Here is a 57,671-nt window from a genome sequence, read left to right as displayed (position 1 = left end):
TGAATTTAAAATTGTAGAGAAATCTCCCGTTAATGCAACTCTGTTTGATAATCTAATCTGACCTGTAACACCAGCAATAAAGTTTCCAACGATATCTCTTTCAGTAAAATTATCTGATTTTAATTGACCTATACCAAAACCTGCGTGTCCTAATAAACCAAATGTATTAGTCCATGTTTCAAAATTCATGATACGTCCTAAGTTTGCAACTGCTTGTAAATCTATTCTATAGTATTTTGAATCAAAATCTATAGAATTACTTTTCGCAGTAAAACTATTGTATCCAAAATCAGCTTTCAAACCAAATTTGTTGTTAAACATATAACGAACTCCTAAATCACCAACCCAAGGGCTTGGCGTATCTGTAGAGTAACCCGCTGAGAATGGTCTCTGAGGTTTTGTCAAACCACCGTTTAACTCTATAGACCACTTATTAAATCTAGTAGCGTTGTTTTCAGTTTGAGCATGTAATCCTGTTAATCCAAGAGCAAATGCCAGGGTCATTACAACTTTTTTCATTGTTATTGATATTTTAAATTTGGGGTCAAAACAACAATAAATTGTAAGTAAATACTTCCTCTAAAAGTCAAAAAGGTGTTAGAATAGGGTATATAATGGCGCTTTTAATCAATTTAAAAAGCTTTTATAAAGGTGAGAAAAAAAGCCTTTTTGTAGTAAGTAATTGAGATTGATTTATTTAGTCAAATCCATCTGTGAATTTTCTTAAAACGTATTCTTTTGAAGTAATGTCATAATAACCCAAAATGCTGTAATTGTTTAATTTCAGAATGTTTGGGAGAGAGACTTCTTTATGAGTGTCCATAAAATAATAAATTTTATCTGAGGCGAGAGGTTCATGTTTTTCTGTTGTTAGTTCCAGTTTTTTAGTCCAGACACTTTCAAAAAAAACAGAATAATTACTTTCTATATAATAGTTACGAGGAGGAAAGTCTCCAAAAAAATCATCGAACATATTAAAACCATTCATAGATATGGCCTTTGAATCACTGCCAGTTCCGCCTAATGTGATAAAAAGATTTTTTTTGTTTTTAAATACAGAAAGACCCGCATCAACAGAAGCTAATTCTTTTAAAAATTTACTCGTTTTCTTAATCTCTTTAGGCTGTCTATTTTCTATCTGCATTAATAATGGGGAATTATTAAAGCGGATAGTGTCATTTTTTAAAACAGTAAATGCTTTCACAGATTCGCCAGAATCGTAATCTTTGATATCAAATAAAAGCTCATCAGAATTGACATTAAACTGATAAAGCTTGTTTTCGTGGTAAAAAGAATTTGAAGTTCTTGCATTTTTATGACCAAGCGGCTGCATAAATGTCTTCTCTTTAATTTCCAGATTGTCCAAGTTGATATCAAACAACTGCGTTTTTCTAAGACTTTGGTCTAAAGTCAGAATTAAACGATTTGGAAGCGTATATAACTTACTTTTTGCAACCACTTTAAACAGCGGATTGTATTCCCCAGAATCCATTTTCTCAATCGGATTTTCATTCAAAATTTGATTGAATGTCTTTTGCTGCGTTTTTCGATCGCGAAAAATGAAAGGAGAGAAGTCGAGAAACCTTTCTTCGGCCATTCCATTTTTAAAGATATAAGCAGTTAATGCCTGCTTATCTTTATATTTCATCAATAAATAAAAATTATTGTCTTTTTGATATTGAGTAACAATAGATTGATTGTCAACAGGCAAAGCAAATTTTAAAGCTCTGGTTGTTTTATTTTCAAAGTAGTATTTGATAACTATAATATCTTTTTGTTCAGGCGATAACCAATACACTGTTGGGTTGCCATCTTCGCTAAAACTGTATCCCAGTAAAGATCTGTTTTCGACATATTGACGGCTAGTTACAAACTGATCTTTTAAAAAGAAAGCACTATTGTATTTTAGAATCGTAAAATTATTGGGAGATGCTATAAAAGCAAATACATCATGTGTAGTAGTGTTTTCTGCGTTTAAGAGCTCATATTGATCTTGTACATTTTTTAAATCTATAGGATAAGAAGTTAACACTGTTTGACTTATCGAAACAGTGCTAAAAATTATAGACAGAAAAAGAAAGATTTGTTTCATGTGTTTCTAGCGACAAAAATCATTCCATTAATTTATTGATTCATAAGCTCTTGAAAAAGATCTACAAATTGACCTACATGCATTCCGTCCATCAAACCATGATGTACATAAACCGCCATTGAAATGGTTCTTTTACCCGTTTCAGATACCATCATTTTTCCAAATGAAATTTTCGGACAGCTGTCAGGATAAGTGAAACTTCGCGCATGCGTAAGCGATGTAAAATTCAACCACGGAATTGCAGAAAAATGTATGAGATTATCATCATCAAATGATCTGGTAAAAAGTCCTGTTGTATTTTGAATGCGTTCGATTTCTTTTAAAGCGATTTGCTCGAAAGTTTTAAAATCGGGATGATATTCGATTAATGAAAATCCGAAAGTTCCGTCTTCGCGCCCAATTGTTGCCGATGCATCTACGCGATCATTAATATAAATCTGCTCTCCTGAAATTCGATATTTAAAATTTTCAACTGCATTAACAGCGGCTAAAGTTTTGTGTAAATAGAAAATGAAAAAAGAAGCGTTCATACTTTTTGCGGTCTCATACGCTTTTGTACAATCGATTTCGACAGTTGCACCAAAAAACGGTTCTTCCATCTGTTTAAAATGAGCAAAATGCTCCTTTCTATTCCAGTTTTCTAAGTCTAAAAGTGTTTTCATTATAGTAAATTAGGAACAACCTCTGCAATAGTATCAAAGGAACTAAAATGCTGGTGTTCTACTTTGTGATTTATTTTTTCGTGTTCCCAAGTGGTGTGAAACGGAATGTGAACGGCATAACCGCCAATTCCCAAAACTGGAAGAACATCTGATTTTAATGAATTTCCGATCATCAAAAATTCATGTGCCTGAATGTCTAAACGGCCCAATAGTTTTTCATAATCAACTTCTTGTTTGTCTGACATTACTTCAATATGGTGAAAATAATGCCCTAAACCAGAACGATGCAATTTGCTGTGCTGATCTTTTAAGTCGCCTTTTGTAGCAACAACTAATTTGTATTTTCCGTGTAAAGCCTGTAATGTTTCTTCGATTCCGTCCAAAAGTTCAATTGGTTTTTCAAGTAATTCTTTTCCGTATTGAATGATTTTTTCGATTACTTCAACTGGAATTGTATTATTTGAAATATTCATTGCAGCTTCAATCATCGAAAGAATGTATCCTTTAATTCCGTATCCGTATAACGGTAAATTGGCAATTTCGATTTTGAATAATTCCTGAGAAATGCCTTGATGCGAAAGATAATCTTCCATCAAAGCACAGAATTTATGTTCGGTTTCCTGAAAGTAAGGTTCGTTTACAAATAAAGTATCATCGGCATCAAATGCGATTACTTTTAAATTTGGTATTTTGCTTTTATGTAACATAGTTTTTTTGTTTCAAGTTTGAGGTTTCTTTTCAAGTTTTTGCCACGAATTCCACTAATTTTCTCGAATTTTTGCCACAGATTATTAAAATGATTCTTTTTAAATCTGCTCAAATCTGCTGAATCTGCGTGAAAACTTTAAATCTAATTCTTAGAAAACAGTCTTTTTAAAGAAATAGTTTTATCGTAAAAAGTAATTCGGATTCCGAAAAGTAAAACGATTCCGCCGAAAACCATTTGTAAAGTTATTTTTTCTTCTAAAAACAACCAAGCTAAAATGGAGGTAATTACAGCCTGACTCAATAAACTTAAAGAAACGCGGGTTGCGCGCATATGTTGTGTTGCGTAACTTATCGAAAGCCATGCGCACAATTGACAAATTACCGCCTGAAGTATTAATACAAACCAGCCTGCATTGGTAAAACCTGTAAAAGGCTCGTTTAGCGAATAACACAAAATTCCCAAATAAATACTCGAAGCCATCAAACTAATCGTCATAAATGATAAAACATCAACTGTCGAAAGCACATTTTTGCTGACCAAAAGATAAATCGAATATAGAATTCCAGATAAAACGGCAAAAAGGAATGCTTTATCAAAGTTTAAATCGATAAAAAACTCAAAACCAACTAAAGTGATCATTCCGAATAAAGCGACTAATGTTCCGATCCAGAAATTCGTGGCAGGTTTTGCTTTCAGAAAAAAGAAAGAGCCAACGCCAACCCAAACTGGAGATAAATTGGTCAACAAAGAAGCCTGAGTCGCGCTTGATTCCTGAATGGCGATATTCCAAACCGCAACATCCGAAGAAAACAAAATCCCGCAAAGTGCCGCTAAAAGTGTAAATTTAAGAGTCGGAAGTTTGAAGTTTTTACTTAAAAGTACGTAAGGCAATAACAGAATCACAGCAAAAAACATTCGGTAAAAAGCCGAAATTAATCCTGGTGTTAAACGTAATTTTACCAATATCGGGAAAATAGATATGCAGAGTATACCGCAGATTAAAGCTAATCTTGGTTTGGTGAGTTTCATTTAATGAATTTTAGTCGTGTATTATTTTTCAAAGATAACTGAGAAAACAACTATTTTGAAAGCAAAAAGCGTGAATCGATTAAAAATAATAATTGATTAACGCTTTTTTGTTGTTTTAAGCAGCTATAAATTTACTGCACGCTTTCTGAATTTGTTTATCCGAAAAAGGTTCGAGTGTTTTGGCAAGCATTTCGCTGATTTTGATGCACTCCATCATTTTTGATCTTAGCTCTTTGTCATCTCCCAAGTCTGTTTCAAGAATTCGCTTGAAAATTTCAGACAGATAATTGGGCTGTTCTCTAAAATCTCCTTCAAACCAAAGGTCTGACAGGAATTTTGCCATTGATGGCATTACATCGTGGTGTGTCGGTTTTTGATTTTCTTTAGTCATTTCGAAAATATTAAACGCGCGAAACCCTCGCTTTAGGTGTGACTAAATATCCGAAGATAGATTTAGGGCAGTTTCCTGCTCCTTCACCATAACAAGGGTTTCGCTTATTGTAACTTTAATAAGTTTTATTGAAAGTCTTCAAATATTTAGTCAGCACAAACGTACAAATATAAATTTGAAAGAAACAACAAAACGTAAGAATTTTATTATTTTTAATTCTGCCAATGTTGTCATTTCGAGGAACGAGAAATCTTCGTGAGAAGCTCGACAAAGATTGGATTCTCATTGCGGAGTTACTTGCGAAGATTTCTCGTTCCTCGAAATGACAAATGAATGTGTTTTAGATGTGCAAAATCAGTTTAATTTACCGTAGCACCATTTGGCGCATCAGCATCTGGGTTTACAAAAACTAATTTTCCTTCAGCATTTGTTGTCATTAAGATCATTCCTTGACTTTCAACTCCGCGTAAAGCTCTTGGCGCTAAGTTTGCTAATACAGAAACACGTTTCCCGATGATTTCTTCTGGAGAAAAACTTTCAGCAATTCCCGAAACAATCGTACGGACATCGATTCCTGTATCTACTTTAAGAACTAAAAGTTTGTTGGCTTTTGGCATTTTTTCAGCTTCCAAAATTGTTCCAATACGAATATCCATTTTCGCAAAATCCTCAAACTGAATTAAATCTTTTTGTGGTTCTGCTTGTTTGTTTTCAGCAATATTTGCGGTTTTTGTCGCTTCCAATTTATCTACTTGTTTTTGTATTTCTTCGTCTTCAATTTTAGCGAAAAGCAATTCTGCCTCACCAATTTTATGTCCAGCCGGAATTAAATCTGAGTTTTCAGAAATGTCATTCCAACCTAAAGTTTTATCAATAACAATGTCTTTTGCATCGCGATCTTTCTCTTTCAAAAACTTACTGAATCCAGCAAAATGTTCTTTAAGATCACCTAAATTCAAGATTTTAGACAATTTAGAAGCTGTAAAAGGTAAAAACGGCTCTGCCAAAACGCTCAAAGCAGCAGCAATTTGCAATGCCACATACATTTGAGTTTTTACACGATCTGGATTGTCTTTCATTACTTTCCAAGGCTCTTCGTCTGCAAGGTATTTATTTCCTAAACGAGCAACATTCATCAATTCGCCTAAAGCTTCACGGAATCTGTAACGCTCCACTGAACTTGAAATCACAGCTGGATACGCTTTTAATTCGGCTAAAGTTTGTTCGTCAACTTCTGTAAATTCATTTGGCGTTGGAATAACTCCATCGTAATATTTGTTGGTTAAAACCACAACACGATTAATGAAATTTCCGAAAATAGCCACTAATTCGTTGTTATTTCTTGCTTGGAAATCTTTCCACGTAAAATCGTTATCTTTTGTTTCAGGAGCGTTTGATGTTAATGCATAACGCAAAACATCCTGCTTATCTGGAAATTCTTCTAAATATTCGTGTAACCAAACTGCCCAGTTTTTAGAAGTCGAAAGTTTGTTTCCTTCCAAATTCAAAAACTCATTTGCTGGAACATTGTCTGGTAAAATATAACTTCCTTCCGCTTTTAGCATTGCTGGGAAAATGATACAGTGAAAAACAATATTGTCTTTCCCGATAAAGTGAACCAATTTGGTATTTTCATCTTTCCAATACGGTTCCCAGTCTTTTCCTTCACGCGCTGCCCATTCTTTCGTAGACGAAATATATCCGATTGGCGCATCAAACCAAACATATAATTTTTTGCCTTCGGCACCTTCAACCGGAACATCAATTCCCCAGTCTAAGTCACGCGTTACGGCACGAGGTTCCAATCCGCCGTCGATCCACGATTTTACTTGTCCGTAAACGTTCGGTTTCCAGTCGTTTTTATGACCTTCTAAAATCCATTTGGTTAAGAAATCAGAATAACGATCTAAAGGTAAAAACCAGTGTTTTGTTTCTTTAAGAATTGGAGTTTCTCCAGTAATTGTCGATTTCGGATTGATTAAATCAGTCGCATTTAAGGTAGATCCGCAATTTTCACACTGATCACCGTAAGCTCCTTCATTGCCGCATCTAGGGCAAGTTCCAACCACAAAACGGTCAGCTAAAAACTGATCTGCTTTTGCATCGTACAATTGCTCTGTTACTTCTTCAATAAAATCACCATTATCATACAGTTTTCTAAAAAATTCCTGAGCCGTATCATGATGAATTTTCGCCGAAGTTCTAGAATAATTGTTGAATGAAATTCCGAAATCTGCAAACGATTTACGGATAATTCCATCATATTTATCAATAACTTCTTGTGGTGTAATTCCTTCTTTTTTGGCTTTCATCGAAATTGCAACGCCGTGTTCATCGCTTCCGCAAATAAATGCTACATCTTTTCCCTGCAATCTTAAGTATCTCGAATATATATCTGCAGGCACGTAAACACCCGCCAAATGCCCAATATGAATAGGTCCATTAGTATAAGGTAATGCCGCTGTGATAGTATATCTCTTTGGATTCTGTGTCATAACTCAATTTTATTGAGTGCAAAAATAAGCAATAGATTTGAGATTTTAATATTACATGGAGATTCGCACGTAATTTCGCAGAGTCACGCGAAGAAAAACACAGAGATTCGCTAAGTTTTTTTTAATTAAATCGAATTAATCTCGCAAAGGCGTAAAGTCACAGTGTTTTTATGCCACAGATTAAAAGAATTATAAAAGATTTTAATTTTAAATATTAATTGCCTCCAGCTTTAGCCGGAGGAGCTTATTTTGGGCTAAAGCCAATTTAGTGGTTCTTAATTATGATTACATCCAGCTAAAGCTGGACGCAATTCAAAAAAACTTTGCAGCATTTCTCCCGAGGTTCTCGGGATCGCTCAGTGTGACAAAAGAATAAAACCTTTGTGTCGCTGCCTCATTGCGAGATTATTTCGCCCTAACAATAAAAAACTTTGTGAATCTCTGTGAAAACCTCTGTGCATCTCTGTGGTAAATCCAATTAAAATAGAACCAGTTTAAACTACGTTTACCGCTTATAAATAAAGATATATTTCGCAATCTTTGCACTCGAAAAAAACAAGTTTATGAGCAAGACAAAATTAATCATCAATAAAAACGGATCTATTAAAATCGAAGGGGATTTTGAAATCATGGATCCAGAAGGAGTTCTTTACGGTTTACAAGGAAGATCTGCACTTGGACTTTGCCGCTGCGGACTTTCTGCAAACAAACCATTTTGCGATGGAGGGCACAGAAATAATTTCGAACACGATTCTGTTGCGTTTGATTTACCGCCAATGAAAACCAACTAAATTCATTTAGGTTAAAATATCTTAAAACCGCATTCTATTAGAGTGCGGTTTTTTTGTGCATTATTTTTTACAAAAGTAAGTTATTACTTAAAGAAACAAATATTACATTTACTGCAACTTTAATTTTCCAAAAATGAAAAAACTAATAATACCACTATTGTTTTTGTTTTTCAGCGCCAGTTACGCTCAAACACAAAAAACGATATCCAGCGATTGGACATCTTTCAATCAGACCATTGATATTCAGACTACTGTTACGAAAAAATTTAAGGTAATTGCTTCAGTCAAAGCAGAAACTACAGAACCAACGGCTTGGGCTGGAGTCTGGGCGAGAGTTGATACTAAAAATGATGAAGAAGGTTTTTTTGATAATATGCAGGACAGACCTGTAAAATCTAAAGAATGGAATTCTTATACTGTTGAAGGAACTTTAGATAAAAACAGCAAATCATTGAGTTTTGGAGGACTTTGTATCAATAACGGAAAATTCTATTTTGACAAATTCGAATTATGGATTGAAAATGATAAAGGCGTTTTTGAACCTTTAACGGTTTTAAATTCAAGTTTTGAAACTGCTGTAAAGAATGGAGATATTCCGAAATGGAGTTTAGGAACTTCAAAAGACGCTATTGTTAAAGTAAAGGAATATAAAATTACCTCTGATAAATCGAGCGTCGACGGAAAAAGCAGTTTATTATTAGAAGGAAGTGGCATTAAACCAAGACCCGAAGCCAGAATAGGAAATGTTGAAGGAGCTTCACCAAAGATTGCCGACATGATTTCGATGCTGGAAGATCTTAAATCTCGTGTCGAAAGAACGGTTAAAAACATGAGTCAATATGAAATTGATTATCTTCATGATGAAGAGGCCAATCGAATTGGAGCTTTGGTTATGCATTTGGCTGCAGCCGAAAAATACTATCAAGTTTTTACTTTTGAAAACAGGGATTTTAATGAAGAAGAAAAGAAAATTTGGAACAACGCTTTAAATTTAGATCAAGGCGGACGTGACGAATTTAAAGGTCATGATATTCAATATTATTTGGATATTTATAATCAAGTCCGTGCCAAAACTATTGAAGAATTAAAGAAAAGAGACGATGCTTGGTTTGCCCAAGTTCAGTTAAAATATGATATGACCAATCAATATTGCTGGTTTCACGTAATGGAACATCAATCGAGTCATTTAGGTCAGATTTTGTTTTTGAAGAAACGTATTCCGCCAGAGAAACCGCAACAAAAAACTCTTCCACAGGAAATTAAGAAGTAAATAGATGAAAGCTGCATTTTTTTAAATGCGGCTTTTTTATATATACCTTATTAGCTCACATTCTGAATCAAATTTTTCCGGATTAATAGTTTTTAGAACAAGTTTATCATTGCTCTCAAATTCTATAATTATTTGGCTATTATTTTTGTCTTGTTCACACCAAATTTTATGAATTACTTTTTCAAAAAGACCAAAAGATGATGTCTTGTCAACGTAATTATAATTATCAAAATCATAATCAATCTCATTCCAGTTTTGCCAAAAGCCTAAACCTGCGTCAAGAAAATATTGATGCCAATTATTATTTTCAACTTTTAAATAAATAGTTATAGGTTCATTTGTTTCTGGTTCCTCGCAAACAACAAGTTGCTCTAGTTTAATGCCATCAAATTCTTTGAATACAAAATTGGTGTCTTGGAAAATTGGACCTCTTGGTTCTTTTGGTTTCATGCCTAGAATAAATATTAAAATTCTAAAACAAGTAAGGAGATATTTTATTGTATTAATGTCTTTAAATCATCAATGTAAAAATATTTAAGATAACATTTTATTTGCAAACAACTGTTTTTGAATTAATTAATTTAATTTTGAATACTTGTAAATAATATTGTTATTTATGGAAGAACTAACTCATGTCAAATCAATTATCGGAATTATTCTGGGTTTGAGTTTAACACATCTCATAAAAGGATCCGTAATTTTTATTCAGCATCCGGGACGGAAGAAATTTTACTTTGTGCATGCATTATGGGTTTTTTATGTGTTCTTAATGCTGATTCATTTTTGGTGGTGGGAGTTTAATCTGAAATTAATTCACGAATGGTATTTTGCAGATTATTTCTTCATCATCTGCTATATTTTGATTTACTATCTTCTTTGTGCAATTCTTTATCCTGATGATTTGGTTGATTACACAGGTTACGAAGATTATTTTTATTCAAGGAAGAAGTGGTTTTTTTCGATTCTGGCGATAAGTTTTGGAGCCGATATAATCGATACCGCAATTAAAGGAGGAGATTATTTTTTATACAATCAAACCGAATATTTTGTTCGAGTTGTAAGTCATATTATTTTATGTTTCGCGGCAATAAAAGTCGATAATAAAAGGTTTCATACTATTCTAGTAGTACTTTTTATTGCTTACGAACTCTCTTATATTTTGAGATTGTTTAATGTTGAATAACGAACGTTGATGAGCTTCAATAATTAAAGAAATTACGATTTTGATTATTGCTCAAAAACAACTTTTTTGGTTGTTTTGGCCATTTTTACAATGTCATAAGGTCTAGATAATCTCGAACTAAGATCACCGTTTTTTAGTTTTTCGACCTTTACAATTATAGTGTTACGATTCTCAGACATTTCGACAACATCTATAGAATGTCCACCGCCTTTTTGGGTTTTGTCAATAATTGCAATAATTTGATATTTATTGAAATCAATATTAATTTCTTTCAAATCTTGGGTTAAGTTATTAGCAGCATCCATTTCATTGATTAGACTATTCCAAGTTTTAGCATCTTTAATAACTAAATGTCTTTGAGCGACGCTTTTGTCATTCGGAAAAGAATCTCCTTTACCCACCAATGAATATTGCACATCAGACTGCGGTAAATCGTCATTTTCGCAGCTTGTGAGAGCAAATAGAATCATTAAAATAAGTAAAATCTGTTTCATGGTTTTGGCTTTGGCAATAGAGTTTTGCTGTAAAGCTCTATTTATTAAACAGATGATTTTTTCTAAAATGGTTGCGTTAAAGATGGTTTCTTTTTAAACCTATCACCTTATTTAATATAAATAACGTGAATTTTTGTGAAAGATTGTATGTTTATCTAAGAATATTAAAATTAGTACAGCATCTCAATCAGAGTTTAAAATTTGAGTATGATCTACAAGATCTCTTTGCCATTTTCATCCATAAGCATTTGTTCTCTAATATAAGCTTGAAAAGGCTTATTAGTATAATAAAGTTCTCCACTTTCATGCCAAAATTCAACAACATTTCCGTCATTTTTATCAAAGTCAAAACCAGAGAAATCACCAGAATAATTATCTCCAAAGAACCAAACATTAGATTTCAATTCGTAATAATTATTAAGCCCTAAATCTTCTAAATCAAACAAAGATGATGCGATATTAAATTGACATTCTCTAAAACTACCCGAACCAATTTCTTGTAAATAGATCAGGTAATCTTGTGGTAGTTTTGGATATTTTAAAAGAAGATTTTTAATTTGATCTTTGTTTAAGATTTCTCTCTCATTTTGCTTATCGTTATTGTTTTCAACTTTTTTTAAGAATTCTTTTTCTAAAGTATAATTTGCCATCATATCAATTTTAAATAAATCAGTTTTAAGATTAATGCATATCTAAGGCTAATATTTAAATTAATTCTTTTAAAAATTCAAAGTTAGTGTTGTTTTTCTTACTTATAATTACTCGGTAGTTTTTCTTAGAATGAAAGTATTTATGTAATTCGGCTGTAAATTATTGCTGTTTCTATTGTTTTTTCTCCGAAATTTGCAAGCAATCTTTTAAATACAAACTCAAATGGAATTCGGTAAAATCATCATTTCAGAAACTGCGGCAAACAGTGAAAATCCTCAAGACGTTGTTAATTCGAATATCTCGGTAATCAATTTAATGCGTGAAGAAAAAATAGACGATGATTTGATTCACGAAGATGCATTGATGAGCTATTATTTAGACTTTTATGCTTCAAAATACGCCGAAGGAAATTTTTCTAAATTCGTGCACGATTCAGGCTGGAATAAAGAATTGAACGAATTGATAGAAGAAGGTTTGGCATTAATTGGCGCCGAAAAACATTTGGAATTATTTAAAGAACAATGCCGAAAACTGCGTTTACAAAGTAATATCAAACTGGGTAAATTCTTGCAGGCAAAATTCGATGTCGCAAGTCCGTTTCGTGATTTATTAAACAATAATGCTTATTTTGAGTTGGATGAAAATCTAGTCGAATTAAATGCTGCATTTTTAAAATCGCATCCTGATACAGAAGTACTTTCGGTGGAAGAAATGTTTAAAGTTTTAGAAGAATTTGTAGGGCATGAAATCAAAAGGGATTAGATATTAAAATCCTGTTTAGTTTTTAATATTTTACGGTTTTAGCATTTTGGTTTTGAAATTTTAATTTTCTTATCATCAATTGTAAGAAAATTATATATTTGAAGTGCCCGAAATTTTCTAAATAATTAACCTATGAAAAAAACTATTCTTCCGATTGTAGTTTTGATGTTTTTGCTTTCCTGCGGAAAAAGCGAAAAAAGTTCTAAAGAAGCAGAAATTCAGAATCAGGAGTTGCTTTCTCAAAATGAAACGAACAATGATTTAAACCAAAAGCAGTTTAAAAAACTCGTTTTTAAGAATCTGGATGATATCAAAGATTCAGAAGAATTAAATCTTAATCTGCTTTCTAAAGTCGCTTCTAACTTAAAAATCAAATATTCTAATATTAAAATAGACAAAACAAGTTCTATTAACTACGACGATAAAACTGCATTTTTTGTTCTTACGACTGTTGAACATAAAAAGAATAAGAAATCTGATGAGTTTGAAGATTTAGGAAATTATTTGCAGCGTAAATATTTATTCGTAAATAGAGAAGACGGAAGTATAATCGCAGAAGAATTTGATGATAATTTAGGTTATTATGATAATGAAGCAATTCGGTTTTCGAAATCACATATCTTAAAAGATTTGGTTTATTTAAATGAAAGTACGCCGGCAATTGCCTTTTATACAGAAGCCAGTGCAAGCAGCAGAATCGTACTATATTCTGAACAGAAATTTACATTGGTGACTTTAGCCGACAAAGAAATTAAAAAAGTGTTGTACGAATATCCAATTCGAATGACAAATGGAGATTCTAACGGAGGAGGAACTTATCAAATCGAAACTTTAGAAACAGGAATGAGTTTTGGAGATCATAAAACAAATGGCTTTTATGATTTAATTGTGACCAAGAATTTTTCATATGAAGAAGCTGTAGAAGCTGATTCAGAAAAAGCTTTGGCAGAAGAAATAAATCTGAAAACCAAAAAAGAATCTGAAAAATTAAAGTTTAACGGCAGGGAATATGCTTTTCATAGAGACGAAAGACATCGCTTTCTGGAGTAAAATTTAGAGATTTGAAATAATAACAAGAGCACTTTTATAGTGCTTTTGGTGTTTATAGGCGATTTCAGTTTTCCTTATAAACTTTGTCCTATTGTTAACAAACATTTCCTTAAATTTGCTTCCGTTATAAAAAATACAATAGTTATAAAAATCAAGCTATGTTACAAATTGCATTTATTAGAGAAAATCAAGAGAAAGTAATCAAAGCTTTAGCAAAACGAAATATCGATGCTAAAAGCGTTGTTGAAGAGGTGGTTCAATTAGACGAAAATCGTCGTGCTGCGCAGGTGGAATTAGACAATACTTTATCAGAATCTAATAAATTGTCCAAAGATATTGGTGAATTGATGAAAGCTGGTGAGAAAGCTAAAGCAGCAATCTTAAAAGAAAAAACAGTTTCACTAAAAGAAAAAAGTAAAGAACTAAGCGAAAAAGCAGAAGCTTTGGCTGTTGAGTTAACCAATAAATTATACACATTACCAAATCTTCCAGCAGATATCGTTCCTGAAGGAAAAACGCCAGACGACAATTTGAATGTTTTTCAAGAAGGAGATATTCCTGTTTTGCACGAAGGCGCACAGCCGCACTGGGAATTGGTAAAGAAATACGATATTATCGATTTTGAATTGGGTGTAAAAATTACTGGAGCAGGATTTCCTGTTTATAAAGGTAAAGGAGCTCGTTTACAGCGTGCTTTAATCAACTACTTTTTAGATAAAAATACAGCTGCAGGATACAATGAAGTTCAGGTGCCACATTTGGTAAACGAAGCTTCTGGTTACGGAACTGGACAATTACCAGATAAAGAAGGGCAGATGTATCATTCTACTATTGATGATTTATATTTGATTCCAACCGCTGAGGTTCCGGTTACGAATTTATTTCGAGATGTTCTTTTGACAGAAACAGAATTACCGGTTTTATATACAGCTTACACACCATGTTTTCGTCGTGAAGCGGGTTCATACGGAGCTCACGTTCGCGGATTAAACCGTTTACACCAATTTGATAAAGTAGAAATCGTTCGTGTTGAACACCCTGAAAAGTCTTATGAAGCCCTTGACGGAATGGTAGAACATGTAAAAGATATTTTAAAAGAATTAAAATTGCCTTACAGAGTTTTACGTCTTTGCGGAGGCGATATGGGCTTTACATCTGCTTTAACGTATGATTTTGAAGTGTTTTCTACAGCACAAGACCGCTGGTTAGAAATTAGTTCTGTCTCTAACTTTGAAACTTTCCAGGCAAACCGCTTGAAATTGCGTTTTAAAGACAAAGACGGCAAAAATCAATTGGCGCATACGCTTAACGGAAGTTCATTAGCACTTCCTAGAGTTTTGGCCGGAATTATTGAAAATTACCAAACTCCAGAAGGAATCGTAATTCCAGAAGTTTTACGCCCATACTGCGGATTTGATATTATAAACTAGTTTTTTAGTTTTCAGTCGCAGTTTTCAGTCACAGTTAGATATTGTCACTGAAAACTGCGACTGTAACTGAAAACTAAAAACTACTACTTATGAAGAACGGAATATTAAACTGGAACGTTGATCCCGTTATTTTCTGGATTACAGATAGTTTCCCATTAAAATATTACGGAGCTCTCTTTGCCACCGGACTTCTTTTAGGTTTCTACATTGTTAGAAATATTTATAAGAAAGAAAATCTTTCGCTAGATAACCTAGATACTTTATTGATTTACGTAATTGTCGGAACCGTTTTAGGAGCAAGATTAGGACATTGCTTTTTTTATGAAGCCGATTATTTCCTAAAACATCCTATCGAAATTCTTTTACCCATTCAAAAAATCAAAGGATCTTATGAATTTGTTGGTTATCAAGGATTAGCAAGTCATGGAGGCTCAATTGGAGTTATTACGGCGATGATTTTATATTGCCGCAGATACAAAGTACAATTCTTAGGACTTTTAGATAAAATGGCAGTTGCAGTTCCTGTAACGGGTACATTTATCAGATTAGGGAATTTTATGAATTCTGAAATCTACGGAAAACCTACCAATGGAAATTGGGGAGTTGTCTTTCAAAGAGATGATTTAATTCCGAGACATCCAACGCAATTGTACGAAGCATTTGCTTATTTATTGATCTTCGGGATTCTGTTTTACATGTACAAATCAGAAAAAATTAGAAATGCACAGGGATTAATCTTTGGAACTTTCTTAACTTTATTATTCTCAGCTAGATTTATAATTGAGTTTTTCAAAGAAAATCAAGAAGCTTTTGAGAATAGTATGCTTATTAATATGGGACAGATTTTAAGTATTCCATTTATATTAATTGGTTTAGCTCTGATTTTTTGGAAAACTCGAAAAGTCACAGTTGACAATGACAGTTTACAATTTAATGAGACTGAAAACTAAAAAAGTCACAGTTTACAGTCGCAGTTTACAGTTTACTAGACTGAAAACTTAAAAAAGTCACAGTTGATAGTTACAGTTTACAGTGTCCTAGACTGAAAACTGCGACTGAAAACTGAAAACTAATACAGGCTGAAAATTAAAAAAACATGAAAAACATCTTTATTTATATCGTTTTATTATGGTCTACTTTTTCATTCGCACAAAATGAACAATTAGCCCAATATTATTACGACAAAGGTGATTTCGATAAAGCCAAGATCAGTTACGAAGAGCTTTTAAAAAGTTCGCCTTCCAATACTCAGTATTTTTTAAGAGTGGTCGATTGCTACCAACAGTTACAGCAGTTTGCAAATGCCGAGAAAGCAATTCAAGACCGTTACAATCGCTACAAACAAGGTGTTTTTTTAGTTGAATTAGGATACAATTTTCAATTGCAGAAAAATGATTCGAAAGCCAAAAATTATTACGAACAGGCAATTGAAAAAATAAAAGTAAATCCAAATGATGTTTACGGAGTTGCCAATTCATTCGAGAAAAAAGTATTGTTAGAATATGCTTTAAAAGCCTATCAAACAGCAATGCAGATTCAGCCAAATTTCAATTTCAATTTTCAAATTGGAATGTTGTACGGACAGTTAGGAAAAACCGATCAAATGATCGATCTTTTGCTGACAGAATCTTTTACAAATCCGCAGAATACCAATTTGATTCAGACGCAGCTGTCCCGATTTATGAATGGTGAAACGGATAATACGGCTTTCAAAGATGCCATGCGAAAAGCTTTAATCTTGAAAACCCAAAAAGATCAAGACGTTTTCTGGAACCATTACTTAAGCTGGTTTTATGTACAGCAGAAAGAATTCGGAAAAGCATTTATTCAAGAAAAAGCAATTTACAAACGTGAGCCAGAATCATTGATGAGTATTGTCAATTTGAGTCAGTTTGCGATGAATGAAGACGATGATGAAACGGCTGTAGAAATTCTGAATTTCATTCTTCAAAACACCAAAGATTTAGATTTATTGATTCAATCGAATGCTTATTTGATGCAGATTAAGATTGATAACGCTCAGGAAAAAGATTATCCAGCCATCAATCAGGAATTGCAGCAATTGTTGGCAACTTACGAAATCAATCCTTTTAGTTTATCTTTGCAGCTTATTCAGGCACATTTTCTAGCTTTTAATTTAAAAAAACCTGAAGAAGGAAAGGCAGTTGTCAAAAAGGCTTTAGAATTAAATTTAAACGAATATCAAAAAGCCGATGCCAAAATGGAGCTGGCTGATATTCTGCTTTTGGAAGAAAAGTACAATCAGGCACTTATTTATTATTCGCAGATTCAATTGGATTTAAAGAATGATGTAATGGCGCACGAAGCCAGTTTAAAAGCGGCCAAAACAAGTTATTATAAAGGCGATTTTGAATGGGCGAATAAACAATTCAAAGAATTAAAAGCAGCCAATACGCAGTTAATTGCCAATGACGCTTTAGAATATTTTCTTTTAATTAATGATAATACCGCTGCAGATTCGACTCAAGTAGCATTGAAGCAATTTGCAAAAGCAGATTTTTTAATTTATCAGAATAAAAAACAAGAAGCAATAGCGCAGTTTCAGAATGTCTTGAAAACTTATAAAGGACAAGAAATAGAAGCCGTAACATTATTGCGTTTAGGAAAAGTTTACGAAAGTCAGAAAGATTTTGCTTCGGCTTTAAGCCAATATCAGCAGATTATTGACAATCACAGCGACGGAATTTACGTTGATGAAGCGCTGTTTTTCTCAGCTGAAATTTATAATGACGAACTAAAAGATATAGAAAAGGCCAAGCCTTTATATGAAAAGGTAATTTTTAACCATCAAGACAGTATTTACTTTGTTGATGCCAGAAAAAAATACCGCGAGTTAAGAGGGGATAAGAATTTGTAAATTTCAATATTTTAAATTCCAAATTCCAAAGAATAAAAATTAGTAAAATGATGATTTGAAAAGATTTAAGGTTCAAGAGGAAAAAACTCAGAACCTTAGAATCTTAGCATCTCAGAACCTTAGAAAAAATGATTATTTACAACGTTACCACAAACATACACGAAAGCGTTCACGACCAATGGTTAAAATGGATGCAGGAAAAACACATACCAGAAATTCTGGCTACTAATAAATTTTCATCGGCCAGAATTGTAAAAGTTTTGGTTGAAGAAGAAATGGGCGGAATTACATATTCGGTTCAATATGTAACAGACAGCAAAGAAACTTTAGATAAGTTTTATATCGAAGATGAACCAGAATTTCACAGAGAAGCTCTAGGATTATTTGCAGATAAAATGCTTTCTTTCAGAACAGAATTAGAAGTTATTTCGGAACACTAGATTTTAGTTTACAGTCACAGTCTCTGTCGCAGTTTTGTCTAGGAAATTATGGAAATTAGATTTCAAACAAAAGAAGAAAGTAATAGAAAACAGCAGGAAGACTTTTTGAAATTGTCAAAAGTTGAACGGTTTTATGCTTTTTTGCGTTTAAGTGAAAGAGTGAGCAAATTTCCAGTTAAGAATAAAGAAAATAAAAATAAAGACAATTTTCTTATTGTAATTGAGAGAAAAGAATAAAACTTAGGGTCTTTGAGGCTTCGTGGCAAAAAAAGCAAAAAAATAAAGCTTTGTTTCTTAGTGCCTTTACAGCAAAAAGAATACTTTTGCGCCCTCGCGGCAAACAAGATATAAAATGGAAAAAGTAAAAGCCAAAAAACATTTAGGACAGCACTTTCTTAAAGACGAAAGCGTAGCAAAAGCTATTGCAGACACTTTAAGTCTGAAAGGGTACGATGAGGTTTTAGAAATAGGACCAGGAATGGGTGTGCTTACTAAGTATTTGCTTGAAAAGCCAATTACTACACATGTTATAGAAATCGATACAGAATCTGTAGCGTATTTGGACGCACATTATCCAAAATTAAAAGACAAAATTATCTCTCAGGATTTCCTGAAGTATAACATAAATGAAGTTTACCAAGACAAACAGTTTGCTATAATTGGAAACTTTCCGTACAACATTTCTTCACAGATTGTTTTTAGGACTTTAGATCTTAAACATCAGATTCCAGAGTTTTCTGGAATGTTTCAGAAAGAAGTTGCCGAGCGTATCTGCGAAAAGAAAGGCTCAAAAACGTACGGAATATTATCAGTTTTAGCTCAGGCCTTCTATATTACAGAGTATCTGTTTACGGTTGATGAAAACGTTTTTATTCCTCCGCCCAAGGTCAAGTCGGGTGTGATGAGAATGACCCGAAAGGAAGATTACAGTCTTCCTTGCAGCGAAAGATTATTTTTTACAGTTGTAAAAACCGCCTTTCAGCAGAGACGAAAAACATTACGTAACAGTTTGAAAACATTAAATTTATCAGACAAATTGCGAGAAGACACTATCTTTGATAAACGTCCGGAGCAGCTAAGCGTCGATGAATTTATTGAACTAACTCTAAAAATAGAAACCGATGGAGTTCAAAGTTAGTAGAGAATTTATACATCAGTTAGAAGAACTAATCAATAAGAAAAACGACAACGAACTTGAAGTTTTACTTAATGATATGCACCACGCTGATATTGCCGAAATCTTAGACGAATTAGATTTCGACGAAGCCACTTATATCTTTAAGGTTTTAGATAGTGATAAAACAGCCGAAATTCTTCTAGAATTAGAAGAAGATCTGCGTGAGAATATCTTAAGCCGACTTTCACCAAAAGAAATTGCAGAAGAGCTTGATGAGCTTGAAACCAACGATGCTGCCGACATTATCGCTGAACTTTCGCAAGAAATAAAAGCAGAGGTAATCTCGGAGCTGAATGACGTTGAACACGCGAAAGACATTGTTGATCTTTTGCGTTACGACGAAAACACGGCTGGTGGTTTAATGGGAAAAGAGCTTGTAAAAGTAAATGAAAACTGGAACGTCTTGACCTGCGTTAAAGAAATGAGAATTCAGGCAGAGAATGTTTCGAGAGTTCATTCTATTTATGTAGTGGATGATGAAAACCGACTGAAAGGAAGACTTTCTCTTAAAGATCTGCTGACTTCTTCTACCAAAACTCAGATTGGGGAAGTTTACATCCGAAAATTAAATTTTGTTAATGTTGATACAGAAGACGTTGAGGTCGCTCGTATCATGCAGAAATATGACTTAGAGGCGATTCCGGTTGTGGACGAATTAGGTCGTTTGGTAGGAAGAATTACTATTGACGATATCGTAGACGTAATCAAGGAAGAAGCTGATAAAGATTACCAATTAGCGGCGGGTATTACGCAGGACGTTGAATCGAATGACAGCGTTTATGAATTAACAAAAGCACGTTTACCTTGGCTTTTAATCGGAATGGTGATCGAAATTGTAGCTTCTTTTGTTTTAAAAGGAAACGAAGCAACGTTTCAAAAATATTCTACTTTAATCATTTTTGTGCCTTTGCTTTCAGCAACCGCAGGAAATATCGGGGTTCAAGCGTCGGCAATTGTTGTGCAAGGTTTGGCAAATGGAACTTTAAAAGATTTCAGCCGTGCTTACTTTACAAAAGAAATTACCGTTTCTATGATTTCGGGAAGTATAATCTCATTATTGCTGTTAGGCTATCATTCTGTTATGTATCAGCAGTATTTAGTGGGATTTGCAATTTCGATTTCAATGATTGTAGTGATTTTGTTTGCGGCCACTTTAGGAACTTTAGTACCGCTTTTCTTGAATAAAAATAAAATTGACCCCGCAATTGCGACTGGTCCATTTATCACAACCACAAACGACGTATTCGGAATTATGCTTTACTTCGGCGTGGCCAATTTGATTCTTGGATTTTAGATTTTTGCCACAAATTAGCCGTTTACAGTGATTTAAGATCTCTAAAAACTGCGTAATTTACAGGCGGAAAATATACTGTTAATCAGTTCATCATAAATTCAAACCAAGAAGAATGAAAGTACACATTATTGGAGGAGGAAACCTTGGGGTTTCTATTGCCTTGGGAATCGCTAAATTTTCAAAAAACAACCAAGTTACCGTTACAAGAAGAAACACAGCAAGTATTCAATATTTAACGGAATACGGAATTGCAGTTTCTAACGATAACAAACATAATATTCAAGAAGCTGATGTAGTGATTTTAACCATAAAACCGTATCAAGTAGATACCGTTTTGGCTGAAATTCTGCCAGTTATTCAAAATAAGACAATTGCTTCGGCTGTCAGCGGATTATCGCTTGATGTTTTACAGTCTAAAACAAATAACGAATATCCAGTTGTTCGAATTATGCCAAATATTGCAGCGCAGTTTGGAGAATCGGCAACTTGTATTTCTTTTCCTGAAAAATATGCACCAAATGCTTCACCGATTGTGGGCTTATTCCAAGATTTAGGGACAGCTCCTGTAATCGACGAAAAATTAATGGATGCAGCGACTGTTTTAGGCGCGTGCGGTACTGCGTATGCATTACGTTATATTCGTGCTTCTATGCAGGCAGGAATCGAGATAGGATTTGATTCTAATACCGCTCTTGCAATTGCAGCTCAAACGGTAAAAGGTGCCGCGAAAATGCTTTTAGAAGAGAAAGTGCACCCAGAGCAATTAATCGATCGGGTAACAACGCCGCAAGGCTGTACAATTGTCGGTTTAAATGAAATGGAGCATAATGGTTTTAGCTCATCATTAATTAAAGGGATTAAGACTTCTTTGAAGCAAATCAAAGGGTAGGTTTTAAAGAAATTCCAAATATTTTTAAATTCCAAATTCCAATTTTATCATTGGGGTTTGGGATTTTTTTGTTTTAGATATTAATAGTCTTTTTTCGTTGAACAATATTCTATTATTAAGGCAATTTCTTTTTCTTTTACGTATTCTGTGAATTTTGTTCTGTGATAATCTAATCCCAAATTTTCAATTTTTGTACTATCGATTTTATGATTTTTATTGATTATCCATTTCATAAAAACAATCGAATCTACATTACGTAATGCTGGTCCAGCACTTCTGACATCAAGTTTATGACAAGCAGCACAGTTCGAATTGAATATTTCTTTTCCTCTTTCTTGATTTTCAGATAAGTTTGCAGTGCCACAAAAAGTGGGAATAGGTGTTTGACAATACCAGTTTTCAGATGCTTTATATGTCTTTATTTCATAGAAGATTATTCCAACCAATACAATTATAGAAGAAATTGAAATAAATAATATTTGTCGAATTCTATTCACTCGCCTACATTTAAAATTGGAATTTGGAATTTAAAAATTGGAATTTTTTACTTCTTAATAAGCTGAATATACTTCAAACCGCATTCAGAAATCTTGGTATACGAATTCATCGCATTCCCGTAATTTTGAATCGTTAAAGTGTCTTTCACATATAAAGCATCAATTCCAACTGGGATTTCTAATTCTTTCGGTGGAATCGAATCATTTTCGTTTTCATTACTAATGTCGCCTTCATATTCATCCCACTGAATTCCTTCTAGAGTTAAATAGTTTTCACCAGAACTACTATGTGAGTAAGTCGCTTTTCCTTTTAAAGTTCGAACACTTGTTTTAAAAACATATTGATAATCATTTTTAATTTTTGAAATGATCAACGATATATTACAATCGCCAGAATCTGTGTAAGTTCCTTCAATTTCATCTTTAGAATTTACTTTTGATACATTTATTTCTTCTTTCAAATTTTTCTCAGAAGAAATGTTTTCTGTTTTCTGATTGCAGGACAGCAGTCCAAAATAGAAAATCAGCAGGAAAAAAAAGCGAATTTTACTCATAACGATTAGATTAGATTGCTGTGTTTTTATTTAAAATATATTTTAAGTAAACAAAACCCAAAAGTCCAGCTAGAAAAGAGGCAATAAGAATCGCTATTTTAGAAAAAACAATTATTTCAGGATTTTTAAAAGCCAAAACAGTTATAAAGATCGACATAGTAAAACCAATACCGCCGAGCATTCCGGCACCTAAAATATGAGCCCATTTTAAGTTTTTGGGCAAAACACATAACCCCGCCGTTACACCAACAGAAGAGAAAAGTAAAATTCCCAGCGGTTTGCCAATTACAAGTCCAAGAATAATCCCGTAAGTATTCGCATGGTTCAATCCTTCATGCCAATTTTCGGTAATTGTGAGCGCAGTATTGGCTACAGCAAATAAAGGCAAAATAAAAAAGGCTACCGGCTTGTGCAGAAAATGCTGTAGTTTGTATGAAGATGTTTTCTCGCTTCCATCTCCAAACGGAATTACAAATGCTAAAATGACGCCCGTTATTGTAGCGTGAACTCCAGAATTGAGCATAAAGTACCACATTACAATTCCTCCAATGATATACGGAATCAAATTGTGAATTTTCATTCGATTTAAAACAAAAAGAAAACCCCAGATTGCCAGAGCGATTCCAAGATTTAGAAATGAGATGGAGGTTGTGTAAAAAATGGCAATTACTATAATAGCGCCCAAGTCATCAATAACAGCAAGCGCCGTTAAAAATACTTTTAAGGAAGCAGGAACTTTATTTCCTAGAAGCGATAAAATCCCAATTGCAAAAGCAATATCTGTTGCCATCGGAATTCCAGCTCCATTTTGGGTTGTAGTTCCGTAATTTAAAACGAGGAAAATTGCAGCCGGAACCAGCATTCCGCCAAAAGCAGCCATTATCGGTAATGAAGCATTTTTTATGTTAGATAGTTCACCGTGATAAATTTCGCGTTCCAATTCCAGTCCGATGAGCAGAAAGAAAATCGTCATTAAACCATCATTAATCCAATCTGTTATTGAATGTCCGGCAATTTCTCTTTCCCAAAATTCTGTATAGTGTATTTGAAAAGAAGAATTGGCCAGATAAAGAGATAAAATCGTGACAAAGAGCAAGATAATTCCTCCTGATTTTTCATTTTCAAAAAAAGCGGTAAAGGTTTTGGTTAATTTCATTTCGGAGAATTCTGAAGATTTAGAGATGGATTTATGAAATCCTTATATTTTCAAAGTTAGAAAAAATCTGACCAATAAAAAAGTTTAGTCGCCAAGTCACAAAAGACTCCAAGTTTATATTCCGTGTTCCAGAAAGAAATCAGTATAAAAAACTTTGCGCCTTTGCACGTTTGCGATATTAAATTAACCGTATTTTTGTTTAGTATAAAATTGGAAAAATAATGAGTATAAAAATTCTTCATATCGACAGCAATAATCCAATACTTTGGAATCAATTAGAAGATGCAGGTTTCGAAAATCACGCTGATTTCAAATCTTCAAAAGAAGAAATAGAAGCAAAAATAAAACACTATAATGGTATCGTAATTCGCAGTCGTTTTAAGATTGATAAAACTTTTTTAGACAGTGCAACAAAGTTGCAATTTATTGCAAGAGTCGGCGCAGGTCTGGAAAGTATTGATTGTGAGTATGCTTCTTTGAAAGGAATTCATCTTATTGCTGCTCCAGAAGGTAATCGCAACGCTGTTGCAGAACATTCGCTGGGCGTTATTTTATCGCTATTTAATAATCTAAACCAAGCCGATGCAGAAGTTAAAGCGGGTCAATGGAATCGAGAAAGCAACCGAGGTCATGAACTAGATTTAAAAACTGTCGGTATTATTGGTTATGGAAATATGGGAAAAGCTTTTGCTAAAAAACTGCGAGGTTTTGATACTGAGGTTTTATGTTATGATATTTTGGATAATGTTGGAGACGAAAATGCTAAACAAGTTTCATTAGCAGAATTACAAGAAAAAGCAGATGTTTTAAGTCTTCATCTTCCATGGACACCAGAAACGGATAAAATGGTCAATACAAATTTTATAAACGCATTTAAAAAGCCATTTTGGATCATTAATACTTCTCGAGGCAAAAACATAGTTACAGCCGATTTAGTTGACGCTATGAAAGCAAAAAAAGTATTAGGAGCAGGATTAGATGTTTTGGAGTATGAGAAACTTTCTTTCGAAACACTTTTTCAAGATAAAAATACTCCAGAGGCGTTTCAATATCTTCTGGAAGCAAACAATGTTTTATTGACTCCTCATATTGCAGGATGGACTTTTGAAAGCCACGAACGTTTAGCGCAGGTTATAGTCAATAAAATTAAGGCTGTTTACAAAGTTGCATAAGTGAATGCATATTTTTGTAAGATTATTTTTTTGTAAATCCCTTAACTTTAATTAGCTTTATTTGTTAATTTTTAATAATATTGTTTAGTAATTGAAACATTTTAAGTGTTTTATAATCTGGAGCATTTTTAAATATTATTAACTTTAAGGGAATAAAATGGAAAATACAAAAAGAGAAGATTGGAATAATCCGCAGCGTTATCAACAAGAGAACAAAAAAATAGTTGCAGGAATTCTAGCGATTCTATTAGGTTACTTAGGAATTCATAAGTTTTATCTTGGTTATACTAAAGAAGGCGTCATTCAACTTATTTTAGGGCTTTTGTTCGGAATTGGAGCTATAATTGGAATTATCGAAGGAATCATTTACTTGACAAAATCAGATGAAGAGTTTTACCAAACCTACCAAGTTGGTAAAAGAGGCTGGTTTTAAGCAAAACATATCATATTAAGAATCCCATTCAGAAATGAATGGGATTTTTTTATGTCTAAAAATGTCTTTTAATGTTATAAAAAAAACTTTTAGGTCCTGTACGTAAATTCTTAAGCATGTAATCTTGCATTTTGTTAAAATAATTAATGGAGTAACTGAAAATCCTTAAGAGTAGGGGAATTATTATAAAGATTTTATTATGTTAGAAATGTACAAAAAATTAGTTTTGGAAAACTACGCAAACGTTAATGGAAGAGCAAGAAGAAAAGAATACTGGATGTTTGGTCTTTTAAATGTTTTAATCTATCTATTACTTAATGTTTTAAGCTTTATTCCTGGAGTAGGAATTGTCTTTTCAATTATAGCTGGAATATTTATCTTAGGTGTTATGATACCGTCAATTGCTGTGGCAATTAGAAGGATGCATGATGTTGGTAAAAGTGGCTGGTATTTATTTATTCCTATCTACAGTTTAATTTTAGCTTGTACTGAAGGGGAACACAAAACAAATGAATACGGAGCAGATCCTAAAAATGGATTTGAAGAAATGAGCGAGATTGGTAAAGATCTTAACTAGTTTTTTTAAAATTGTAATTAAAAAAAATCCCATTTGCTTAGGTTAATGGGATTTTTTAATTTTTTATATCAATAATAAACTTAATCTTCTTTCTAGATAATTTACGTCCCAATTTTATTTGAAACTCTTCTATAACAGGTTTCATAGTGCTTTCTGGAATATCTGCGATTCTAAGGTACATTAAACCGTCTGTGGCATTATTAAAAAAAAAGATCAACGTTAAAAGCTACAACACTTGCATTTTGATTGGTGTATTTTTTAATTAAAACCAGCACTAGCGATTCGCTTTGTCTCCCGATCGGTATGCAAAACTTATTAAAATTAAAATCCCAATTGCTTACTAAGCAATTGGGATTTTTGTGATTAAGTTCTATTACTAAATTATAACGCCTACTTTATTGTAATCTTTCAATGAAAATAATAACCTGTGGCTGAAGGTCGCCTATTATCGGATTGGTATTTGCTGGAATGCCGGCATTACAAATTAATGAAACGCGATAAATTTCTTCTGAGTTATGTAAGGTTATCATTAAAGTATATGTGTCACGATTTGCAGGAGTTACACCTTGAGCTGTTGCTTTGTACCATGTATTGGCTGCTGCTACAGTAGTTTTCCAATTGGCATAATGATTTCCACCTGCTCCAGATACATCAGCAAATGCAGTAACATTGTTACCTACAGCTGTCATAAATTCAATTGAATTATTGCTGCCTGTAGTTGTAGCATTAAAACGAATCGATAAATTGCCTAAAGTTGTAATAGAGTTTACAGGTGTGCTTCCATCTATTCTTGAAGAACTACGGCTGTATTGTATCGTTTTTACATTTGGAGCTTCAGTAATTGGTAATCCATCTACTGTTCCGATAACTCCATTTTTGTCAACGACTATTGTTTTAACCGCAGAAAAAGTTTGATCTTTTGTATTAGATAATGTGCCGTCAGGTTTGGTGTTAATTGCGTTTAATGATCCATTTAAAGGAAGTTCTCTCACACGTGCTGTTCCGTTTATGTCTAGGAATTCTGTTGGTGTTTTAGTTTCAATACCCACTTTGTTTTTTGTTTGTGAATACATACAACAGAAGAATAGAATAAAAAGTGAAGAAAATACTCTGTTTTTCATCTTAATTTTTTAATTTTTAATGATTATTAGTTCATGTTTGTAATGTTCAAATTTCCAGTTGCTTAAACAACTTGAATAAATATTAATAGGCAAAACTATAGTATTCTAATTCGTCAAGTTTCCACTAGAAGCTTTTAAAGTGATATTTTAAGGTAAAAATAATAGAGAGGGAAAGATGGAGATCGATGGTTTTAAGTGGATTTTTTTCAATAAATATTAATTCAAATTTGTATATAAATAAGAAAGCCTGACTTTTTAAAGTCAGGCTTTCTTATTTAATTGATATTGTTAATCTTCCTTCTCAGACAATTTACGCTCTAATTCAATCTGAAATTCTTCGATAACAGGTTTCATAGTGCTTTCTGGAATATCGGCGATTCTAATGTACATTAAACCGTCTACAGCATTATTAAACAAAGGATCGACGTTAAAAGCTACAACACGTGCGTTTTGCTTAATATACTTTTTAATTAAAACCGGCAAACGTAAATTTCCTGGTTCTAACTCGTCAATGATTTTATCAAACTTGTTTAAGTCAGATTCGGCTTCATCGAAGATGAAATCTTTATCTGCATCTTTCAATTTAACCTTATACGCTTTTTTCGGGTGAATGTACTGCGCAATATATGGATCGTAATAATTCGATTTCATAAACTCAATCATCAGCGATTTTGAGAAATCAGAAAATTGATTGCTGATACTTACACCGCCCAACAAATATTTATGTTCAGGATAACGTAAAGTTGTATGAATAATACCTTTCCATAATAAGAATAAAGGCATTGGTTTCTGCTGGTATTCTTTTACGATAAATGCACGGCCCATTTCGATCGATTTGTGCATCATATCGTGTAATTCTGGTTCAAATCTAAAAAGATCTGTCAAGTAGAAACCTTCAATTCCGTATTTCGGATAAATTTCAGCCCCTAATCCCATACGATAAGCACCCGCGATTCGCTTTGTCTCATCATCCCATAAAAACATATGGTGGTAATATTGGTCGTATTCGTCTAAATCTATAGATTCGTTTGTTCCTTCTCCAACTTCACGGAAAGTAATTTCGCGTAAACGTCCTATTTCATGCAAAATATTCGGAATTGATTTCGCTCTAGCGAAAAACACTTCGTAATTTTTACTTTGAAGCAAACGGCAGTCACTGTTTCGAAGAGCCTGAACTTCATCAATCATTTTTGATTCGTTGGCCGGCGTAACAATTTTTTTAGGCGCTTTGGTAATTTTTAAACTAGCAGTGTCGATCAATTTCGTGTCCTTTTCAAAAGGATTTGCCAGCATATAGGTTTTCTTTCTTAAGAATTCTGAATATTCTTCAAAAGATTCGATTTCGTTTTGCTCGTTTACCGAGATTGGTTTTCCAATACGAACTTTAATAACACGGTCTTTTTGAGTCAAAAGCTCAGATGGTAATTTGGCAGTACGTAAAGTATCGTCAATTTTAGAAAGCCAGTAAAATAGTTTACTGTTTTTGGCATGAAAATAAATCGGCACAACCGGAACTTTGGCTTTTCTGATTAATTTCAGCGCGCCTTCTTCCCAAGGTTTGTCAACCACTAATTTTCCGTCTTTATAAGTCGAAACTTCTCCGGCAGGAAAAATTCCTAAAGGTTTTCCGTCACTTAAATGACGTAAAGTTTCTTTAATACCAATTACACTAGATTTAGCATCCTTGTGGTTTTCAAAAGGATTAACCGGCATAATGTATTTTTTCATTGGAACAATTCTGTGTAACAAGAAATTGGCAATGATTTTGAAATTTGGCTCTCTTTCAAGCATCAATTTCAATAATAAAATCCCATCAATCCCACCCAGCGGATGGTTTGAAATAGTAATGTAAGCACCATCTTTTGGCAGACGTTTTAAATCTTCTTCTGGGATTTCGAACTTAATTTCCATTTCGTCCAAAATTCCATTTAAAAACGCAAGGTCTTCCAAATGTTTATTACGGTCATAAATTTTATTAAGGGTAGAGATCTTAAGAACCTTCATAAGAATCCAGCCAGAAAAGGTACCGAAAACTCCGTACTTTTCAACATTTATTGCCTTTGCAACTTCTTTCGCGGTAACTAAACCCATGTACTATTTTTAATTTATTCGAACAGCGAACAAAGATAACAAAAAAGTCTACTTTTCATTGTTTCCAAGATAAACTTTGCACATTTTTATTACATTTGAAATCCTAAAAAAAACACTGATGAAAATTATTTCTTATAATGTAAACGGAATTCGTGCTGCGATAAACAAAGGTTTTATCGAGTGGCTTCAACAAGCAAATCCTGATGTGATCTGTCTTCAGGAAATAAAAGCTACGCAGGATCAAATTCCGGTTGATGATATAACTGCCGCCGGCTATCCTTTTCAATATTACTATCCTGCGACCAAAAAAGGGTACAGCGGAGTAGCTATTTTATCTAAAACAAAACCGAACAATATTGTTTTTGGAACAGGAATTCATCATATGGATTTTGAAGGACGAAACCTTCGTGCCGATTTTGATGATGTTTCAGTAATGAGTTTATATCTTCCGTCTGGAACAAATATTGAAAGACTGGATCATAAATTTATGTTTATGGATGATTTTCAGACGTATGTTAATGAGCTAAAATTGACGATTCCGAATTTGATTATCTGCGGTGATTATAATATCTGTCACGAGGCAATTGACATTCACGATCCAGTTCGTAATAAGACAGTTTCTGGATTTCTTCCTGCAGAACGAGCTTGGTTAGATGGTTTTATGAAATCTGGTTTTATTGATAGTTTCCGTCATTTTAATAAAGATCCGCATCATTATTCGTGGTGGAGTTACCGCGCTGGTGCAAGAGGAAATAATAAAGGCTGGCGTATCGATTATAATCTGGTAAGCGAATCTTTAGAAAACCGATTAAAAAGAGCGGTTATACTTCCAGATGCCATGCATTCAGATCATTGTCCGGTTTTAGTCGAAATTGATTAAAGTTTGGTATTGTTCTTGCGGAAAGGATAGTTGTTTTAAAATTGACATTGAATTTTGAATTCAAAAAGTATTAAACGCCCAAAAATAAAACCAATTAAAGTAAGATGATTAAAAAAGCCTCCATCGGATTGCTAGTATTAGCCTTGTCCACAACATCATGCGTTTCGAAGAAAATTTACAATGATCTAGAAACAAAGTATTCAGATTTAAAAAAAGAAAACCGTTCAATTGCTGATGAAAATGAAGATTTGAAGGCAGCAAAAAATCAGTTAGAACTGGATCGCGATAAATTGACTAAAGACCTTGCCAGTACAAAAGACGACTTGGCAAAGCAAAAAGCTGATCTTGCCGCTGAGCAGAAAAAATATAAAGTATTGCAAGATTCATACAATGCATTAGAGAAAAACAGCAATGATGCATTGGAAAGCAATATGGCTAAAAACCGTGACTTGCTGGCTCAACTTGAGGCAAAATCTAAAAAATTAGCCGACGAACAAGCACGTTTAGACAAAACAGCAAATCGTTTGAAAGAACTTGAAGATATGATTGCTGCTAAAGAAGAAGCAATGCGCAAACTAAAAGAAACTTTATCGAAAGCCTTAAACGGATTTGAAGGTAAAGGTTTGACGGTTGAACAGAAAAACGGAAAAGTGTATGTTTCTATGGAAAACAAATTGCTTTTCAACTCAGGAAGCTGGGCTGTTGGAACAGAAGGACGCAAAGCAGTTGTAGAACTTGGTAAAGTTTTGGGGGATAATCCAGATCTTTCGGTTCTTATTGAAGGCCATACAGACGATGATCCGTATGCTGGTTCTGGACCAATTGCAAACAACTGGGATTTATCGACTAAAAGAGCGACCGCAATTGTGAATATTTTGAGCGAAAATGCCAAAATCAACAAACAAAAATTAACGGCAGCGGGAAGAAGCGAATTTTCTCCTTTGGCAAGCAACGCCACCCCAGAAGGAAAAGCTAAGAACCGAAGAATCGAGATCATCTTAACTCCTAGATTAGATGAGATTGCTGAAATGCTTAATAGTATTAACTAAGATGCTAAGGTTCTGAGGAACTAAGTTTGTAAGGTTTTAAAAAGGTTCAAAGTTTTACTTTGAACCTTTTTTGTTTCCTGCAAGGTTTTAAAAACCTTGCAGATTTGTTTTTAGATTTGAAGTTTTAGTTTTGGTATCTTGATTTTTCAAATTGGAGCTTCTGTTTTATTATTTTCGTAACTTTGAATTTCTAAAATTTAAACGATGGGACTTCCAGAATTAAAAGAAAAAATAAGAAATCAACTGGATTTAGCTGATGAAAGAGTGTTGAGAATTGTTTCTTCCGTTTTTGATAATTATTTGAATGAAGTAGTTTCGTATGATTCAGATGGAAATCCTCTGTCATTATCAGAATATCATAATAAAGTTGAAGAAGGATTGGATGATATAAAATACAATCGAATAATTTCAAAAGAAGATTTGTCGAAAGAAATGCAAGATTGGGATAATGAGTAATACTAAATTTGAAATTTTTTGGACTTCAAACGCAAAAGAAGATCTAAAAGAAATTTATATTTCATTAAAAAATAGAATATCGAAAGAAACAGCACTTAAAATCAGAAATGAATTATTCAACTGTACCAATGAAATTGTTTTTGCAGAACAGTTTCAATTAGATGAATACAGATTAGATTGTCGAAGAATAGTAATAAGAAACTTTAAGGTTCTTTATCAAATTCGAGAAAATTCAATTTTTGTAATCAGGGTTTTTAATTCTTTTCAAAAACCCGTGAAAAGTTTGAAATAATAAAAGCTCAAAGTTTTACGCTTTGAGCTTTTTTGTTTCCTGCAAGGTTTGCAAAACCTTGTACATTTTAATCTTGATACGAAATGTTGATACCTACAAGGTTTTGGAAAACTTGCAGGAGAAGAAAGAAAGAGAAAATCTTGTGGTTTTTTTAACCTTTAACAAATTTCAATTTGAAAAATCCCTTTGTACCTTTGCCTCTTTGCAACTTTGAACCTTAGAAAAGAATGAAATACACAACATTACCCAACACCGACATAAAAGTTAGTAAAATCTGCCTTGGAACAATGACTTTTGGGCAGCAGAATACAGAAGCTGAAGGACACGAACAAATGGATTATGCTCTTGAAAAAGGCGTTAATTTCTTTGACACAGCCGAAATGTATTCTGTTCCTGCAAGCGAAGCAACTTACGGAAGCACAGAAAAAATTATAGGAACTTGGTTCAAGAAATCAGGAAATCGCGATAAAGTCGTTTTAGCATCAAAAATTGCGGGTCCAAATCCGAATTTTGGATACATGCGTGAAAAATTGGACTTTTCTCCAGCGAGTATTAAATATGCGGTTGAAAACAGCTTAAAAAGACTGCAGACAGATTATATCGATTTGTACCAAATGCACTGGCCAGAAAGAAAAACCAATAATTTTGGACAGCGCGCCTTCCACGGACATGATGATATTTGGGAAGATAATTTTAGAGAAATCCTAGAAACTTTCGACGGATTAATTAAAGAAGGGAAAATCAAACATATTGGAGTTTCAAATGAAAATTCTTGGGGAATGATGCGCCTTTTAGAAGAAAGCAAATATCAAAATCTGCCAAGAATTAAAACCGTTCAAAATCCGTATTCTTTATTGAATCGTTTGTTTGAAGTGAATTCTGCAGAAGTTTCAAAATATGAAAATGTGGGATTGCTAGGATATTCGCCTTTAGCTTTTGGAGTTTTGACTGGGAAATTCTTAACGGGTGAAAGTCATCCAAAAGCGAGAATTAATCTTTTTCCGCAATATAAACGGTACAATAGTGATCAATGTACTGAAGCAACGAAATTGTATCAGGAAATCGCTAAAAAACACGGTTTAACGTTAACGCAATTAGCAATGGGATTTGTTTTAGCTCAGCCTTTCTTAACAAGTGCGATAATTGGTGCTACAACTTTAGAACAATTAAAAGAAAATATCGACACGATTGATGTGATGCTTTCTAAAGAAATCCTCGCGGAAATCGATGCTGTTCAGGCAATAATTCCTGACCCGGCTCCTTAAAAAACAAAGCCTAACAGATTTTTATTATCTGTTAGGCTATATAAATTTAGATTAATGGATTAGCTTCTATCTAATAGGTCGCGCAGTTGTATTTGTGTCTAATGCCTTTAATTCTCCATTAGGAGTTATAAGAACAAAATTTTTATCCATCTTTGCTGGTTTGTTTGTTTTGATTGCAATTTTGACTTCATACTGTACCTGAATCGCAGGTTCTAGCAAGGTTGGGTTAATTACAAAATCAAATTCTTTGTTCAAAATGGGTTGATAATAAATTGTTGTAGATTTACTTACTTGATTTATAGGAGCAGTTTTTTTTAAATTTAATGAAGAACTATTAGACGCTTCATAAGATTTATACATATCAATGGGATAGTTTACTGTATAACCATCAATTATTTTTTTTTCGGAATCTGCTAATGATTGTCCTAATAAAATCTCATAGTTCTTTATTTTTTCCTGAACAAGTAATTTTGCCTTATTCATCATTTCTTTCTTGATTGACTCTAATGAGTCGGAGTAATAATCATTTCTTGCTAAATCATAGATTTCGTTATTTGATAGTATCGAAATAATGTCATTTAACTGATTTGGGTCAGAATATTTGATTAGAATGTTTTTCTTTAGTTCAAAACCTGCCGGTATTTCATTATATGTTTTTCGGCTAAAAGTTTTCTTTTCTGTTTCATATTCATAAACAGGAACAAATGAAATCATATCAATAAAAGTTTCAACATTTTTTTTAAGTTTGATTTCGCTTACGGATTGATTAATTCGTTTGTCTATTAGCTCGTTTACTTCTTGTGCAGTTTTTCCATTTTGAGTAACACTAAAAGTGGCGATATAAGTATCTGCTTTTATGTTTGCAAGACCTTTAATGCTTACAAACATATCATTTTCTGAATCTAATTTTACATCAAGAATATTTCTATTGGCATACTCATAATTATCATTATTCCTATTGTATGATGCATTCGTTCCAACACCAACCTGACCAATCATAGCCTGACAAAAAGTTAGGGCTAACAATTGAAAATTTATTCTTTTCATGTTCTTATTTATTAAAAATTGGAAGCAAATATAAGAAAGAAAAATCTTATAAATTAATTGAGATGTTAGAAAATAATAAAGCCACAAAGTTCAATAAAAAAACTTTGTGGCTTTGTGCCCGTGGCAAATTTGTAATCTTATAAATCAAATTCATCATCAGTTGCGAGAGAATCCAATTTCACAGCTGTCGAATCTGGAACTTTGATTTTTATAAATGAGCGAGCATTACCAGATATATAAACTGGCAATTGTCCTAATGTATCTTCTGGAACTAAAAGACCACGACGGAACATTAGATTCTTCAAGAATTTTTGGTTTTTAATGGCATAATCTTTCAAATTGCCTTGATCGTTAAATTGATACATGAATTTTCTTGGCTTCGGAATAATCGTTGCCAAATACAAACATTCATCAACATTTAAAGCTGAAGGACTTTTTTGGAAATAAAAATGACTCGCTTCGCCAATTCCGTATACGTTTGGTCCCCATTCGATAATGTTGAAATAAACTTCCAGCATTCTTTCTTTGCTTACAATTCGGTTGTTTTCTAAAATGTAAACTAAAAGGATTTCTTCAAGCTTTCGCGAAAGCGTTTTTTCACGAGTCAAAAACACATTCTTTATCAACTGCATGCTGATTGTGCTGGCACCACGGGAGAATTTTTTGGTTCTGATGTTTTTTAGAATAGATTGTTTGAAGGCTTCATTAATGAATCCGCGATGCGAGAAGAATGACGGATCTTCTGTTGTTAAAACACATTTTCTTAAATAAGGAGAAATTTGGTCCAAAGGCGTATAATTCGGATTTGCATTTCCAACCAAAATTGGTCGCTGTAATACATTTTGAATAATCGCGCGGTACGTAAATTCGCCGTTTAATTTATTTAAATCGGCTTCACCATATTTGGTAATTCTTAAATCTTCTTTATTCAGTTTGCTGTCAAAAACAAGTGTATTGGGTTTGTTTTGATTGAATTTGAAATCCAATTTATAATCGAAATTCCCAGTTGCCTGCATGCCTTGAAAATGTGTAAATAAACCATCTGGAAGCGAAACGATGAAATCCTGCGCTTTCATTTTCGGAATATCAACTTTTAAAGTGTAAACCGTATCTTTTTCAGTATCATAAGAAATGTAAGGACGTACTTTTATTTTATTCAACTGCATGGTCGAAGAGCTGTCAATAGAAATAAAACTGTCTCCCAATAAAAAGCGGTAATCAAAACGGGCATTTTTTATAACTACATCTTTACTTGCAATTTTCGGGTGATTGATTTTAAGATTGGCAATAGAGGTGTAGCCGTCTATGTGAAGTTCACTGCCGCTTTTGTCAATGTTTTGAACATTAAGGCGGATAGAATCGAAACTTGCTTTTAAGTTATAGCGCTGATCGAGATATGGAACACGAATTGCACCAGTGTCTAAATTGAAAAAACGAATATCAGCTTTTTTGTTTCTCGGATCAGCAAAACCTTTAATATTCCAGCGTTGATCAAAGTCTTTCGCTTGAACATGAAGATTAGTTTCTAATTGTTTATTGTTTAAGATTAGTTTGTTTACTGCAATAGAAGTTTGTTTTCCGTTGTCATCGATTTTAAAATTAAAATTTTTCAAATCCATGTCGGTCGGAACCAAATTCAAGAGTTTGGAAATGATTCTGTAAGCAAAAGAACCATATTTGCGCTTTTCGTTTGATTCTGTTTCTTCACGGTCTCTTTTTAAAAAAGCATCAAAATTTCGTTTTTTGCCTTTTTTGACCAATTGAATATAACCGTTATCAACTTTTAAAGTGCCAATTTGAACATCTCCGATTAATAAACTGCTTAAGCTAATGCTGGTTTCAACATTTTTAATTTTGCATAAAGTGTCGGCATTTATAGGTGCCAAAACTACATCGGTCAGTTTTATGGTAGACAATCCATCAAACGAAGCCGATTTTACAGAAAAATTACTATTATACTCAACAGCCATTTTATGGGTAACTTTTGCAATTGCCTGCTTTAAAAGTGAATTTCGGAAATAATACAAGCCGATGCAAAGCAAAATCACTACGACGGCCAGTACTTTTAATGCCTTGTATATTTTTTGTTTTGGAAAATTCATAAAATTAGTTTGCTTCGAAATTATTCAGTTTTCAAATTTAAATTTAAAATTATCAGCTTGGAGAGTTTTTCTTTTAAATTTTAAACAATGTGTCTAAAATGTTGATCTAATTCTGTTTGTACTTTAATACGCAATGCTTTTTTGTAAAGACATCATATGGATTAAGCTTGTTGAAGCTGTTTTCTTTTCTTAATTGTGGAAAACCGTATTTTTTTATAGTATTTATCCTATATATTTGTGCTGTTAAATAATAAAAAAACCAGTCAAATGAAAATTTTAAAAAAAATTATGTTTTTGTCTTTTGCAATTTGTGCATTAGTGTTGTCTTCATGTAGTAGTGATAATTCGTCAGATAATACAGATACTCCAAGCAGTCAAGAAGGATTTATGAAATTTAAGTATAATGAAACTGTTTATACTTTTGCTGAACCTGCCTTGATAAGTTCAGGAAGTATCAATATAATGGGAAGTACAGGAATTGATAATACCTATAAAAAAATCTCTTTATGGACGCCTTTGAATATTACAACAGGAAGTCATCCCATAGTTTTTGATTTATCAAATCTTACTACTACGTACCACGCGTCCTTTAGTTTTATGCCAGAAATAGAGAATGCCGATGCTACATCTGGAACGATAAATATTACTGTTAATGATGATAAAAAAATTGAAGGTACTTTCAGTTTTTCAGGAACTTCAAAAGGAAAAACATTTACTGTTACTGAGGGAAGCTTTAGAATTATAAAATGGTAAGAACTTAAAAAGTTTAAAAAATCCTGCTCATAAGTATTATACTCGAGAGCAGGATTTTTTTATAGTAGATATTCTAAAAAATCAACCAAAAAGAATGCTTGCAACATCTTCAATTTTAGCAACCAGTTCGATTTTAATTCCAGTGTTTTTTAAAGCAATTTTATTGTATTTAGAAACAAAAATAGTATCAAATCCTAGTTTTTCTGCTTCCTGAATGCGCTGGTCCACACGGTTTACAGGACGAATTTCGCCCGAGAGCCCAACTTCTCCAGCAAAACAAAAACCTTTACCAACCGGAATATCTTCGTTGGAAGATAAAATGGCAGCGACAACCGCTAGATCAATTGCAGGATCATCAACAGAAATTCCGCCTGTAACATTTAAGAAAACGTCTTTTGCGCCTAAACGAAATCCAGCTCTTTTTTCTAAAACTGCCAAAATCATATTTAGCCTTTTGGCGTTGTAACCAGTTGTACTTCGCTGTGGAGTTCCGTAAACTGCGGTACTAACCAAAGATTGTATTTCGATCATTAGCGGGCGCATGCCTTCAAGAGTTGTGGCAATTGCAGTTCCAGATAATTCTTCGTCTTTGTGAGAAATTAAAATTTCAGAAGGATTGCTTACTTCTCTAAGTCCGCTTCCAAGCATTTCGTAAATTCCCAGCTCGGCAGTAGATCCAAAACGGTTTTTTAACGAACGTAAAATTCGGTACACATGATTTCGGTCGCCTTCAAATTGCAAAACTGTATCAACCATGTGTTCTAAGATTTTCGGACCAGCAATATTTCCGTCTTTTGTAATATGTCCAATTAAAATTACTGGAATATTACTTTCTTTAGCAAACTTGATTAGTTCGGCGGTAGTTTCTCGAATCTGAGAAATGCTTCCTGCAGTCGATTCAATATAATCAGTATGCAAAGTCTGAATCGAGTCAATTATGACAACTTCGGGTTGAATAGTTTCAATTTGTTTGAAAATATTCTGCGTCTTAGTTTCCGTTAAAATATAGCAGTTATCGCTATTTGGCGTTATTCTTTCGGCACGCATTTTTATTTGTTTCTGGCTTTCTTCTCCGGAAACGTATAATGTTTTATAAGGTAATTTTAGCGAAACCTGAAGCAAAAGTGTACTTTTCCCAATGCCGGGTTCTCCACCCAAAAGCGTTAATGAGCCAGGAACAAGTCCACCGCCTAAAACACGATTTAATTCGCTGTCGGTTGTGTCCATTCGGATTTCCTGGGCAGAATCAATTTCGTTTATTTTTAAAGGTCTTGGTGCTTTACCAACTGGAGTTGGTTCACTCTTCCAGGCTACTTTTTCCTGTTTTTGAATAATTTCTTCGGCAATCGTATTCCATTCTTTGCAGGCATTACATTGTCCCTGCCATTTGGAATATTGCGTTCCGCAGTTTTGACAAAAAAAGGAAGTTTTAACTTTTGACATTATTTACTTTTTTTCGCGAGCGTATTCATTTCGTCGATTTTCTCATACATCAAATCTTTGTTCAAATCACCAATCGGCTCCATTTGCGAAGCGTTTTGATATTTTTTCGATGCATGTTTAGGATCGCCTTGTTTTTCATACATTAATCCTAATTCATATTCTCCTAACATGGCTTTAGGATAATTTACATTTCCTATTTCAGCCATTTTTCCTAGCTCGCTGTAAGCGTTATTTTTTAAAATTAAGTTTTCAATAACTTTAAAATCACTCATACGAACCGGAATTTGAACGCCTAAAACTTTAGACATTTCGTTGTATTTGTTCTCTAAATATTCGGCATAACCAGATTGAAGAACGGCAATTTTATTATTGTACTCGGCAGAATTTATAGGTCGGTAAACCTCAAAAATTTGATACAGCGCACTCGGAATAGAATGCAATACTTCTGTGTAATGTGTCGTGCCTTTAAATAATTCGTATTTGTAATTTACTAACGGATTATTTGCAATTTTAATATTACTGTCTAATTTTTCTATTGGTTCTTTTATTTTTTTAATATCGCCGTCGGCAGCAGATAAATAGTAGAATATAGGTTCTTTAATTTTAGCAAATTTTTCTGGAATACGAACTTCCATTTTTGGTGCTAATTCCGGACTAAAACAGATATAAGCATTAAAAATTGGACTTTCTTTATACAAATAAAAATTGGCAAAACTTGCTGTTAAATCATGTCCCGCAATTATTCTAAATGGAGAAGTGCGGTATTTTTTTTCGATATACGGAATCAATTCTGCTCCGATAAATTCGAAAAATTGTGCTCCTTTTTCAAAAGGAAGTCCGTTGTTTTGATCGATTGTTGTGTCGTCAAAACGTTCTCCGTCTTTGTTTTGGTGAATTCCGATAATAATCATTTCTGGAATATCATCCCAATAAGAACCATAACTTACTGCTCCAGAAAAAGGATCAAATAAGTAATCCCCATCCAATAAATAAAGAACAGGATATTTTTTGTCTTTGTTTGCTTCGTAAGAAGCAGGAAGTCCAATCGTAATTCTGCGTTCTTCTCCCAGTTTTTCTGATTTAATATTATCGAACGTTTTTTGGGCAAACGACGAAAATGAAATCAAAAGTGTTAGTAGGTAAACTTTTTTCATGATTTGTGGCATTTCAGTGAATTAAAAAAGTATTGAAAATAGTGTAGCAATATACTATTTTATTTGCTTCTTTGTTAAGCAGGTTTGAAATTGAAGCACAGCAGTTTAGGCTCAAAATCATTTTTGACTGAGGCAAAAGAAGCTTGTTTTGTACAAAATTTGGATTTTGACAAAGAAGGGGAATTCTTAGAAAAAGAAAAGATTAGGTTAATGAATTGTCATTTTCATTTGGGAAAATAATCCATGGTTTGAAGGTTTTTGCTTCTTCAAAATCTAAAGTTGCATAAGAAATGATAATAATGATATCGTCTTTCTGAACTTTTCTTGCTGCAGGACCATTCAAAGTGATTTCACCTGAATTTTTTTCACCTTTAATAGCGTAGGTTTCAAAACGTTCGCCATTATTAATGTTTACAATTGATACTTTTTCGCCTTCAATAATGTTTGAGGCCTCTAGTAAAGTTTCATCAATAGTAATGCTGCCAATATAATTTAAATCGGCACCCGTTACTTTAACGCGATGAATTTTTGATTTTATAACTTGAATTTGCATGCTGCAAAGTTAGATTAATTTAATGAAATGGTATCAATCAGTCTTATAGAATTAACAAATACCGCTATAAATGCACGATATTTTTTGTCTTTATCTTTCTGATCGATAGGTAAAAGTGTAGATTCGTCAGCAATAACAAAATATTCAAGTTCAAACTCTTTGTTGTCTTTGAAAGAATTTTCTACAAATTCAACAGTTTCTTGTGGAGTATGAGTTTGAAAAATATCTTTTGCCTCAGTCAATGTTTTGTAGATTATAGAAGCATCTTTGCGTTCTTGTGCCGTTAAACGTTCGTTACGAGAACTCATTGCAAGCTGGTTTTCTTCTCTAAAAATTGGACAGCCAACAATATTTACAGGTAAATTTGTTTTCTCGACCATTTTTTTAACAATTTGAAGCTGCTGAAAATCTTTTTCTCCAAAATAAGCATTTGTCGGAGTTACAATTTCGAAAAGTCTTTTTACAATTGTTCCAACTCCATTAAAATGTCCTGGTCTGAATTTTCCTTCCATCTGATTTTCTAATCCGTCAAAATCAAAAGTTTGAGAAATGGTATTTCCTTCATAAATATCCTCAACAGAAGGTGCGTATAAAATGATTTTATCACTTAATGTACGCATTTTCTTAATATCCTCTTCTAAAGTTCGCGGATATTTTGCTAAATCTTCAGGATTGTTAAATTGTGTTGGATTGACAAAAATGCTCACAACTGTGTCGTCGTTTTCTTTTAACGAACGCTGCATTAAGGCCAAATGTCCTTGGTGTAAAGCGCCCATTGTTGGTACAAATCCGATGGTTGAATTTGCGGTTTTGATAGTTTTAATATAAGCTATCAAAGCTGCTTTACTGTAGAAAATATGCATCGAGGTATTATTAAAATTTAGTGCAAACATAATATATTAGTTATAAACTGCATAAATTTTTGTAATTTTGCGACGTTTTTATTACCAAAATTAAGTAAAATACTATTATGAAAGATAAGAGGATATTATATGTATCATCTGAAGTCGTGCCTTATTTGGCTGAAAATGAGGTTTCTTTAATGTCTTATGACGTTCCGAAAATGATTAATGATCAAGGCGGTCAGATAAGAATTTTCATGCCAAGATACGGGAATATCAACGAGAGAAGACATCAACTGCATGAAGTAATTAGACTTTCTGGGATGAATTTGGTAGTGAATGACTTAGATATGCCATTGATTATCAAAGTAGCATCAATTCCAAAAGAAAGAATTCAGGTTTACTTTATTGATAACGATGAATATTTTAAACGTAAAGCAACCTTCGCAGATGAGGAAGGAGTTTTATACCCTGATAATGATGAGAGAGCAATCTTTTTTGCTAAAGGTGTTGTTGAGACAGTTAAAAAATTAAACTGGGTTCCAGATATTATTCACGTTCATGGCTGGCTGGCGGCAATGCTTCCAATCTACATGAAACATTATTACAAACACGAAGCATTGTTTTCTGAAACTAAAATTATAACTTCTGTATACGGACAGTCTTTTGATGAAAATTTAGATTTGGAGATGATAAATAAAGTTAAATTTGACGGTGTTCCTCATGAGGCTGTATCAGATTTAGAAGTTCCAAATTACGAGAATGTTTTAAAAGCTAGTATATTACATTCTGATGGAGTAATAATAGCATCAGAAAATGTTTCTCCAAGTTTAACAAAATTTATAGAATCTTCAGGAAAACCTTTTTTACCTTTCGCCACGAAAGATGCATTTGCTGACGCTTATACAAATTTCTACAGAACGTTTGGACTTTAAATTTTAACTTTATTATAAAACATGTATAATACTTCTTTTATTAAGAAAATTCTTTTAGCTTTAATTGTTGTTTTTTTATATTCTTGCGATAAAGATTTTAATGCAATTGGTGATGGTTTAATTGGAGATGATCATTTTGGTCTTGAACCAGAGAAATATAATGTTTTAGCATTTAATCAAGAAGTAACTCCTATTCAGTCCAATAACTTGGCGATTAATGCTTTAGGAATTTATGATAATCCAGTATTTGGTACTACAACAGCAAACTTTGTTACGCAATTGGCACTTTCTGCTTATGCTCCTACAATTGGTGAAGCCCCAGTTATTGATAGTGTTAAGCTTGCGATTCCTTATTTTAGTCATGTAAAATCAACAGATACAAACGGAAATAATACGTATGTTCTAGATTCTATTTATGGAGATCAAAATGGAAAAATTAAGCTGAGTGTATATGAGTCAAAAATGCAGATGAGAAGCAGCTATTTTAGTGGTGGGTCTCAATTGCCGCAGTTTTATTATACAGATCAAAACACTGATTTTTTTAATCAAAAAGGAGATGTGCTTTTAAATGATGCACAAATTAAAGATAAATCTGGTAATTTGTTAGAAAACGATCAATTCTATTTTGATCCAGCCGAAATTAAAACTAAAACGATTGATCCAGATACTAAAAAAGAAACTGTTACTAGATCAGTTCCACAGATGACTTTGCATCTTAATAAAGATTTTTTCCAAACAAAAATCTTAAATGCTGCAGCTTCAAAACTTTCTACTGAAGATCTTTTTCAAGAATATTTTAGAGGATTGTATTTTAATGTAGAAAAATCAGGATCTTTTCCTAGTAATATGGCCTTGATGGATTTTTCTAAAGGTGTAATTACTATTTATTATAAAGCTAAAACAGCTTCAACAACAGATGGTGATGCTACAGAAAGCAAGCAAATTCTTTTGAATCTTAAAAGCAGTATAACTGGAGGTATAGTAAATACAGCCAGCTTCCTTCAGGATGTTAGAAAGCCTGATTATGAAAGTGCCATAACTACAAATGTTAATAAAACAGATGGAGATGAAAGGCTTTATTTAAAAGGAGGCCAAGGTGCTCTGGCGGTCATTAGTCTTAATGATTTTGGGGCGCAGCTTGAAACAATTAGAGCTAACAAATGGATGGTAAATGAGGCAAATCTAGTTTTCTATATCGATTCTGATAAGATGACTGGAGCAGATGAGCCGAAAAGAGTTTATTTATACGATTTAGATAACAATACAATTATTACGGATTATTCGGATGGGACTTCTGGTGCATTGAACCCGTTAGATCCTAAAACAACTCGATATATTTATGATGGTATGATAAATGTTGATGCTACCACTAAAAGAGGTAAAACATATAAAATCAGATTAACCAATCATATACGTAATATTATTAAAGACGCAACTGTGAAAAATGTACGATTAGGTTTAGTAGTAACAGAAGATGTAAGCATTATAGCTTCAAATGTACTAAAACTAAAAAACGAAACAATATCACAAGCACCGAGAGCATCGGTTATGAATCCTCTAGGTACAATCTTATATGGCGGAAAAACTTCTATTCCAGATGATAAAAGATTGAGACTCGAGGTTTACTACACGAAACCAAATTAATAAATATATATGTGTGGAATTGTTGGATATATCGGTCATAGAGACGCTTATCCTATTGTAATCAAGGGGCTGAAGCGGCTTGAGTACAGAGGGTATGATAGTGCCGGTGTTATGTTATATGACGATGAGTCAGGCATAAAAGTGTGTAAAACAAAAGGTAAAGTGTCAGACCTTGAAGCTAAAGCTAATGAAGGTTTTACAACAAACGGAAATATTGGAATTGGACATACACGCTGGGCAACCCACGGTGTTCCAAATGATGTAAACTCTCATCCGCATCTTTCAAATTCTGGAGATCTTGTAATTATCCATAATGGAATTATAGAGAATTACGCACCTCTAAAAGAAGAATTGATAAAAAGAGGATACACTTTTAAATCAGATACAGATACTGAGGTTTTAGTTAATTTAATTGAAGAAGTTCAAAAGAAAGAAAACATTAAATTAGGTAAAGCTGTTCAAATTGCATTGAATCAAGTTGTGGGAGCTTATGCAATTGCTGTTTTTGATAAAAAGAATCCGAACGAGATTGTTGCGGCAAGATTAGGAAGTCCGTTGGCAATTGGAGTTGGAGAAGGTGAATATTTTATTGCTTCAGATGCATCACCATTTATTGAATATACTTCTAATGCAGTGTATTTGGAAGATGGAGAGATGGCAAATATAAGACTGCACAAGCCAATCAAAATTAGAAAAATTAAAGATGACTCTTTGGTAGACCCTTATATTCAAGAGCTTCAAATGAATTTGGAGCAAATTGAAAAAGGAGGTTATGACCATTTCATGCTAAAAGAGATTTACGAGCAGCCAAGTGTTATTAAAGATACTTATAGAGGTAGACTTAATGCGAATCAAGGAATTGTTCAAATGGCAGGTGTTGAAGATAATATTGAAAAATTCTTAAACGCTAAGCGAATTCTAATTGTAGCTTGTGGAACTTCTTGGCATGCAGGTTTAGTTGCAGAATATATTTTTGAAGAGTTTACTCGTATTCCTGTTGAAGTAGAATATGCTTCTGAGTTTAGATACAGAAATCCGATTATCAATAAAGATGATGTTGTTATTGCTATCTCGCAATCTGGTGAGACTGCAGATACTATGGCAGCTATCAAATTGGCTAAAGAAAACGGAGCGTTTGTATTTGGTGTTTGTAACGTTGTTGGATCTTCTATTTCAAGAGAAAGTCATGCAGGTGCTTATACACACGCAGGACCAGAGATCGGAGTTGCTTCAACAAAGGCATTTACTACTCAGATCACAGTTTTAACGATGATCGCTTTAAGATTAGGAAAAGCTAAAGGAACTTTATCAAATACAGATTTCCATACTTATCTTCAAGAATTAGAAATTATTCCTGAAAAAGTAGCTGAAGCATTAGAAACCAATGATAAAGCAAAAGAAATTGCTGCTGCCTTTAAAGATTCGCCAAACTGTCTTTATTTAGGTAGAGGATATAATTTTCCAGTTGCTTTAGAGGGTGCTTTAAAGTTAAAAGAAATTTCATATATCCACGCTGAAGGTTATCCAGCTGCCGAAATGAAACACGGTCCAATTGCTTTAATTGATGAATTTATGCCAGTAATTGTTATTGCGCCTAAACAAGGACATTACGACAAGATTGTAAGTAACATTCAGGAAATTAAATCAAGAAGCGGGAAAATCATTGCGGTTGTTACCAAAGGTGATACTCAAGTTCGTGAATTAGCAGATTATGTAATCGAAATTCCAGAAACTTCAGACGCATTGTCTCCATTAGTTACTACAATTCCATTGCAATTGCTTTCTTATTATATAGCTGTAATGAGAGGGTGTAATGTGGATCAGCCTCGTAACCTAGCGAAGTCAGTTACAGTAGAATAACTTCTATTTAAAATACAAATATGTTAAAAAAGCGAGATTTATGTCTCGCTTTTTTTTATTGTCGAATTTTTTTTTCAACACCTGTATTTTTATGAATTTTTCATTTTTTTAATCAAAAATTGTATGTATGCATAGTAAGTAAGATTTTCTTGTGGTCTTCTTTGATTTTATTTTAATAAAACTCATTGATGAATAGTTAAAATATTGATTAAAATAGTGCTAAATATTAATTTTATTTAACGTTTTTTTATACATATGAAAATATTTATGTATTTTGGCTATATATACTAACGAAAAAACTAACCCAATGAGAGTCTACTTGCTAATTATGTTGTTATTCAGCGGAATATCCTTTGCGCAGAATACAATAACAGGTTCGGTTACAGATGGTAACAAACAATCTATTCCAGGTGCTAATGTTATTGTTGTCGGTGAAAATAGTGGTGCGTCTACTGATTTCGACGGATCATTTAAATTGACAACCAATTCTAAACTTCCTTTTTCTGTAAAAGTTTCTGCAGTAGGATTTGCGTCAAAAACGATTAATGTAACCACGGCTAATCAAAAGTTGAATGTAATTCTAATTGATGAAGAAACTAAATTAGATGAAATTGTAGTTTCAGCATCCAGAACACCAGAAAGAGTTTTGGAATCTCCTGTGACAATTGAAAGAATGGGAATTCAGGAAATAAAAAGGACGGCTTCTCCAACTTTTTATGATGGTCTAGAAAATATGAAAGAGGTACAGATGAATACCAGTAGTATGTCTTTCAAGTCAATCAATACAAGGGGATTTGCGACTGTTGCAAATACTCGTTTTATGCAGTTGGTAGATGGTATGGATAACTCTTCTCCATTGCTGAATTTTGTTTTAGGAAACATGATTGGGGTTTCGGAAATCGATGTTCAGAGTGTGGAACTTCTGCCAGGTGCTTCATCTGCATTATATGGAGCAAATGCTTTTAATGGAATTTTATTCATGACCAGTAAAAGTCCATTTACAAATCAAGGTGTTTCAGCTTATTTTAAATATGGAGTAACTTCTCAAGAAGCTGCGGGCACAAATAGTTATTATGATTTTGGTATTCGATTTGCTCGCGCTTTTAATAAATACTTTGCTGCTAAAGCGAATTTCACCTATATGGAAGCTACAGATTGGTATGCTACAAATTATAATGACAAGACAAGGACGGGCATTGATAGAACGAATCCTAGTTATGATGGAATCAATGTTTATGGTGATGAGGCAGCGACGAATATTAAAGGCGTTGGTCAGAAGTTAGAGGCAATGGGGTTAATTCCGGCTGGTGCATCTAATCTTTTACCGAATTCTATGGTTAGTAGAACAGGTTATAATGAAATTGATTTAACGGATAATAAGGCGTCGAATATTAAGATTGATTTTTCTTTGCATGCACGACCTTTTGGAGATGAAAAGTTGGAAATTATCTGGCAGAGTAAAATTGGTACAGGGAATGCTGTTTATCAAGGAGCTAACAGGTATTATCTGAATGATTTTTTTATGTACCAGAATAAATTAGAATTTAAAGGGAAAAACTTTTTTGTAAGAGGGTACATGACTGGGGAAGATGGAGGTCATTCTTATGATATGGTTTTTACGGGTATCAATGTTAATAGAAAATGGAAAGATGATAATACTTGGTTTGGTCAATATGCAGGCGCATATATACAAGGTACATTGGCAGGTATGACGCCTGAGCAGGCACATGCGGCAGGAAGAACTACTGCAGATACTGGTCGTTTCTTGCCAGGAACAGCAGAATTTAAAAATGCTTTTAATCAAGTTACAAATGAGGAAGATGTTCTTTCTGGTTCAAAATTAGTTGATAACTCAAAAATTTACCATTCTGATGCAAACTATAACTTTAGAGATCTAATAAAATTTGCAGAAATTCAGGTGGGAGGTTCTTTTAGAGCTTATGAACTGAATTCTCATGGAAGAATTTATACAGATGCAAATGGTCCTATAGATTATAATGAATATGGGGCCTATGCTCAATTGATGAAAAAATTCATGGATGACAGATTGAAGTTTACAGGTTCTCTTCGTTATGATAAATCTAAAAATTTTGATGGAAACTTTTCACCGCGTTTGTCTCTAGTGTATTCAGGAGGAGAGAAGAGAAATCATAATTTTAGAGGATCTTTCCAAACAGGTTTTAGAAATCCTTCTACTCAAGATCAATATATTGGATTTAATATTGGAAGTGCTGTGTTGATTGGTTCTGCGCCGGATAACTTGACGAGATTTAGTGAGACATTTGCATTAAGTGCTGAAGGTCAATCTTACAGCAACGGAAACACTACTAAAGATATGACTGGTGTTGATGCTTACAATAATTCTTATTTAGCAAGTTCTGTAAATGCGTTTTCGGCTATGGCAGGAAGTAATCCAATCGCGGCAGCAGCTTTGTTAAAGAAATCGAGAGCGAACTTAGTAAAACCTGAAGAAGTAAAAGCTTTTGAAATTGGATATCGTTCTATTTTTGAAGGTATGTCAATAGATCTTAACGGTTACTATAATATTTATAATAATTTCATTGGTACTTTAAATGTAATTTCTCCTTACTACGGAACAGCACAGGATAATCCAAATCTTGCGGCAGGAACTACAGATGAAGGAGTGCAGTCTGTAAGAGCTATTCAAAATGGAGAATATAGAGTGTATCAATTGTATACCAATTCAGATGTAGAAATACATTCATTAGGATTTGGGGTTGGACTTTCTAGAAAAATAATTTCTGATTTCGAATTAGGAGTAAATTATAACTATGCTCAATTCGATTTTGATCAAGAAAAAGATCCAAGTTTTGAAGCTGGATTTAATACTCCAAAACATAGAGTTAAAATGTCACTTGGAAATGATAAACTGTTCAAGAATTTTGGCTTCAGTGTTAGTGGAAGGTGGAACAGTGAATATCTGTGGCAGGCAGGTTTTGCTGATGGTGTGATCAAATCTGCAACTGTAATCGATGCGCAGATAAATTATGGAATTCCAAAATTGAAATCAGTTGTAAAATTAGGAGCGGCTAACATTGGTGGTAAAGAATATTATCAAGTTATTGGAGCGGGATTAATTGGACAGCAGTATTTTGCTTCTTGGACTATCAATCCATAATTGATTTATTAACTCAGTGTAAAATTCATTATATATGTTTCTGAATTTATGATTTGGAAATGAATAAATTTAAATATAGAAATTATGATAAAAAATTTCAAATGGCTTTTATTGGTTTCGCTAACCTTTATGGCTTGTAATAGTGATGACGATATGGTTGTTCCTGTGGAATCGTCTGATGGGAAGCCTTTGACAGCTGGAAGTGCAGATTTTTCTAAATATGTGGCATTAGGAGATTCTTTTGCGGCAGGTTTTAGTGATAATGCCTTATTTATTAAGGGACAAGAAGGTGCTTATCCAAACATTTTGGCACAGCAATTTGCTTTAGTTGGCGGAGGAGAGTTTAAAACGCCTTTTTCAAATGATAATATTGGGGGGTTGTTATTAGGAGGGAATGTTATTTTTGGGCCTCGTTTATATTTTAAGAGTGCACCAGTTCCAGTTGAGGGAACACCAACGACAGAAGTTACAGCGCATTTGTCTGGTACTTTTGGTAATTTAGGAGTTCCTGGAGCTAAAAGTTTCCATTTGTTAGCGCCTGGTTATGGTAATCCAGCAGGAGTTGTTGCAGGAACAGCAAATCCTTATTTTGCTCGTTTTGCATCAAGTGCGACAACTACAGTTCTTGCCGATGCTTTAAGTCAAAATCCTACTTTCTTCTCTTTGTGGATAGGAGGTAATGATGAGTTGGGCTACGCAACTGCTGGTGGTGATCCGACAGTAAATCCGTTAACGCCGCCGGCTACTTTTGCGGCAGCATATAACGCTTTGGTTACACAGCTTGTTTCTGGTGGAAGAAAAGGAGTTGTGGCTAATTTACCTGTAATTACTACTCTTCCTCATTTTCATGTAATTACCTACAATCAGTTAACTCAAGCGAATTTAAGTGCTGGAGGAGTGAGTTTGGTTGGTACTTTAAATGCTCAATTATATGGTCCGTTGCATAATGCATTAGCATTTTTAGGTCAGGGAAGCAGAATTAATCTTTTGTCTGCAACAGGAAATAATCCATTATTAATTGTAGACGAGACCCTGCCTGATCTTTCAGCAAATTTAAAAGCAGTATTAATGGGAGGTGGATTAGATGCTACAACTGCTACAGTAATGGGACAGATTTTTGGAAGAGCTAGACAAGCACTGCCTACTGATTTAATTGTTTTGGGCGCTTCATCTAGAATAGGTAAAGTTCCAACAGTTGCCGCTGATGGAATTGCTTCGCCTTCGCCTTCTTTGTCACAATTAGGAGTGACCTTTCCGTTGCCAGACAGATATGTTTTACTGCCTTCTGAAGTTGCTGAAATTGAAACGGCTACGAATGCTTATAATTTAACGATTAAAGCTGCAGCAGATGCGAATGGATTGGCAATTGTTGATGCTAAATCAATTATGGATGATCTAAATAAACCAAACGGAATTACAATGAATAACTTTACACTAAAAGCTACATTTGTTACTGGTGGAATGTTCTCTCTAGATGGAGTTCATCCTTCTCCAAGAGGATATGCTTTTATTGCAAATAAATTTATTGAGGTAATAAATGCTAAATATGGTTCAAATCTAAAAGGGGTGGATATTGGTAACTATCAAGTTTTATTTCCAGCTACATTATAATTGAAACTATTTTTAACTTCAAAAAGCCGCTCATTTTTAGGATGCAGCGGTTTTTTTTCTTTTATTAAAAAAATGTCGATTTTGTGATTTTATAGGTGAGTTTTATGAATCAAACAAAATCATGCTATTTTTTATGAAAAAAAAATTGATTTTATATTTTAAAAAATTATCTTTGCGCTCTGAAAAAAGAGGTATTTTCGATAAACCTAAATAGCTATTTAATAAATACATAAGTAATGTCAAAAGTAATAGGAAAAGTTGCTCAAATCATTGGACCAGTAGTAGACGTAGTTTTCAACGGTAAAGATGTTGAACTTCCAAAAATTTATGATTCACTAGAAATCACTAAAAAAGATGGAACTATTTTAGTTCTAGAAGTACAATCTCATATTGGTGAAAACACTGTTCGTACCATTTCTATGGATTCAACAGATGGTTTAAGCAGAGGATATGAAGTAGTTGGAACTGGAAATCCAATCCAAATGCCAATCGGTCCAGACGTATATGGAAGATTATTTAATGTTGTTGGAGATGCCATTGACGGTTTAGGTGATTTGCCAAAAACTGGAGAAAATGGTCTGCCAATTCACAGACAAGCTCCTAAATTCGAAGATTTATCAACTTCATCTGAAGTTTTATTCACAGGTATTAAAGTAATCGATTTGATCGAGCCTTATGCAAAAGGAGGTAAAATTGGATTGTTTGGTGGTGCTGGTGTTGGTAAAACAGTATTGATTCAGGAGTTGATCAACAATATTGCAAAAGGTCACGGTGGACTTTCAGTATTCGCAGGAGTAGGTGAAAGAACACGTGAAGGGAATGACTTACTTCGTGAGATGTTAGAGTCAGGAATTATTAAATACGGTGATGATTTCATGCACTCTATGGAAAATGGAGGATGGGATTTATCTAAAGTAGATATGCCAGGAATGAGAGAGTCTAAAGCTACTTTCGTTTTCGGACAAATGAATGAGCCACCTGGAGCTCGTGCACGTGTGGCACTTTCAGGATTATCTATCGCTGAGTATTTCCGTGATGGAGCTGGATCTGATCAAGGTAAAGATGTATTATTCTTCGTTGATAATATCTTCCGTTTTACACAAGCAGGTTCTGAGGTATCAGCACTTTTAGGTCGTATGCCATCTGCGGTAGGTTACCAACCAACGTTAGCAACTGAAATGGGTGCTATGCAAGAGCGTATTACATCTACAAACAAAGGATCTATTACATCTGTACAGGCGGTTTACGTTCCTGCGGATGACTTAACTGACCCGGCGCCAGCAACAACGTTTGCTCACTTAGATGCTACAACTGTATTGTCTCGTAAAATTGCTGAGTTAGGTATCTATCCTGCGGTTGACCCGTTAGATTCTACTTCAAGAATTTTAACTCCACATATCTTAGGAGATGAGCACTACAACTGTGCACAAAGAGTAAAAGAGATTCTTCAAAAATACAAACAATTACAAGATATCATCGCGATTCTTGGTATGGAGGAGTTATCTGAAGAAGATAAACTTTCAGTATCAAGAGCACGTCGTGTACAACGTTTCTTGTCTCAACCTTTCCACGTTGCAGAGCAATTTACAGGTATCCCAGGTGTATTAGTTGATATTAAAGATACTATCAAAGGTTTCAACATGATTATCGATGGTGAGTTAGATCACCTTCCAGAGGCTGCTTTCAACTTGAAAGGTTCTATTCAAGATGCAATCGAAGCTGGAGAAAAAATGTTAGCTGAAGCATAAAAATAAAGTTAAAAGTTAGAAGTTAAAGGTTATACGTTTCGTAACTTTTAACTTTTAACAAATAACTTCTAACTTAAAAAATATGATTTTAGAAATAGTATCACCAGAAGCTAAATTATTTTCAGGAGAGGTAACTTCGGTTACTTTGCCAGGAGTTGATGGAAGCTTTCAGATTTTAAATCATCACGCACCAATTGTTTCTATCTTAGAAGAAGGAACAATTAAAATTGCAGCTCCTAGCTTTAATTTTTCTAAGGAAGCCGTTGATAAATTCAAGAGAGTAAATGACCAAACTTATACTTTAGAGATTAAGTCAGGAACAATCGAGATGAAAAATAATAAAATTATTGTTTTAGTAGACTAAAACAAATTTTAAAATAAGTAGAAAAACCAGACAGTCTTTGTCTGGTTTTTTTATTTGTAGATAAACGTAATTGAAGTAGCTGTTTGTTTTATTTGTAATAAAAATAATATATTTTAAAAAATAAGTAAGAAAATTACTTAATACAATATATATTTGTAGCTCTATTAACAAATTAAACCACTTATTATGAAAAGATTTTCTGTAGTAATGCTAGTACTAGCATTAGGATTTGGGACAATGTCCCTAACTTCGAGTTCTAATTGTATCAATGAGATTTCAGCTGAAGCAGCAAATGTTGTAGTTGGTCCAACATATACAGCCCCTTGGCTAGGTGTCTGTTGCGAATCGCCACTTACTGCGGTTGAACGTGATATTGCAAAACGTGGCTATCCTGCTACTACTCAATACTTAATTAACAGCACAACAAGTAATACGGTAACTTACACAATTAATTAAATTCTTTAAAAAATTATAGTTTTCGTAAATGTATTTTATGGCCAGATTTAATATCTGGCTTTTTTTATTTTCGTACTTTTGAAATATTAAAATCTCTTTATAAAATATTTGATCATTTGTAAAAGCTCAGTAAGCTTTTATGTTTTGTTTCATCAACGATGAAGCACAATCTTTTATTATCAAATTTTATAAAGAATACTTATGAAAAATATATCAAAAGTTGCCGTTCTTGGAGGCGGAGGAAGAACTGGAAATTATCTTGTGAACCAGTTATTAAAAAAGGAATTCAGCGTAAAACTTTTGCTGAGAAATCCTGAAAGTTTTGAAATTGTAAATCCCGATATTGAAATTGTCAAAGGTGACTCATTAGATCTTGAAGCGATTAAATCAGTAATGCATGATTGTCAGGCAGTACTTAATACAATTAGTCAGAGAAAAGATGAACCTCTTGTGGCATATGGAACCACCAAGAATGTCTTAAATGCCATGAAAGAATATAATATAGATCGTTATGTTCTTTTAGCTGGTCTTAATATCGATACACCATTCGATAAAAAAAGTCCAAAAACTATTATGGCAACCGACTGGATGAAAACTAATTTTCCGTCAATTCAGATCGATAGGCAAAATACCTATAATCTTTTGACTGAAAGTGATGTAAACTGGACGCAAGTTCGAGTTCCTTTTATTGAATTTAAAAATGAAACTAATGCAATAGATGTAAATCTCGAAGATTGTTTAGGAGATAAAATTACTGCATTAGATATTTCGGATTTTATGATTAATGAAATGGTTGAATCACAATATAGCAGGAAGTCACCTTTCATTAGTGCTAAATAATTAGTAAATTTAAAACAACGGACTTAATACAAGTCCGTTGTTTGTTTACTGTAATTTCAATTTTATACTTTTGTTTTATGAAACTACCTGAAAATCTTGGCGAGAAAATAGAAAATTGTAGGCAGGATAATTCCCTTAAAAAATTGCCTGTATTTAATAACGTAGTTGATTTTTCTTCCAATGATTATATTGGTTTTTCAAAATCTGAAGTAATTTTTAGAAATGTCCATGCTTATTTGGTAGAAAATGAAATTTTTCAAAATGGGGCAACTGGCTCTAGATTGGTTTCTGGGAATCATTCACTTTATCACATTGCAGAAAACTTTATAGCGCAGTTTCATGATGCAGAAGCTGCTTTAATTTTTAATTCGGGTTACGATGCCAATATTGCTTTTTTTAGCGCTGTACCCCAAGAAAATGATGTTGTTTTGTATGATGAGCTATGTCATACTTCAATAAAAGACGGAATTTCGATTTCTAGTGCCAAATCTTTTAAATTTAATCACAATGACTTTGAAGATTTAGAACGTTTAATTCTAGAATTTCCAAATCAATTGGTTTATATCGTCACAGAAAGTGTTTTTTCAATAGACGGCGACAGCCCAAATCTAGAAGAATTAATTGCGCTTTCAGAAAAACACAATTGCTATGTAATTGTTGATGAATCCAACACGTTAGGGGTTTTTGGCGAAAGAGGAGAAGGTCTTAGTCAGTATCTTCAATTACATGATAAAATTTTTGCACGAATCATGACTTTTGGAAAAGGTTTAGGATGTTATGGTGCGGGCATTCTTGGTTCTGTTGAACTGAAAGAATATCTCATAAATTTTGCAAAAAACTTTATTTACTCAACGGGTTTGTCTCCTCATTCAGTTGCAACTATTTTGATAGCTTATCAACATTTGGAAATTGAAAAAGAGGCTATTGAAAAACTTCGCCAAAACATCATATATTTTAATCAGTATAAAAATTTATTAGGCTTAAAGCCAATGTTTGTTCGTAGTAAATCTGCTATACATTGTGCGATTGTTCCTGGAAATGAAAATGCCAAAAAGCTGGAGCAGGAACTTCAAGATAAAGGATTTGATGTGCAGTCAATTCTGTCGCCAATTGTACCACAAGGGCAGGAACGTCTTCGTTTTTGTATTCATAATTACAATTCACAAGAACAAATTAATCAAGCTTTAGAGTTGCTAAGAGATTTTATTTTCTGAAAATTTTAAAATTTCTTGTAACGTTTTAATGATTCGATTACTTACCAGTCGTAATCAAATAAACCCATAAACATGAAAACAATATTTCGATTTGCAGGAATACTATTTATATTCTTTTTTTCTTCAACTATTTCAGCACAGGAAAAATCACCTAAACTAGAAAATTCACTTTTGTGGGAAGTTTCAGGAAAAGGACTTGAAAAGCCGTCTTATTTGTATGGAACGATCCATATGATTTGTTCAAAGGATTATTTTTTATCTGAAAAAGCAAAAAAAGCATTTGACGCCTCAAATAAATTATATTTAGAAATCAATTTTACAGATCCCAATGAAATGAGCCAAATGCAGCAGTTGGCAATGGGAAAAGAACCACTAAGTAAAAAATTAAGTCCAGAACAATTGGCAAAACTAGATTTAATTTTAAAAAAGAGCACAGGAATGAGTGTGCAGCAAGTAGATAGTTTCAGTCTTTTAACAGTCTTAAGTTTGATTAGTATGAAAAGTTTTGGCTGCACAGATCTTAAGTTTTATGAAATGGAGTTTTCTGATGCGGCTAAAAAAAGAAATGTCTCAATTTCTGGTCTTGAAACCGTAAAAGCTCAATTTGAAATTTTGGAAAATGCTTATTCAAATGATGAAATTTTAAAGCTTTTAGAAGAATCAACTTCTGAGGAATCAGAGCAATTAGTTACTGCATACAAAAATGAAAACATTGATAGCATGTATGCTTTAACAACTGATGAAAAATTTACAAGTGAAAAAACAAAGAAGCAGATTCTTGACAATAGAAATTTGAATTGGGTAAAAGCAATGCCAGAGTTAATGAAACAAAATAGAGTTTTCTTCGCTGTTGGCGCTGGGCATTTGGGAGGTGAATTTGGAGTTATTAATTTATTGAGAAAAGAAGGGTATACTGTAAAACCGATAACGAACTAAATCTGTTTTGAAAGAGAAAGAACAAGAATTTTTGAATCGGATACAAAGCCATAAAGGAATTTTATATAAAGTTTCTAAAATGTATATGGATAATTCTGATGATCAGCAGGATTTGTTTCAGGAAATCGTCTGCCAGCTTTGGAAATCATATGATTCTTTTCGAAATGAAAGTCAGTTTTCGACTTGGATGTATAGAGTAGCAGTAAATACAGCAATTGTATTTTTAAAGAAAGAAAAGCGAAAGATAGATAAATATGAAATCGATTCGGATAATATTAAAGAAGACGAAAATGATTCTCATATAAAAGAAAGTCAGCTGGATCATTTTTATAAAGCGGTACAAAAGCTGGATAAAATTGATAAAGCCATAATCTTCTATCAATTAGAAGGCTTCTCTCATAAAGAAATTGGTCAGAATCTCGGAATTTCTGAAGGAAATGCCAGAGTAAAATTGAACAGAGCCAAAGAAAAATTAAAAGAAATTATTAAAAATCAGGGATATGGATTTTAACGATATACAAAATGCATGGAATAATGAAAAACCCGAAAATATTATTCTGCCAGAAAATTTAGAGAAGATTCAATCTGCGAATACTCCATTAGATAAAATTAAAAAAAATCTAAAAAATGAATTCATTTATCAAATCCTGTCTATTGTTTTGATAGGTACAGTTCCTTTTATATGTGATTTTCCACCCAAGATGACTTTTCTGTATTATTTGCTGTACAGTCTTTTTGTAGCAGTCTGTGTTTATTATTTGACGAAGCTTTACTTTTTTTATAAGCGGTTGAATAATATAACTCTGAGAACAAAAGACAGTTTGTATGAAACCTATTTTGATATTAGGCTAAATATGGAATTGTATAAAACTTTTGGATTTGCTTTGACGCCGTTTTTAGTTTTATATTTTTTAGGCTTTTATTATTATGCGTTTACCAAGATACCAGGGTTTGTTGATCATGAATTTTCTAGCGGCCAACTCATCGGATTCTTTCTAGTGGTTGTTTTTACAATGCTCTTTATGGGAATTTCTCTAGAATGGTGGGTTCATAAATTTTATGGAAAGTTTGCCAAAGAAATAAAGAAGGTGATTGACGAATTGAAAGAAGAATAAAAAACAAGAAACCCATCAAATTATGATGGGTTTCTTGTTTTAGGAATTAATCCGTGATTATTTTTTTTGATGTGCTATGACCATTCTGTAGATTAATCTTTAGCAGTAAAACTTGATTTCCTGTCTGCAAATTCGAAATTTGAAATTCTGTACTATTAATTTTTTTCTTATTGAATATTTCCTGACCCAGTACATTATAAATAATAACATCATTGATAGTTTCTTTTGAAGAAGAAATTCTAACTATTTTATTTTTAACTGAGACTAAAATTCCATCTGAAATATTTTCAAAGTCATCTGTTCCTAAAGTTTTAGAAGTATAACGAAGGACAAAACGGTCTGTAAATGTTCCAATTGCAGTTTTAAAAGTATAATTTTCTTTGCGAAGATCTGTTATTTTTCCTGTTGTTTTATCTTCTAAATAAACAGCCTGCGTGTCGAAGAATCCGTCTGCATGGTCAATTGCAATGGTAAAATCACCTTCAATTAAAGCTTTATATCCTAAAGGCACCAGATCGCCGGTGTCAAAAGGCAGTGCACGTCCCTGAATGGTTAGTTTTTTAGATTCGCTGATGCTGTAAAAATCGATATATGCGTTGGCACCCATTGTTACGGCATCGTAGTTTACATCTATTGTATTTGTTGCTCCCTGGACATAACCGACAAGTGCTTGTTTAAGAATGCC

General features: G+C 33.3%; 57 protein-coding genes and 1 pseudogene (1 of these 58 running past the window's edge). 35 read left to right on the top strand and 23 right to left on the bottom strand.

Annotation, left to right across the window (positions count from 1 at the left end; genetic code table 11):
- The 7 genes from EDB96_RS00290 to metG all read right to left on the bottom strand — a co-directional run.
- Positions 1 to 519, bottom strand: partial view of an OmpA family protein gene (locus tag EDB96_RS00290; protein ID WP_134138694.1) — the 5' end (the start) only. Its footprint begins 606 nt before the window's first position; 519 of the gene's 1,125 nt are visible here — the first part of the coding sequence; it begins with the start codon at positions 517 to 519; its stop codon lies off the left edge, out of view.
- Positions 520 to 697: 178 nt separating this feature from the next.
- Positions 698 to 2,092: a hypothetical protein gene (locus EDB96_RS00285; protein ID WP_134138693.1), complete on the bottom strand. Its 1,395-nt coding sequence runs from the start codon at positions 2,090 to 2,092 to the stop codon at positions 698 to 700.
- A gap of 32 nt (positions 2,093 to 2,124) precedes the next feature.
- Positions 2,125 to 2,754, bottom strand: coding sequence for a chloramphenicol acetyltransferase (locus EDB96_RS00280; RefSeq protein ID WP_134138692.1), 630 nt, complete (start codon positions 2,752 to 2,754; stop codon positions 2,125 to 2,127).
- Positions 2,754 to 3,461: an HAD family hydrolase gene (locus tag EDB96_RS00275; RefSeq protein WP_057115348.1), complete on the bottom strand. Its 708-nt coding sequence runs from the start codon at positions 3,459 to 3,461 to the stop codon at positions 2,754 to 2,756. Before EDB96_RS00275 ends, EDB96_RS00280 begins: the two co-directional genes overlap by 1 nt.
- 143 nt (positions 3,462 to 3,604) lie before the next feature.
- Entirely contained in the window at positions 3,605 to 4,492 is an 888-nt protein-coding gene (locus EDB96_RS00270; protein WP_134138691.1) for a DMT family transporter, read from the bottom strand.
- A gap of 115 nt (positions 4,493 to 4,607) precedes the next feature.
- The gene (locus EDB96_RS00265) at positions 4,608 to 4,883 is read right to left on the bottom strand and encodes a hypothetical protein (protein ID WP_134138689.1); all 276 of its coding nucleotides are present in this window, start codon (positions 4,881 to 4,883) and stop codon (positions 4,608 to 4,610) included.
- 359 nt (positions 4,884 to 5,242) lie between these two features.
- A complete protein-coding gene (gene metG, locus EDB96_RS00260) occupies positions 5,243 to 7,378 on the bottom strand; it encodes a methionine--tRNA ligase (RefSeq protein WP_134138688.1) in 2,136 nt (711 codons plus the stop codon).
- 563 nt (positions 7,379 to 7,941) lie between these two features.
- Between metG and EDB96_RS00255 the strand changes: the two genes are divergently transcribed.
- Complete coding sequence (locus EDB96_RS00255) at positions 7,942 to 8,169, top strand: CDGSH iron-sulfur domain-containing protein (protein WP_057115344.1); 228 nt, start codon at positions 7,942 to 7,944, stop codon at positions 8,167 to 8,169.
- A 133-nt stretch (positions 8,170 to 8,302) separates the two neighbouring features.
- Positions 8,303 to 9,439, top strand: coding sequence for a DinB family protein (locus EDB96_RS00250; protein ID WP_134138687.1), 1,137 nt, complete (start codon positions 8,303 to 8,305; stop codon positions 9,437 to 9,439).
- Positions 9,440 to 9,475: 36 nt separating this feature from the next.
- On the opposite strand, the gene EDB96_RS00245 is transcribed toward EDB96_RS00250, so the two are convergent.
- A complete protein-coding gene (locus tag EDB96_RS00245; protein ID WP_134138686.1) occupies positions 9,476 to 9,889 on the bottom strand; it encodes a hypothetical protein in 414 nt (137 codons plus the stop codon).
- Between the two features lie 166 nt (positions 9,890 to 10,055).
- Here EDB96_RS00245 and EDB96_RS00240 point away from each other — a divergent pair, with 166 nt between their 5' ends.
- Complete coding sequence (locus tag EDB96_RS00240; protein ID WP_134138684.1) at positions 10,056 to 10,622, top strand: hypothetical protein; 567 nt, start codon at positions 10,056 to 10,058, stop codon at positions 10,620 to 10,622.
- A gap of 44 nt (positions 10,623 to 10,666) precedes the next feature.
- Here the strand turns inward: EDB96_RS00240 and EDB96_RS00235 are convergent, their stop codons facing one another.
- Together EDB96_RS00235 and EDB96_RS00230 are read right to left on the bottom strand one after the other, a co-directional pair.
- Positions 10,667 to 11,116: a protease complex subunit PrcB family protein gene (locus EDB96_RS00235; protein ID WP_057115341.1), complete on the bottom strand. Its 450-nt coding sequence runs from the start codon at positions 11,114 to 11,116 to the stop codon at positions 10,667 to 10,669.
- A 212-nt stretch (positions 11,117 to 11,328) separates the two neighbouring features.
- On the bottom strand, positions 11,329 to 11,766 hold the full coding sequence (locus EDB96_RS00230; RefSeq protein WP_134138683.1) for an SMI1/KNR4 family protein: 438 nt from the start codon (positions 11,764 to 11,766) through the stop codon (positions 11,329 to 11,331).
- Positions 11,767 to 11,989: 223 nt separating this feature from the next.
- Between EDB96_RS00230 and EDB96_RS00225 the strand changes: the two genes are divergently transcribed.
- The 10 genes from EDB96_RS00225 (at position 11,990) to proC (ending at position 21,687) form a co-directional block, all read left to right on the top strand.
- Positions 11,990 to 12,529, top strand: coding sequence for a hypothetical protein (locus tag EDB96_RS00225; RefSeq protein ID WP_057115339.1), 540 nt, complete (start codon positions 11,990 to 11,992; stop codon positions 12,527 to 12,529).
- Between the two features lie 132 nt (positions 12,530 to 12,661).
- Positions 12,662 to 13,579 carry a hypothetical protein gene (locus EDB96_RS00220; protein ID WP_134138682.1) on the top strand — a complete coding sequence of 306 codons (918 nt, stop codon included), beginning with the start codon at positions 12,662 to 12,664 and terminating at the stop codon, positions 13,577 to 13,579.
- A 158-nt stretch (positions 13,580 to 13,737) separates the two neighbouring features.
- A complete protein-coding gene (gene serS, locus EDB96_RS00215; protein WP_057115337.1) occupies positions 13,738 to 15,009 on the top strand; it encodes a serine--tRNA ligase in 1,272 nt (423 codons plus the stop codon).
- 89 nt (positions 15,010 to 15,098) lie between these two features.
- Complete coding sequence (gene lgt / locus EDB96_RS00210; protein ID WP_134138680.1) at positions 15,099 to 15,959, top strand: prolipoprotein diacylglyceryl transferase; 861 nt, start codon at positions 15,099 to 15,101, stop codon at positions 15,957 to 15,959.
- A 146-nt stretch (positions 15,960 to 16,105) separates the two neighbouring features.
- Complete coding sequence (locus EDB96_RS00205) at positions 16,106 to 17,887, top strand: tetratricopeptide repeat protein (protein WP_134138679.1); 1,782 nt, start codon at positions 16,106 to 16,108, stop codon at positions 17,885 to 17,887.
- Positions 17,888 to 18,015: 128 nt separating this feature from the next.
- Positions 18,016 to 18,327: a DUF4286 family protein gene (locus EDB96_RS00200; protein ID WP_057115334.1), complete on the top strand. Its 312-nt coding sequence runs from the start codon at positions 18,016 to 18,018 to the stop codon at positions 18,325 to 18,327.
- 48 nt (positions 18,328 to 18,375) lie between these two features.
- Complete coding sequence (locus tag EDB96_RS00195; protein WP_134138677.1) at positions 18,376 to 18,564, top strand: hypothetical protein; 189 nt, start codon at positions 18,376 to 18,378, stop codon at positions 18,562 to 18,564.
- Positions 18,565 to 18,679: 115 nt separating this feature from the next.
- The gene (rsmA, locus tag EDB96_RS00190) at positions 18,680 to 19,465 is read left to right on the top strand and encodes a 16S rRNA (adenine(1518)-N(6)/adenine(1519)-N(6))-dimethyltransferase RsmA (protein WP_057115333.1); all 786 of its coding nucleotides are present in this window, start codon (positions 18,680 to 18,682) and stop codon (positions 19,463 to 19,465) included.
- Positions 19,449 to 20,798 carry a magnesium transporter gene (gene mgtE / locus EDB96_RS00185; protein WP_057115332.1) on the top strand — a complete coding sequence of 450 codons (1,350 nt, stop codon included), beginning with the start codon at positions 19,449 to 19,451 and terminating at the stop codon, positions 20,796 to 20,798. Before rsmA ends, mgtE begins: the two co-directional genes overlap by 17 nt.
- Before the next feature lie 112 nt (positions 20,799 to 20,910).
- A complete protein-coding gene (gene proC, locus EDB96_RS00180; protein WP_134138676.1) occupies positions 20,911 to 21,687 on the top strand; it encodes a pyrroline-5-carboxylate reductase in 777 nt (258 codons plus the stop codon).
- Between the two features lie 80 nt (positions 21,688 to 21,767).
- Here the strand turns inward: proC and EDB96_RS00175 are convergent, their stop codons facing one another.
- The 3 genes from EDB96_RS00175 to nhaA are packed head-to-tail and all read right to left on the bottom strand — an operon-like array spanning position 21,768 to position 23,894.
- On the bottom strand, positions 21,768 to 22,184 hold the full coding sequence (locus tag EDB96_RS00175; protein ID WP_166669254.1) for a c-type cytochrome: 417 nt from the start codon (positions 22,182 to 22,184) through the stop codon (positions 21,768 to 21,770).
- Positions 22,185 to 22,231: 47 nt separating this feature from the next.
- Positions 22,232 to 22,738, bottom strand: coding sequence for a hypothetical protein (locus tag EDB96_RS00170; RefSeq protein ID WP_134138673.1), 507 nt, complete (start codon positions 22,736 to 22,738; stop codon positions 22,232 to 22,234).
- Positions 22,739 to 22,748: 10 nt separating this feature from the next.
- Positions 22,749 to 23,894, bottom strand: coding sequence for a Na+/H+ antiporter NhaA (gene nhaA / locus EDB96_RS00165; protein WP_057115328.1), 1,146 nt, complete (start codon positions 23,892 to 23,894; stop codon positions 22,749 to 22,751).
- Between the two features lie 221 nt (positions 23,895 to 24,115).
- On the opposite strand from nhaA, the gene EDB96_RS00160 reads away from it, so the two are divergent.
- The 3 genes from EDB96_RS00160 to EDB96_RS00150 all read left to right on the top strand — a co-directional run bounded on the left by EDB96_RS00160 (position 24,116) and on the right by EDB96_RS00150 (position 26,076).
- A complete protein-coding gene (locus EDB96_RS00160; protein ID WP_134138672.1) occupies positions 24,116 to 25,066 on the top strand; it encodes a 2-hydroxyacid dehydrogenase in 951 nt (316 codons plus the stop codon).
- A gap of 157 nt (positions 25,067 to 25,223) precedes the next feature.
- Entirely contained in the window at positions 25,224 to 25,499 is a 276-nt protein-coding gene (locus EDB96_RS00155) for a TM2 domain-containing protein (protein WP_057115326.1), read from the top strand.
- A 199-nt stretch (positions 25,500 to 25,698) separates the two neighbouring features.
- Positions 25,699 to 26,076, top strand: a complete 378-nt coding sequence (locus EDB96_RS00150; protein ID WP_134138671.1) for a DUF805 domain-containing protein — start codon at positions 25,699 to 25,701, stop codon at positions 26,074 to 26,076.
- A gap of 55 nt (positions 26,077 to 26,131) precedes the next feature.
- On the opposite strand, the pseudogene EDB96_RS21160 reads toward EDB96_RS00150, so the two are convergent.
- From EDB96_RS21160 to EDB96_RS00135, 3 genes and pseudogenes are all read right to left on the bottom strand, one after another.
- Positions 26,132 to 26,345, bottom strand: a pseudogene (locus EDB96_RS21160) (hypothetical protein); the annotation flags it as partial.
- A 126-nt stretch (positions 26,346 to 26,471) separates the two neighbouring features.
- Positions 26,472 to 27,149: a hypothetical protein gene (locus EDB96_RS00140; protein ID WP_208326172.1), complete on the bottom strand. Its 678-nt coding sequence runs from the start codon at positions 27,147 to 27,149 to the stop codon at positions 26,472 to 26,474.
- A 336-nt stretch (positions 27,150 to 27,485) separates the two neighbouring features.
- Positions 27,486 to 29,288: a GNAT family N-acyltransferase gene (locus EDB96_RS00135; protein ID WP_057115322.1), complete on the bottom strand. Its 1,803-nt coding sequence runs from the start codon at positions 29,286 to 29,288 to the stop codon at positions 27,486 to 27,488.
- A gap of 118 nt (positions 29,289 to 29,406) precedes the next feature.
- Between EDB96_RS00135 and EDB96_RS00130 the strand changes: the two genes are divergently transcribed.
- The 5 genes from EDB96_RS00130 to EDB96_RS00110 all read left to right on the top strand — a co-directional run bounded on the left by EDB96_RS00130 (position 29,407) and on the right by EDB96_RS00110 (position 33,230).
- Positions 29,407 to 30,168: an exodeoxyribonuclease III gene (locus EDB96_RS00130; protein ID WP_057115321.1), complete on the top strand. Its 762-nt coding sequence runs from the start codon at positions 29,407 to 29,409 to the stop codon at positions 30,166 to 30,168.
- A 104-nt stretch (positions 30,169 to 30,272) separates the two neighbouring features.
- Entirely contained in the window at positions 30,273 to 31,217 is a 945-nt protein-coding gene (locus EDB96_RS00125; RefSeq protein ID WP_134138668.1) for an OmpA family protein, read from the top strand.
- A 204-nt stretch (positions 31,218 to 31,421) separates the two neighbouring features.
- Positions 31,422 to 31,673 carry a hypothetical protein gene (locus EDB96_RS00120; protein ID WP_057115319.1) on the top strand — a complete coding sequence of 84 codons (252 nt, stop codon included), beginning with the start codon at positions 31,422 to 31,424 and terminating at the stop codon, positions 31,671 to 31,673.
- Positions 31,666 to 31,965, top strand: coding sequence for a type II toxin-antitoxin system RelE/ParE family toxin (locus EDB96_RS21310; protein WP_057115318.1), 300 nt, complete (start codon positions 31,666 to 31,668; stop codon positions 31,963 to 31,965). The genes EDB96_RS00120 and EDB96_RS21310 overlap by 8 nt, the downstream gene beginning before the upstream one ends.
- Positions 31,966 to 32,192: 227 nt before the next feature.
- Positions 32,193 to 33,230: an aldo/keto reductase gene (locus EDB96_RS00110; protein ID WP_134138666.1), complete on the top strand. Its 1,038-nt coding sequence runs from the start codon at positions 32,193 to 32,195 to the stop codon at positions 33,228 to 33,230.
- Between the two features lie 66 nt (positions 33,231 to 33,296).
- Here EDB96_RS00110 and EDB96_RS00105 read toward each other — a convergent pair whose 3' ends face one another.
- Both EDB96_RS00105 and EDB96_RS00100 read right to left on the bottom strand, forming a co-directional pair.
- Positions 33,297 to 34,277 carry an SIMPL domain-containing protein gene (locus tag EDB96_RS00105; protein ID WP_134138665.1) on the bottom strand — a complete coding sequence of 327 codons (981 nt, stop codon included), beginning with the start codon at positions 34,275 to 34,277 and terminating at the stop codon, positions 33,297 to 33,299.
- Positions 34,278 to 34,414: 137 nt separating this feature from the next.
- Positions 34,415 to 36,379 (bottom strand): transglycosylase domain-containing protein, encoded by a 1,965-nt coding sequence (locus tag EDB96_RS00100; protein WP_134138663.1) that lies wholly within the window; start codon positions 36,377 to 36,379, stop codon positions 34,415 to 34,417.
- Positions 36,380 to 36,646: 267 nt separating this feature from the next.
- On the opposite strand from EDB96_RS00100, the gene EDB96_RS00095 reads away from it, so the two are divergent.
- Positions 36,647 to 37,132: a DUF6252 family protein gene (locus EDB96_RS00095; protein WP_134138662.1), complete on the top strand. Its 486-nt coding sequence runs from the start codon at positions 36,647 to 36,649 to the stop codon at positions 37,130 to 37,132.
- Between the two features lie 81 nt (positions 37,133 to 37,213).
- On the opposite strand, the gene radA is transcribed toward EDB96_RS00095, so the two are convergent.
- The 4 genes from radA to panC form a co-directional block, all read right to left on the bottom strand.
- Complete coding sequence (gene radA / locus EDB96_RS00090) at positions 37,214 to 38,575, bottom strand: DNA repair protein RadA (RefSeq protein WP_134138661.1); 1,362 nt, start codon at positions 38,573 to 38,575, stop codon at positions 37,214 to 37,216.
- Complete coding sequence (locus tag EDB96_RS00085; RefSeq protein ID WP_057115312.1) at positions 38,575 to 39,729, bottom strand: alpha/beta hydrolase; 1,155 nt, start codon at positions 39,727 to 39,729, stop codon at positions 38,575 to 38,577. The genes radA and EDB96_RS00085 overlap by 1 nt, the downstream gene beginning before the upstream one ends.
- Before the next feature lie 202 nt (positions 39,730 to 39,931).
- Entirely contained in the window at positions 39,932 to 40,282 is a 351-nt protein-coding gene (gene panD, locus EDB96_RS00080) for an aspartate 1-decarboxylase (RefSeq protein ID WP_008465481.1), read from the bottom strand.
- Positions 40,283 to 40,296: 14 nt separating this feature from the next.
- A complete protein-coding gene (gene panC, locus EDB96_RS00075; protein ID WP_134138659.1) occupies positions 40,297 to 41,175 on the bottom strand; it encodes a pantoate--beta-alanine ligase in 879 nt (292 codons plus the stop codon).
- Positions 41,176 to 41,252: 77 nt separating this feature from the next.
- On the opposite strand from panC, the gene EDB96_RS00070 reads away from it, so the two are divergent.
- From EDB96_RS00070 to EDB96_RS00010, 13 genes are all read left to right on the top strand, one after another.
- Complete coding sequence (locus EDB96_RS00070; protein WP_134138658.1) at positions 41,253 to 42,059, top strand: glycogen/starch synthase; 807 nt, start codon at positions 41,253 to 41,255, stop codon at positions 42,057 to 42,059.
- A gap of 21 nt (positions 42,060 to 42,080) precedes the next feature.
- Positions 42,081 to 43,703: a DUF4270 domain-containing protein gene (locus EDB96_RS00065; RefSeq protein WP_134138656.1), complete on the top strand. Its 1,623-nt coding sequence runs from the start codon at positions 42,081 to 42,083 to the stop codon at positions 43,701 to 43,703.
- A gap of 9 nt (positions 43,704 to 43,712) precedes the next feature.
- On the top strand, positions 43,713 to 45,563 hold the full coding sequence (gene glmS / locus EDB96_RS00060) for a glutamine--fructose-6-phosphate transaminase (isomerizing) (RefSeq protein ID WP_057115308.1): 1,851 nt from the start codon (positions 43,713 to 43,715) through the stop codon (positions 45,561 to 45,563).
- Positions 45,564 to 45,870: 307 nt separating this feature from the next.
- A complete protein-coding gene (locus EDB96_RS00055) occupies positions 45,871 to 48,702 on the top strand; it encodes a TonB-dependent receptor domain-containing protein (protein ID WP_134138655.1) in 2,832 nt (943 codons plus the stop codon).
- An 84-nt stretch (positions 48,703 to 48,786) separates the two neighbouring features.
- Positions 48,787 to 50,313, top strand: a complete 1,527-nt coding sequence (locus tag EDB96_RS00050; protein WP_134138653.1) for an SGNH/GDSL hydrolase family protein — start codon at positions 48,787 to 48,789, stop codon at positions 50,311 to 50,313.
- Positions 50,314 to 50,549: 236 nt separating this feature from the next.
- Positions 50,550 to 52,061 carry a F0F1 ATP synthase subunit beta gene (atpD, locus tag EDB96_RS00045; RefSeq protein ID WP_057115305.1) on the top strand — a complete coding sequence of 504 codons (1,512 nt, stop codon included), beginning with the start codon at positions 50,550 to 50,552 and terminating at the stop codon, positions 52,059 to 52,061.
- Positions 52,062 to 52,143: 82 nt separating this feature from the next.
- Entirely contained in the window at positions 52,144 to 52,425 is a 282-nt protein-coding gene (locus EDB96_RS00040) for a F0F1 ATP synthase subunit epsilon (protein WP_057115304.1), read from the top strand.
- 207 nt (positions 52,426 to 52,632) lie between these two features.
- Positions 52,633 to 52,881, top strand: coding sequence for a hypothetical protein (locus EDB96_RS00035; protein WP_128414923.1), 249 nt, complete (start codon positions 52,633 to 52,635; stop codon positions 52,879 to 52,881).
- Between the two features lie 201 nt (positions 52,882 to 53,082).
- The gene (locus tag EDB96_RS00030) at positions 53,083 to 53,721 is read left to right on the top strand and encodes an NAD(P)-dependent oxidoreductase (protein ID WP_134138651.1); all 639 of its coding nucleotides are present in this window, start codon (positions 53,083 to 53,085) and stop codon (positions 53,719 to 53,721) included.
- A gap of 77 nt (positions 53,722 to 53,798) precedes the next feature.
- The gene (locus EDB96_RS00025; protein ID WP_134138650.1) at positions 53,799 to 54,935 is read left to right on the top strand and encodes an aminotransferase class I/II-fold pyridoxal phosphate-dependent enzyme; all 1,137 of its coding nucleotides are present in this window, start codon (positions 53,799 to 53,801) and stop codon (positions 54,933 to 54,935) included.
- A 72-nt stretch (positions 54,936 to 55,007) separates the two neighbouring features.
- Positions 55,008 to 55,871, top strand: a complete 864-nt coding sequence (locus EDB96_RS00020) for a TraB/GumN family protein (RefSeq protein WP_134138648.1) — start codon at positions 55,008 to 55,010, stop codon at positions 55,869 to 55,871.
- 79 nt (positions 55,872 to 55,950) lie between these two features.
- The gene (locus tag EDB96_RS00015) at positions 55,951 to 56,382 is read left to right on the top strand and encodes an RNA polymerase sigma factor (RefSeq protein WP_373428955.1); all 432 of its coding nucleotides are present in this window, start codon (positions 55,951 to 55,953) and stop codon (positions 56,380 to 56,382) included.
- Entirely contained in the window at positions 56,372 to 56,986 is a 615-nt protein-coding gene (locus EDB96_RS00010) for a DUF2975 domain-containing protein (RefSeq protein ID WP_057115298.1), read from the top strand. Before EDB96_RS00015 ends, EDB96_RS00010 begins: the two co-directional genes overlap by 11 nt.
- A 46-nt stretch (positions 56,987 to 57,032) precedes the next feature.
- On the opposite strand, the gene EDB96_RS00005 is transcribed toward EDB96_RS00010, so the two are convergent.
- Positions 57,033 to 57,671: T9SS sorting signal type C domain-containing protein (locus EDB96_RS00005; RefSeq protein ID WP_134138646.1), on the bottom strand; the 639-nt coding region annotated here is incomplete at its 5' end.

The organism is Flavobacterium sp. S87F.05.LMB.W.Kidney.N, assembly GCF_004366435.1.
Classification (GTDB): domain Bacteria; phylum Bacteroidota; class Bacteroidia; order Flavobacteriales; family Flavobacteriaceae; genus Flavobacterium.
The sequence above is the reverse complement of the archived record's forward strand: the minus strand, read 5'-3'. Positions and strand labels throughout refer to the sequence as shown.

Bases quoted from the DNA above. Each gene is read 5' to 3' on its own strand.
- EDB96_RS00285 (WP_134138693.1), bottom strand. From the start codon at position 2,092: ATGAAACAAATCTTTCTTTTTCTGTCTATAATTTTTAGCACTGTTTCG.
- EDB96_RS00280 (WP_134138692.1), bottom strand. From the start codon at position 2,754: ATGAAAACACTTTTAGACTTAGAAAACTGGAATAGAAAGGAGCATTTT.
- EDB96_RS00275 (WP_057115348.1), bottom strand. From the start codon at position 3,461: ATGTTACATAAAAGCAAAATACCAAATTTAAAAGTAATCGCATTTGAT.
- EDB96_RS00270 (WP_134138691.1), bottom strand. From the start codon at position 4,492: ATGAAACTCACCAAACCAAGATTAGCTTTAATCTGCGGTATACTCTGC.
- EDB96_RS00265 (WP_134138689.1), bottom strand. From the start codon at position 4,883: ATGACTAAAGAAAATCAAAAACCGACACACCACGATGTAATGCCATCA.
- metG (WP_134138688.1), bottom strand. From the start codon at position 7,378: ATGACACAGAATCCAAAGAGATATACTATCACAGCGGCATTACCTTAT.
- EDB96_RS00255 (WP_057115344.1), top strand. From the start codon at position 7,942: ATGAGCAAGACAAAATTAATCATCAATAAAAACGGATCTATTAAAATC.
- EDB96_RS00250 (WP_134138687.1), top strand. From the start codon at position 8,303: ATGAAAAAACTAATAATACCACTATTGTTTTTGTTTTTCAGCGCCAGT.
- EDB96_RS00245 (WP_134138686.1), bottom strand. From the start codon at position 9,889: ATGAAACCAAAAGAACCAAGAGGTCCAATTTTCCAAGACACCAATTTT.
- EDB96_RS00240 (WP_134138684.1), top strand. From the start codon at position 10,056: ATGGAAGAACTAACTCATGTCAAATCAATTATCGGAATTATTCTGGGT.
- EDB96_RS00235 (WP_057115341.1), bottom strand. From the start codon at position 11,116: ATGAAACAGATTTTACTTATTTTAATGATTCTATTTGCTCTCACAAGC.
- EDB96_RS00230 (WP_134138683.1), bottom strand. From the start codon at position 11,766: ATGGCAAATTATACTTTAGAAAAAGAATTCTTAAAAAAAGTTGAAAAC.
- EDB96_RS00225 (WP_057115339.1), top strand. From the start codon at position 11,990: ATGGAATTCGGTAAAATCATCATTTCAGAAACTGCGGCAAACAGTGAA.
- EDB96_RS00220 (WP_134138682.1), top strand. From the start codon at position 12,662: ATGAAAAAAACTATTCTTCCGATTGTAGTTTTGATGTTTTTGCTTTCC.
- serS (WP_057115337.1), top strand. From the start codon at position 13,738: ATGTTACAAATTGCATTTATTAGAGAAAATCAAGAGAAAGTAATCAAA.
- lgt (WP_134138680.1), top strand. From the start codon at position 15,099: ATGAAGAACGGAATATTAAACTGGAACGTTGATCCCGTTATTTTCTGG.
- EDB96_RS00205 (WP_134138679.1), top strand. From the start codon at position 16,106: ATGAAAAACATCTTTATTTATATCGTTTTATTATGGTCTACTTTTTCA.
- EDB96_RS00200 (WP_057115334.1), top strand. From the start codon at position 18,016: ATGATTATTTACAACGTTACCACAAACATACACGAAAGCGTTCACGAC.
- EDB96_RS00195 (WP_134138677.1), top strand. From the start codon at position 18,376: ATGGAAATTAGATTTCAAACAAAAGAAGAAAGTAATAGAAAACAGCAG.
- rsmA (WP_057115333.1), top strand. From the start codon at position 18,680: ATGGAAAAAGTAAAAGCCAAAAAACATTTAGGACAGCACTTTCTTAAA.
- mgtE (WP_057115332.1), top strand. From the start codon at position 19,449: ATGGAGTTCAAAGTTAGTAGAGAATTTATACATCAGTTAGAAGAACTA.
- proC (WP_134138676.1), top strand. From the start codon at position 20,911: ATGAAAGTACACATTATTGGAGGAGGAAACCTTGGGGTTTCTATTGCC.
- EDB96_RS00170 (WP_134138673.1), bottom strand. From the start codon at position 22,738: ATGAGTAAAATTCGCTTTTTTTTCCTGCTGATTTTCTATTTTGGACTG.
- nhaA (WP_057115328.1), bottom strand. From the start codon at position 23,894: ATGAAATTAACCAAAACCTTTACCGCTTTTTTTGAAAATGAAAAATCA.
- EDB96_RS00160 (WP_134138672.1), top strand. From the start codon at position 24,116: ATGAGTATAAAAATTCTTCATATCGACAGCAATAATCCAATACTTTGG.
- EDB96_RS00155 (WP_057115326.1), top strand. From the start codon at position 25,224: ATGGAAAATACAAAAAGAGAAGATTGGAATAATCCGCAGCGTTATCAA.
- EDB96_RS00150 (WP_134138671.1), top strand. From the start codon at position 25,699: ATGTTAGAAATGTACAAAAAATTAGTTTTGGAAAACTACGCAAACGTT.
- EDB96_RS00140 (WP_208326172.1), bottom strand. From the start codon at position 27,149: ATGTATTCACAAACAAAAAACAAAGTGGGTATTGAAACTAAAACACCA.
- EDB96_RS00135 (WP_057115322.1), bottom strand. From the start codon at position 29,288: ATGGGTTTAGTTACCGCGAAAGAAGTTGCAAAGGCAATAAATGTTGAA.
- EDB96_RS00130 (WP_057115321.1), top strand. From the start codon at position 29,407: ATGAAAATTATTTCTTATAATGTAAACGGAATTCGTGCTGCGATAAAC.
- EDB96_RS00125 (WP_134138668.1), top strand. From the start codon at position 30,273: ATGATTAAAAAAGCCTCCATCGGATTGCTAGTATTAGCCTTGTCCACA.
- EDB96_RS00120 (WP_057115319.1), top strand. From the start codon at position 31,422: ATGGGACTTCCAGAATTAAAAGAAAAAATAAGAAATCAACTGGATTTA.
- EDB96_RS21310 (WP_057115318.1), top strand. From the start codon at position 31,666: ATGAGTAATACTAAATTTGAAATTTTTTGGACTTCAAACGCAAAAGAA.
- EDB96_RS00110 (WP_134138666.1), top strand. From the start codon at position 32,193: ATGAAATACACAACATTACCCAACACCGACATAAAAGTTAGTAAAATC.
- EDB96_RS00105 (WP_134138665.1), bottom strand. From the start codon at position 34,277: ATGAAAAGAATAAATTTTCAATTGTTAGCCCTAACTTTTTGTCAGGCT.
- EDB96_RS00100 (WP_134138663.1), bottom strand. From the start codon at position 36,379: ATGAATTTTCCAAAACAAAAAATATACAAGGCATTAAAAGTACTGGCC.
- EDB96_RS00095 (WP_134138662.1), top strand. From the start codon at position 36,647: ATGAAAATTTTAAAAAAAATTATGTTTTTGTCTTTTGCAATTTGTGCA.
- radA (WP_134138661.1), bottom strand. From the start codon at position 38,575: ATGTCAAAAGTTAAAACTTCCTTTTTTTGTCAAAACTGCGGAACGCAA.
- EDB96_RS00085 (WP_057115312.1), bottom strand. From the start codon at position 39,729: ATGAAAAAAGTTTACCTACTAACACTTTTGATTTCATTTTCGTCGTTT.
- panD (WP_008465481.1), bottom strand. From the start codon at position 40,282: ATGCAAATTCAAGTTATAAAATCAAAAATTCATCGCGTTAAAGTAACG.
- panC (WP_134138659.1), bottom strand. From the start codon at position 41,175: ATGTTTGCACTAAATTTTAATAATACCTCGATGCATATTTTCTACAGT.
- EDB96_RS00070 (WP_134138658.1), top strand. From the start codon at position 41,253: ATGAAAGATAAGAGGATATTATATGTATCATCTGAAGTCGTGCCTTAT.
- EDB96_RS00065 (WP_134138656.1), top strand. From the start codon at position 42,081: ATGTATAATACTTCTTTTATTAAGAAAATTCTTTTAGCTTTAATTGTT.
- glmS (WP_057115308.1), top strand. From the start codon at position 43,713: ATGTGTGGAATTGTTGGATATATCGGTCATAGAGACGCTTATCCTATT.
- EDB96_RS00055 (WP_134138655.1), top strand. From the start codon at position 45,871: ATGAGAGTCTACTTGCTAATTATGTTGTTATTCAGCGGAATATCCTTT.
- EDB96_RS00050 (WP_134138653.1), top strand. From the start codon at position 48,787: ATGATAAAAAATTTCAAATGGCTTTTATTGGTTTCGCTAACCTTTATG.
- atpD (WP_057115305.1), top strand. From the start codon at position 50,550: ATGTCAAAAGTAATAGGAAAAGTTGCTCAAATCATTGGACCAGTAGTA.
- EDB96_RS00040 (WP_057115304.1), top strand. From the start codon at position 52,144: ATGATTTTAGAAATAGTATCACCAGAAGCTAAATTATTTTCAGGAGAG.
- EDB96_RS00035 (WP_128414923.1), top strand. From the start codon at position 52,633: ATGCTAGTACTAGCATTAGGATTTGGGACAATGTCCCTAACTTCGAGT.
- EDB96_RS00030 (WP_134138651.1), top strand. From the start codon at position 53,083: ATGAAAAATATATCAAAAGTTGCCGTTCTTGGAGGCGGAGGAAGAACT.
- EDB96_RS00025 (WP_134138650.1), top strand. From the start codon at position 53,799: ATGAAACTACCTGAAAATCTTGGCGAGAAAATAGAAAATTGTAGGCAG.
- EDB96_RS00020 (WP_134138648.1), top strand. From the start codon at position 55,008: ATGAAAACAATATTTCGATTTGCAGGAATACTATTTATATTCTTTTTT.
- EDB96_RS00015 (WP_373428955.1), top strand. From the start codon at position 55,951: ATGTATATGGATAATTCTGATGATCAGCAGGATTTGTTTCAGGAAATC.
- EDB96_RS00010 (WP_057115298.1), top strand. From the start codon at position 56,372: ATGGATTTTAACGATATACAAAATGCATGGAATAATGAAAAACCCGAA.